Here is a 57172-nt window from a genome sequence, read left to right as displayed (position 1 = left end):
TTGGTACTGAGGAAAATTTTCAGCCCATAGATGCGGATCAGCGAATTCGTCCAGAACGGGACGATCAGCAGGAACAGCAGCAGCGGGCGTACCTTTTGCGGCAAGCGCGCCAGGAACCACGCGAACGGGTAGCCCAACGCCAGGCAGGCGAGGGTCGCCAGCAGCGCCATATTCAACGAGTGCAGCAGCACATCGTAATAGAGCGGATCCAGCAGCCGCGAGTAGTTATCCAGCGTGAAGACCATTTTGACGAAGTTCGCATCGTCGCGGGTCAGGAAGCTGGTGGCGATGATCATCAGGTTGGGCAGAAAGACGAACAGCACAAGCCAACCCACGATGGTGGCGATCACCACATTTTGGAATTTACTGGTGTTCTTCATCGGCCAGCACAACCTCCCAGCTTTCTACCCAGTTAATCGCCATTTTCTGGTCGAGTGAGTGGTCAAAGTCCGGATCGTCTTCATTGAAGAATTCGCTGACCATAACCATCTTGCCGTTTTCCAGCTCAACAACTGACTCAAGGGTCATCCCCTTGTAGTTGCGTTCGCGCACGTAACCGATAAGGCCATCCGCTTCGCTGCCGTGATGAATTTCATCAACGCGGAGATCTTCCGGGCGCAGTAGAACGTTCAACTGTTGCCCTTTTTCAACGGCGAAGTTGACATAGATATTGCACTCGCGGCCTTCGACGCAGGCGCGTACGCGCTGTTCATCCAGGCGTTCAATAACGGTCGCGTTGAAGATGTTGATTTCGCCGATAAAACTGGCGACGAACAGATTCTTCGGCTCTTCGTAGATTTCACGCGGGGTACCGTCCTGCTCGATTTTGCCATCGCGCATCACCACAATGCGGTCGGACATGGTCAGGGCTTCTTCCTGGTCATGGGTGACGAAAACAAAAGTGATGCCGAGCTTGCGCTGTAGCGCTTTGAGTTCGTTCTGCATCTGCTTACGCAGCTTGTAGTCGAGCGCCGAGAGGGATTCATCAAGCAGCAGCAGACGCGGTTTGTTGACCACCGCCCGGGCGATGGCGACGCGCTGCTGCTGGCCGCCGGAGAGCTGGTGAGGCTTACGCTGGGCAAACTCTTCGAGCTGTACCATTTTCAATGCGTCCACCACCCGCGGGGTGATTTCTGCCGCCGGGGTTTTCTGCATCCGCAGGCCGAAGGCGACGTTTTCGAACACGGTCATGTGCGGGAAAAGCGCATAGCTTTGGAATACGGTATTGACGTGGCGGTTTTCCGCCGGGACATGGGTAATATCCTGGTCTTCCAGGTGGATACGTCCGATATCGACGCTTTCCAGACCAGCGATTAGACGAAGAACGGTTGTTTTACCGCAGCCAGAGGGGCCAAGCAGGGTGAGAAATTCACCATTATTGATGGTTAAGTTGAGATCGGAGATAACGGTCTTACCATCAAAGCTTTTGCGAATTCCCGCCAGTTGTACCAGCGGAGAAAGCGAACGCGGTTGTATATTCAATTTTTGACTCTGTCCCATGTAGACGCAACGGAAAAGGGATCGCTGCGGGGTTTGTGATTAACCACCTTTGGGGTTGCACATAATTAATAAGGGCCAGCATTTTACGGCAAACGATTGTAATCGCCAATCATTGTTGTACCGCGGTGTATCACCTTTACACATAATGCACGTAAATGTATTAAATTTTGGTTTACGGGCTAAAAATGACCTGACGCAATATTTGTCTTTTCGCCCTTATTGATAATGTTGTCACAAAAAAAGAGGGTGGCCACATGGATAAATTGCTTGAGCGTTTTCTGCAGTATGTTTCTTTAGATACGCAATCGAAGCCTGGCGTGCGTCAGGTTCCCAGTACCGAAGGACAGTGGAAGCTGCTGCGCTTGCTGCAGAACCAGCTGGAAGAGATGGGGCTGGTCAACGTGACGTTAAGTGAGAAGGGCACGGTGATGGGGACCCTGCCGGCCAACGTCGCAGGCGAAATCCCGGCCATCGGTTTTATTTCCCACGTTGATACCTCGCCGGATTTCAGCGGTAAGAACGTGAATCCGCAAATTGTCGAAAACTACCGCGGCGGCGATATCGCCCTCGGCATCGGCGATGAAGTGTTGTCGCCGGTGATGTTCCCGGTTCTGCATCAACTGTTAGGCCAGACGCTTATCACCACCGACGGTAAAACGCTGCTCGGCGCCGACGATAAAGCGGGCATCGCAGAGATCATGACGGCGCTGGCGACGCTGCAGGCGAAAAAGATTCCTCACGGCGATATTCGCGTCGCCTTCACGCCGGATGAAGAAGTCGGCAAAGGCGCGAAGCACTTTGACGTCGCCGCGTTTGATGCCCGCTGGGCGTACACTGTGGATGGCGGCGGGGTCGGCGAACTGGAGTTTGAAAATTTCAATGCCGCCTCGGTGACCATTAAAATTGTTGGCAATAATGTGCATCCCGGCACCGCGAAAGGGGTGATGGTTAACGCTTTATCGTTGGCGGCGCGTATCCACGCCGAAGTGCCGGCCAGTGAGGCACCGGAAACCACCGACGGTTATGAGGGCTTTTATCACCTGACCAGTATCAAGGGCAGCGTTGATCGGGCGGAGATGCACTACATTTTGCGTGATTTCGATCGCAAGCAGTTTGAAGCGCGCAAACGCAAAATGATGGAGATCGCCAAAAAGGTCGGTAAAGGGCTACATCCGGATTGCTACATCGAACTGGTGATCGAAGATAGTTATTACAACATGCATGAGAAGGTGATTGCCCATCCGCATGTAGTGGACATCGCGCGTCAGGCGATGGTGGACTGCGATATCGAGCCGCAGATAAAGCCAATCCGCGGCGGTACGGACGGCGCCCAGCTCTCTTTCATGGGGTTACCGTGCCCGAATCTGTTTACCGGCGGCTATAACTATCACGGTAAGCACGAGTTTGTCACTCTGGAGGGTATGGAAAAAGCCGTGCGGGTGATTGTGCGGATTGCGGAGCTGACGGCAAAACGCTAAATCCAGAGCCCGGTCCTGTAGGCCCGGTAAGGCGTGAGCCGCCACCGGGCAAAAAGAGTCCATCTAAGCTGAAGAGGAGGGAACCTCTGATGTCAAATTATCGCCGCAGCTATATCCCCGGCGGCACTTGGTTTTTTACCGTCAATTTGCAAAACCGTCAAAGCGATCTTCTGACTCGTCGAATCGATCAACTCCGCACGGCGATCGCACTCGTTAAATGCAAAAAGCCCTTCCAGATTAACGCGTGGGTTATTTTACCTGAACATATGCACTGTATCTGGACGTTGCCGGAACGCGATTCCGATTATTCCGGTCGTTGGCGGGAGATTAAAAAGTCTTTTACGCGTGCGTTAGCGCAAAGCCAGATTTGGCAGCCGCGTTTTTGGGAACATACCATCCGTAATGATGAAGATTATCGGCGTCATATGGATTACGTTTATATCAATCCAGTGAAACACCGGCTTGTCGGACGCGTGAGTGATTGGCCATATTCAACGTTCCATCGTGATGTGAGGCAGGGGTTATATCCTGAGGATTGGGCTGGGGATACGGTCGAAATAGGTGCCGGAGAGCGGCGGTAATATGCCGGATGGCGGCTACGCCTTATCCGGCCTACGGTACCGATGCCATTTGTCGGCCCAGTAAGCGTAGCGCCACCGGGCGGGGTATGGGTTGATGCCGTTTGTCGGCCCGGTAAGCGCAGTGCCACCGGGCAGGATGTGGGTTGATGCCCGTTTGTAGGCCCGGTAAGCGTAGCGCCACCGGGCAGGGTGTTGTTGATGCCGTTGTAGGCCCGGTAAGCGCAGCGCACCGGGCAGGGTGTGGGTTGATGTGGTTTGTAGTAGCGCCACCGGGCAGGGTGTGGTTGATGCCGTTGTAGGCCCGGTAAGCGCAGCGCCACCGGGCAGAGTGCCGACTCAGTCCTCGAAGAACCAATAGCCGCTGTTGACCAGCGCCGCCAGCATGGCGAGGAACGACGGGTCTTCCAGCGCATCGCCGAAATGTTCGGCGCGCAGCGACAGGTGCGTTGCCAGCGCGTCAAGCGCCGGGCGGTGCGGAGAATTGATTTTCTCGCCGTTGACGAACACTTCGCCATCGATTCGCAGCACGCGCAAGCCGCCGAGGCGGGCGAGCTTATCGCCCTGCTGCAGCGCATCGTAAATTTCATCTGGCTGATATGGCGGCTCCGGCGGCGCCACGTCAAGCTCGTGGCGGGATTGGGTAATGAACTCGCCAAACCACTGCTTAAAGTGCTCAGGTTGGTTAATCAGCCCCAGCATCATCTCACGCAGGCGATCCAGTTCAACCGGCAGAATATCGGCCGGATGGTCGCGGGATGGCACGTCCGGGTCGGCATAGCGCTGGCTGCCCAGTTCACGTTGCAAAATATAGTCAGCAAAGCCGCTGAACAGCTCGCGGGCATTCGGCGCACGATAGCCGACCGAATAGTTAAGCGAATTTTCCAGCGAATAGCCTTCATGCGGGAATCCTGGCGGAATGTAGAGAATATCGCCAGGTTCCATCTCTTCATCGATGATGGCTTCAAACGGATCAACCTGCAGCAGATCGGGATGCGGGCAGTGCTGCTTCATCGGCACCTTTTCGCCCACGCGCCAGCGCCGGCGACCGGTACCCTGAATGATAAACACGTCGTATTGATCAAGGTGCGGGCCCACGCCGCCGCCGGGGACGGAGAAAGAGATCATCAGGTCGTCGATACGCCAGTCCGGCAGAGCGCGGAAGGGGTGCATCAATGCCGCCGTCGGCTCGTGCCAGTTGTTCACCGCTTGCACCAGCAGCGACCAGTTGTTTTCGCTAAGATGATCGTAGCTTTCAAATGGACCATGGCTGACCTGCCATTTTCCGTCCTGATGACTCACCAGGCGGCTGTCGACCTCGCTCTCCATGGCCAGGCCGGCCAGTTCATCCGGGCTGATTGGGTCGATGAAATTGGCGAAGCCGCGCTTTAACACTACCGGGCGTTTTTGCCAGTAGCGTTCGATAAAGTCGGGCCAGTTTAGCGTTAATTGATAGTCCATATTTATATTCCACAGCAGGTGTCTGTCTGGGATTATAACGGATGCGGCGCCGCGGCGATGCAGGCGTCGTTAAAAAACTGTTGCGTTAGCTCTCTTTATCATCAGGAAGCTGGCGGCCAAAGATAACTTCCATGCAGGCGCCGCCGAGCAGGCTGTCGCCGGTCAGGATATCGCCGTCGTACTGTTCAACGATATCGCGGGCGACAGACAGGCCGACACCCTGGCCCGGGCGCAACGTATCGGCGCGCTGGCCGCGATCGAATACCGCCGTGCGCTGGTTACGGGGAATACCGGGACCGTCGTCCTCCACCAGAATATGCAACTGGTTGTCGTTGGTCTGGCGTACCGAGACTTCGACAAACTCCAGACAGTACTTGCAGGCGTTATCGAGCACGTTGCCCATCACTTCCATAAAGTCGTTCTGCTCGCCGACAAAGCTTATCTCCGGCGAAATATCCAGCGTGATGTTAACCCCTTTACGCTGGTAGACCTTATTTAAAGCAGAGGTCAGGCTATCCAGCAGTGGGGCGATCGGGTGTAGTTCGCGGCTGAGAAGCGCATTGCCGCTGCGCATGCTGGCGCGGTGCAGATAGTAGCCGATTTGCTGCGATATGCGGCTAATCTGCTCCAGCATCACCGGCTCCGCTTCGCTGACGCTAATTTTCTCGCCGCGCAGCGAACGTAGGGTGCTTTGCAGCACCGCCAGCGGTGTTTTCAGGCTGTGGGTTAAGTCAGTGAGGGTGGTTCGGTATTTGTCGTAGCGGTCACGTTCGCTTTTCAGCAGGCGATTGAGGTTACTGACCAGGCCGGTAAGTTCACGAGTGGTGTGAGAATCGAGCCTCTCACGATGATGTTCTTCCAGCTCGCGGACCTCTTTCGCCAGTGATTCGATAGGGCGTAAACTCCACCAGGCGGCAAGCCACAGCAGCGGGATGACCAGCAACAGGTTGGCCGCCAGCACGTAGATAAACCAGCTCCACACCATGTAAGAGCGTTTTAGCTCCACCGGAATGGTGTCGACCACCACAATGCTTAATTGCGGCATCTTCGCGGTGGCCGGATAGAGATTAATCGCCACCGAGTGGGTCATCTCCGAGGAGTCATCTTCCTCGCGGATGGCGTCAAGCTGCTCGCGAATTTCATCATTATTGCGCAGCAACAGACTACTGCTGCCAACATCGGCTTCGATTTCATGGAAGCCGTTGCTCTTCAGCCATTCAGGTTGGATTCGCTTCACCAGCCAGGGGACGTCATGCTGCGCCCACAGCAGTTTGCCTTTGGCATCGTAAATCAGCGTCACCGTCGGGCTCTGCATGTTCAGGTGTTCGGGGATATCGACATCGATATGGTTATTTTCCCACTTCGCCAGCATATAGAACAGGTTGCTCTCGCCGCGCAGCAGGCGGAAGGTGGTTTTATCGAAGCTTACGCTGTAGCCTACCAGCGCAACCATGCCGTAGGCCAGAGACAGGATCAGCACTACGGCGGCGGTCGCCAGCAGAAAGCGGACGCGCAGAGAAAGCGGAAGGATATGTCGCAACACGCCTTTCATCCGCGCAGTTCGAATAAGTAGCCCTGACCGCGCACGGTGGTGATCACGTCCTGCGGATATTGCGCCTGGATTTTTTTGCGCAGCCGCCCCATCAGCACATCGATGGTGTGGCTTTCGCGGAGTTCGGCATCAGGGTAGAGCTGTAGCATCAGCGAATCTTTGCTCACCACTTTGCCGCGGTTACGGATCAGCGTTTCCATGATGGTGTACTCAAAGGCGGTGAGCTTAATCGGCTGGTCATTGACCGACAACTCGCGGCGGGATAAATCTACCTGGAACGGCGGGATCGAGATAACCTGCGAGGCCAGGCCGCTATTGCGACGCAGCAACGCCTGCATGCGGGCGGCGACCTCTTCGATATGGAAGGGTTTGGTGACGTAGTCATCGGCGCCGGCGCTCAGCACCTCGACTTTATCCTGCCAGCCTTCACGGGCAGTCAGCACCAGTACCGGTACCGATACGTCGTGACTACGCCAGCGGCGGATCAGCGACAGGCCGTCTTCATCCGGCAGGCCAAGGTCAACGATGGCGACATCCGGGATATGCTCGCCCAGGTAATAATCTGCTTCCTTTGCATCTTCCGCGGCATCCACCTGATGCCCCAGTTCCTGTAGCTGGACCTTGAGGTGATGGCGCAGCAGAGCATTATCCTCAACGACGAGTACGCGCATGCCCATTCTCCATTTCATTTACGATTTGAATAGTTTAACGCGATTATGTGGCGCTGGGGGTAAACATTATTTAAACCAGGCGGGAGAGAGCGTGTTTCTGCGTGGAAAGTCGTGATTGACAGGTAGCATGCGCGAAGAGATTGCCCATGCTACCTGAGTCAGGCTGGTTACTTCAGCTCGTCGACCATGGTGGTCGCGCGACCGATGTAATTAGCCGGGGTCATCGCCTTCAGGCGGATTTTTTCTGCTTCCGGCAGCGGCAGGCCGTCGATGAACTGCTGCATGCCTTCGGCGTCGACGCGCTTACCGCGGGTCAGCTCTTTCAGCTTCTCGTACGGTTTTTCGATACCGTAGCGGCGCATGACGGTCTGGATCGGCTCAGCCAGCACTTCCCAGTTGTGATCCAGTTCGTCCAGCAGACGATCCTGGTTCAGCTCCAGTTTGCTCACGCCTTTCAGGGTGGATTGGTAAGCGATCAGCGCATAGCCGATGCCCACGCCGAGGTTACGCAGCACGGTGGAGTCGGTCAGGTCGCGCTGCCAGCGGGAAACCGGGAGTTTGCTGGCCAGGTGCTGCATGACGGCGTTCGCCAGGCCGAGGTTGCCTTCGGAGTTTTCGAAGTCAATCGGGTTCACTTTATGCGGCATGGTTGAAGAACCGATTTCGCCCGCGATGGTTTTCTGTTTGAAGTGGTTGAGCGCAATGTAGCCCCACACATCGCGATCGAAATCGATCAGGATAGTATTGAAGCGCGCCATACAATCAAACAGCTCGGCGATGTAGTCGTGCGGCTCGATCTGGGTGGTGTACGGGTTCCACTGAATTCCCAGCGAGGTAACGAACTCTTCACTGAACTGATGCCAGTCAACTTCCGGGTAGGCGGCGATGTGGGCGTTGTAGTTACCGACCGCGCCGTTGATTTTACCGAGGATTTCCACCTGGTTCAGCTGACGGTACTGGCGCTCCATACGGTAGGCGACGTTGGCCATCTCTTTGCCCATGGTGGACGGGGTCGCCGGTTGACCGTGGGTACGAGAAAGCAGCGGCACGTCACGGTATTGGGTCGCCAGATCTTTAATCGCGTCAATCAGCTTGCGCCAATAAGGCAGCACCACTTCGTCACGGGCGGTTTTCAGCATCAGCGCGTGCGACAGGTTGTTGATGTCTTCAGAAGTACAGGCGAAGTGAATGAATTCTGACACCGCGTGCAGCTCGGCGATATCGGCGACTTTTTCCTTGAGGAAATATTCTACCGCTTTCACGTCGTGGTTGGTGGTGCGTTCGATGGTTTTGATACGCTCCGCGTCCTCTACGCTGAAGTCGGCAACGATTTTATCAAGGAAACCGTTTGCGTCGGCAGCAAAAGCAGGAACTTCCTTGATCGCTGCGTGCGCGGCCAGTTTTTGCAGCCAGCGGACTTCTACCTGTACACGGAATTTCAGCAAACCGAATTCGCTGAAGATACCGCGCAGCGCGCTGACTTTATCGCCGTAGCGGCCGTCTACGGGGGAAACGGCGGTCAGTGAGGATAATTCCATAAATCATAACTCCGGGGTTAAATGAGCAAGAATTTGTTTTGCCTGGTTAACCAGACGATTGCGAGAAAACATGAGCTGCAGACGTCCGCCGCCAACCTGATGCCAGAGCACGGCGGAACGAATGCCGGCGAGTAGGGTAGAGCGTACCTTCGCCTGAACCTGCGGGCTTTGCAGCACGGCAGGGGAACCTGTGACCTGAATGCGAGGCCCCAGCGGGCTGATGACGTCAACGTAAATGCCGGCCATCGCGCTGAGCAGCGTTTCAGATTGTAGATCAAAATGTTCTAACTGACGGCGCAGGCCGCCGATGCGGTTGCCGAGGGTATCCATCGCCCCTTTGCTGGCGGCGAGTTTACGTTCCAGCACCATCAGGCTTAATGTGTAGCGGGTGAGTTCCGCGTTGAGGCCCTGACGGCTGCTGGTATTCAGCACGCCGAGCAGAGTCTCAAGCCCGAGACGAAGATTGGCTTCACTACCACCGAATACCGCCAGCGTTGAATCCGGGTCGAGATCGATGATGCTGTTCAGCGAAACGTGCAGGGCGTCACTGTCGCAATGCCCCTGATGCGCCAGTTGCTGAACCAGCCGCGCTGCCTGGCATACGCCCGCCAACGCCAGAGTGATGTCATAATAATTCTTCGCCACGCTTACTCCTTGTAACCCGCCGGGCGTTAATCAGGCATCCGGCGGAAAATGGTCGTTCAAGACGCCAGCGGCAGGCGCTGTTCGATAATTCCGCCGCCGAGACACACTTCGCCGCTATAGAAAACAGCCGACTGTCCCGGCGTCACGGCGGCGACGGGTTCATCAAAGATAACCTCGATGCGGTCGTCATCCAGCGCCTTCACGGTGCAGGGGATGTCGGTCTGGCGGTAGCGGGTTTTCACCGTGCAGCGAAGGGTGCCCTGCAGCGGCTGACGATCGACCCAGTGTAGCTGCTGGGCAATCAGGCCGACGGACATCAGACGCGGGTGATCGTGACCCTGGGCGACGATCAGCACGTTGTTTTCCACGTCTTTATCGACCACGTACCACGGATCTTCGCTACCTTCTTTGGTGCCGCCGATGCCGAGCCCTTTACGCTGGCCGAGAGTGTGATACATCAGCCCCTGGTGTTCGCCGATCTCATCGCCGTCGACGGTGATGATTTTGCCCGGCTGCGCAGGCAGATAGCGGCCCAGGAAGTCGCGGAACTTACGCTCGCCGATAAAGCAGATGCCGGTAGAGTCTTTTTTCTTCGCGGTGATAAGATCCAGCTCTTCGGCGATTTTACGCACCTGCGGTTTTTCCAGCTCACCGACCGGGAACAGACTTTGCGCGATTTGTTCGTGGCTGAGGGTGTAGAGGAAATAGCTCTGGTCTTTATTACCGTCGAGCCCGCGCAACAGTTGGCTTTTGCCGTTGACATCGGCGCGGCGCACGTAGTGACCGGTGGCGATGTAGTCAGCGCCGAGGTCTTCTGCGGCGAACTCAAGGAAGGCTTTGAATTTGATCTCTTTGTTGCACAGGATATCCGGGTTCGGCGTACGGCCTGCTTTATACTCTTCGAGGAACAGCTCGAAGACGTTATCCCAGTATTCTGCGGCAAAGTTGACGGTATGCAGTTCAATACCGAGCTTATCGCAGACGGCTTGCGCGTCGGCGAGGTCGGCAGCGGCGGTGCAGTATTCCTCACCGTCGTCTTCCTCCCAGTTCTTCATGAACAGGCCTTCCACCTTGTACCCTTGCTGTTGCAACAGGTAGGCGGAAACAGAGGAATCGACGCCGCCGGACATGCCGACGATCACTTTTTTTGGACTTTCTGACATTGGAATACTCACCACATTGAACTTCAAGGCGGCGTATTCTAGCACGCGTCAACCGTTCAGGCACCCCCTGTGAACGGCCAGTTAAATTCCGCAATCAGCGACAGCGGATGCCGCGGATCCTGCTGATAGCTGCGAATGCTTTCCGCCACCAGCGGCGAGCGCAGGTTTTTAGCGTTAAGAATTTCCTCAGCGTTGAGCCACAGACAGCGGTCGATGTCGCTATCATGCGGTTCAGTAGCGCACGTATCGTTAAGCTCAATGGCAAACAGAAAGCGCAGGAACGGCGTATTATCCGGGGCTTGCCACTGGTGCATGCGGATGAAGTGCTGCGGCGCGGCGCGAATACCGGTCTCTTCCCACAGTTCGCGTTCGGCGGCCTGCGCCAGGGTCTCATTGGCCTCAAGATGACCAGCTGGTTGGTTCCATAGCGCTTTGCCGTTAATCGTCTCTTCAACAATCAGGAATTTGCCTTTGGCGTGTACCACGCAGGCGACGGTGACGTGCGGTTTAAACATCGAGCTTCCTTATGAATGCGGTTATTCGGTTTGACGCCACTCGCCGTTGGCTAAACCATCAAGCGTATAGCCGCCCATGGCGTAGCGAATTAGCCTTAGCGTCGGGAAACCGACGTGGGCGGTCATCCGGCGAACCTGACGGTTGCGTCCCTCATAGAGGGTGATTTTTAGCCAGCGAGTGGGAATCGATTTACGCTCGCGAATCGGCGGATTGCGCGGCCAAAGCCAGGCGGGTTCATCCACCAGCTCCACGCCGGCAGGTAGGGTGGGTCCATCGTTTAGCGTCACTCCGTCGCGCAGCGCGCTGAGCGCGTCTTCTGTAGGTTCGCCTTCCACCTGAACGTAATAAATCTTGCCGGTGCGCTTACCGGGCTGGGTCAGTTTTGCCTGTAGCGCGCCATCGTTGGTCAGCACCAGCAAACCTTCGCTGTCGCGGTCAAGACGACCGGCGGCGTAAACGCCGGCGACCGGAATAAAATCCTTCAGCGTGCTGCGCCCGGACTCGTCGGTAAATTGCGGCAACACATCGTAGGGTTTATTGAACAAGATCACAGTTTTAAGCTGGCGTTCTTTACGTTGTCTGGTCACTTGTTGTGTGCTGAATCGCTCAACGCGATGTTTTCTAAATGAAGTTTTCTGCATGGTATTTTCAGGCTCTCTCAATTGCCGCATTATAGCCTAATTACGAATGCCTTTCATGGACGCAAACATTCAGGTAGTATTGACATGCTCATTACAAATTATTAACAAAAAATTGCTCAAACCGATTCGCAATACAGGCAGGAAGGCAACACGGACGCGAATCTCCGGTTAGCGGGGCGACCCGGTACTCAGGAGTAGGCCGACTAAGCCAACACCAGGCTCGCGTGAAGAGGGAAGAGCAGAACCAGAAGCGCTCGAAGGAGAGGTTAATGGAAAGCAAAGTAGTAGTTCCGGCGGAAGGTCAGAAAATCACCCTGCAAAACGGCAAACTGAACGTCCCTCATAACCCGATTATCCCGTTCATTGAAGGCGATGGTATCGGTGTTGACGTTACCCCAGCGATGCTGAAAGTGGTTGATGCCGCCGTTGAGAAAGCCTATAAAGGCGAGCGTAAAATTTCCTGGATGGAAGTTTACACCGGTGAAAAATCTACCCACGTTTACGGCCAGGATGTCTGGCTGCCTGCTGAAACCCTCGATCTGATTCGTGATTACCGCGTTGCTATTAAAGGTCCACTGACGACGCCAGTTGGCGGCGGTATCCGTTCTCTGAACGTGGCGCTGCGTCAGGAGCTGGATCTCTACGTTTGCCTGCGCCCGGTACGTTACTATCAGGGTACCCCGAGCCCGGTTAAACACCCGGAGCTGACCGATATGGTTATCTTCCGTGAAAACTCCGAAGATATTTATGCGGGTATCGAGTGGAAAGCAGATTCTGCCGAAGCTGACAAAGTTATCAAATTCCTGCGCGATGAGATGGGCGTGAAGAAAATTCGCTTCCCGGAACATTGCGGTATCGGCATCAAGCCGTGCTCTGAAGAGGGTACCAAACGCCTGGTACGCGCCGCTATCGAATACGCGATCACCAACGATCGTGATTCCGTGACCCTGGTGCACAAAGGCAACATCATGAAGTTCACCGAAGGCGCGTTCAAAGACTGGGGTTACCAGCTGGCTCGCGAAGAGTTCGGCGGTGAGCTGATCGACGGCGGCCCGTGGGTGAAAATCAAGAACCCGAACACCGGCAAAGAGATCGTGGTTAAAGACGTGATCGCCGATGCGTTCCTGCAGCAAATCCTGCTGCGTCCGGCTGAATACGATGTTATCGCCTGTATGAACCTGAACGGCGACTACATTTCTGACGCCCTGGCGGCGCAGGTTGGCGGTATCGGTATCGCGCCGGGCGCCAACATTGGCGACGAGTGCGCGCTGTTCGAAGCCACCCATGGTACTGCGCCGAAATATGCCGGCCAGGATAAAGTGAACCCAGGTTCCATCATCCTGTCTGCAGAAATGATGCTGCGTCACATGCAGTGGTTCGAAGCCGCAGACCTGATCGTTAAAGGCATGGAAGGCGCAATCGCTGCCAAGACCGTGACCTATGACTTCGAACGTCTGATGGAAGGCGCTAAACTGCTGAAATGCTCTGAGTTTGGCGACGCGATCATTAAAAACATGTAATCCGGTTTTCTGGATTAATGCGAAACGGGAGCCTAAGGGCTCCCGTTTTTATTTTCTTTGTACCGGGTTATCCATAATTAAATAACAGTGAGCTATTCATGCCCACTGCCGCTTGCTACGGTAAATCATCCATTGGCTTTATTGATTGCCATATTTTGCCTGGTTATCCAGGTTATTATTAGAGGTGATATTATGAAAAAGATTATTTTGACCCTGGTATTAGCATCAGCGAGTATTTCTGCCTTCGCGGGCTATCATCCGGTCGCAAGGACCGCAGCCGTAGCCTCAGCCGATCATCCGGTGGCGGTAGCGGCGGCAACCGGCGATAACGGTAACCATCCGGTGGCGCGCACCGCGGCTGTCGCTTCGGCTGACCATCCGGTGGCGGTGGCGGCGGCAACCAGCGATAACGGTCGCCACCCAGTTGCGCGTACCACGGTTGTCGCTTCAGCGGATCATCCGGTCGCGGCGGCGGCAGTGACCAGCCATTAATAATCCTCTTCCCGGCGCCACGCCGGGATTTAGCTACTGCTCACGTCTGCGCATCGATTTCCTTTCCTGCTCCGTTTTACGCTATATTGGCGCTATTATCGTAAATTATCTCTTTATCACAGGTAACATCTGCCATGGCTTTGATCCCTAAAAACTATGCCCGCCTGGAAAGTGGCTATCGCGAGAAGGCGCTTAAAATTTATCCATGGGTCTGCGGACGCTGCTCGCGCGAGTTTGTCTACTCCAACCTGCGTGAATTGACGGTACATCACATCGATCACGATCATACCAATAACCCGGAAGATGGCAGCAACTGGGAACTATTGTGTCTGTATTGTCACGATCACGAGCATTCCAAGTACACTGAGGCCGACCAGTACGGTACAAGAGTGGTGGCCGGTGAAGATGCGCAAAAGGATGTCGGTGAAGCCACCTACAATCCTTTTGCCGATTTAAAAGCCATGATGAACAAGAAGAAGTAGCTACGCTTCGTCGTAATGCGCATAGCCTGGCTGCTAATTGACGCCCAGACGCAGGGCTAAATCCTGCGGGTAGGGATCAAAATAGTTCTGCGTCTGCAGATAGCGATCGGGATATTCGGCCAGGTAGTGCTTAAGCAGCGTCAGGGGCGCCAGAATAGGGAGCAGCCCCGCGCGATAATGTAGTATCACGTCACGCAGCTCACCGCGCTGACGGCTATTCAACCGTTCGCGGAAATAGCCCTGAATATGCATCAGCACATTGGTGTGGTTTTTCCTGGAGGCGGTATTTTTCAGGATCGCCATCAGTTTATCGCGGTAGGCGACGAAAAAGGCATCCAGGTCCTGCCATTGATGCATCGAGGCGACGAAAGGGCCAATTTCGCGATAGCCGGCCTGATGATGCGCCAGCAACTGCAGTTTATAGCGGCTATGAAAATCCATTAACGCCCGACGGGTCAGGCCATTGGCCCGCAGCGTATTCAGTTCATGTAGGGCGAAAAGACGCTCGACGAAATTCTCTCTTAACTGCGGGTCGTGCAGTCGTCCATCCTCTTCTACCGGCAACCACGGATAGGCTTCCATCAACGCGCGGGTAAACAGGCCGGTACCTTCTTTGCGCCCGCGGTTGCCTTTTTCATCATACAGGCGCACGCGTTCCATGCCGCAGCTCGGTGATTTGGCGCAGACGATAAAGCCTGCTAATTCGCCGAGCCCAGGCAGGTAACCGGCGGTAAAATTCTTCATTTTGCCCGTGACATCGTCGTGCGGGTCGCTGCTAAAACGCATCTGAATCTCACCTGCGCCGGTCTGCACCAGGCGCAGGGCCGGTCGAGGAGAGCCCAGGCCGATGGCCATTTCCGGACAAATGGGTTTGAAGGTTACCCACGACGCCAGTTCATCCATCGCAAATGGCGATCGTTTATGTCCGCCATCAAAGCGCACGGACGAGCCGGTTAAACAGCCGCTGATGCCAATGACAGGTTGCTTATTCATGGCGTACTCCTCGCTTTGTTCTCACTGGATGAGCCGTCCCGCAAAAGCGTTCGACCCGATATATTAAACTTACACAATCATGATTTTTTGTCCAAGTTTTTGGTGTGCTTTTTTAGCGGAGAACATGGCGCACAGGTGCAAAGCTTTTTTTACAGCGAGATAACGTCCAGAGAGGCAACGTGCTGGCGCCAGAGGTCTATCTGCCTCTGGCGTGCGGCGGTGAGCTGGCCCGAGGTCACCAGTAACCAGCGGCGTTGAGGGAATATTTCCGGAGCCAGCGCGGTGGGCGGCATCGGCAGCACATCAATGCGATGACCTTGTCCGGTGCGCATGAGCGCTTCCAGCCAGATTTCACATGGGTCGCTCAGGTGCCAGCCGGTAATCAGAGAGTTATCGCCCGGCGCGCGTTTATCGCCTTCAAGACAAAAAGAGGTGTAGGAGATAATGATGCCGTCGAGGATCTCACGCAGGGTCTGCATCGCCGGCACATTAGCCGATACCTTACTGCGTAACGGGCGCAATACGTTGGTAACCAGCTCAGGGCGGGGATATTCCCGACCGGCGTCGTAAATCAGCTGGCGCAGGGATTCGATTTTTCCCTCTTTCAGCCGCTGCAGCATGTTGTCCTGCAGGACAAGCCAGTTATTGCCTGGGCCGCTATCAGGGCGGGTCAACAGCGGTTTGACCTGGCTTACGGGAACACCTTTTTTTACCCAGTCGAGAATTTTCAGCGCCAGCTGGACATCGTTATCGTTATAGAGGCGGTGGCCTCCATCGGTGCGCTCGGGTTTAAGCAGGCCGTACCGGCGTTGCCAGGCCCGCAGCGTGGTTGCGTTGATGCCGCAAAGACGGGAAAATTCGCCGATGGAGTAAGACATTGCAATTACCTGATAACCGAGATTGCTTCTAATATACTACGGATGACGGCCGGTTGAATGCCGTATTGCTGGTAATTAAGCGCTGGTCTTATGGTTTAAAATCGACCGTGACATTATTAAATCCTTGATAAGCTTCATCATCAGGCGCAGCAGGAATTTTGGCCTGCTTAATTGCAGCTAATAGCTTGTCGCAGAGTTGCCGATCGCCTTTTTCTACGCTGGCGGAATTCACAGTGCCATCGCGCTGAAGCGACATACGAAGTGTACAGGTTTGGCCGGAATATTCCGCGGAATCAGGCATTTTGGCTTTGACGGCGGTCATTATCTGATACGCGTAGTTAGCCCGACTTGATGGTTTCGACGAAGGGAGGCTGGCGAATAGATCGTCTACTTCGGTGGCGCTCGCCGCCGCGCGCGGCGTGGGCTGAGGATGATGACAACCTGCCAGCAGTAAAGGGAACAATAACAACACCAACGACGATTTGTTCAGCATGGTAACGCGTCCTTGTTTGTTTGGTATGGGCCAATCATAACGGTAGGCGCTACGCCCTGATAGCTGCTAAACATAGGTGCTTCTACCGTTCGCTCACCGATTCCCTGAGGACGATTATCACGACGGTAAGCGCAGTGGTGGCGTTTGAGAGCCGGAGACGCTTCGTCGCCAGGCGCCGGGCGCCTGACCATACTGGCGTTTGAAGCTGCGGTTAAAAGATTGCTGGGAGTCGAAACCCAGCGCTATCGCTACGTTTAAAATGGGCTCGTCGCTGTTGGCTAAGCGCTCGACCGATCTTTGCAGCTTATGCATGCGAATATATTCAGCGAGAGGGTAACCGGTGTGCTCCTTGAAGATCCGCTGCAGGTGCCATTTCGAATAGCCCGCGCGCCTGGCAACGGTCTCGATATCCAGACGGCTCTCGAGATTATTGTCGATCCAATCGAGTAGATCATGAATTACCGCAGCAGTATTCATCTTGCGCTCCACGTAATTATAAAAGCATCTTTAATTGTTGCATTTAAAGGTGGCTCGTTTTGGCATTAATTGCAAGTTTTATTGTTGCAATTAATTCCTTGCCGTAAACAGGCCTTTCTACAGCCAGAGGAATAGCACAGAAAGTGCAACAATTATTCTTGCACTTAGTTAAGCGCCTTCCTACAATCGCCGCGATAGTGTATTCGCAACTGTTACAGTTTTGTGGCGATGAACGACACAAATGGCCTCAAGCCTGCCCGGACAAAGGAAGTGGCGCGGCGTCTCCCGCAGCGTCTTGCCCGGCGGCGACAATTACCGGAATAAAAATAATGAGCCTGCAAAAAACCTGGGGAAAACGTCATCTGACTGCAGTAGGTATGGTGCTACTCTCGGCGCTGCTCGCCGGCTGCGATGAAGGCGTCGCGCAAAACGCCGCGCCGCAAGCGCCTGCCGTCAGCGCCGCTGAGGTGGTGGTGAAATCCATTAGTCAGTGGGATAGCTTTAATGGCCGGATTGAGGCGGTGGAAAGCGTGCAGCTACGTCCCCGCGTCTCTGGCTACATTGATAAAGTGAATTACACCGACGGTCAGGAGGTGAAGAAGGGGGAGGTGTTATTCACCATTGACGATCGAACCTATCGCGCGGCGCTGGAACAGGCGCAGGCAACCCTGGCGAGAGCGAAAACGCAAGCCAACCTGGCGCGCAGTGAAGCAAACCGCACCGATAAATTAATCAATACCAATCTGGTTTCCCGGGAAGAGTGGGAGCAGCGCCGCTCCGCTGCGGTCCAGGCGCAAGCGGATATTCGCGCCGCCCAGGCGGCGGTTGATGCCGCGCAGCTTAATCTGGACTTCACCAAAGTGACCGCGCCCATCGACGGCCGCGCCAGCCGCGCGTTGATCACCAGCGGTAATCTGGTCACCGCCGGCGATACCGCCAGCGTTCTTACCACGCTGGTGTCGCAGAAAACGGTTTACGTCTACTTTGACGTGGATGAGTCTACCTATCTTCACTATCAAAATCTTGCCCGCAGGGGGCAAGGGGCCTCCAGCAACCACCAGGCATTACCGGTTGAGATCGGCCTTGTGGGCGAAGAGGGCTACCCTCATCAGGGCAAAGTGGATTTTCTGGATAATCAGTTAACGCCGAGCACCGGTACGATCCGCATGCGCGCGCTGCTGGACAATTCGCAGCGTCTGTTCACGCCGGGACTCTTTGCCCGCGTCCGCTTGCCGGGCAGCGCTGAATTCAAAGCCACGCTTATCGACGACAAAGCGGTACTGACCGATCAGGACCGTAAATATGTCTATATCGTTGATAAAGAAGGTAAAGCTCAGCGTCGCGATATCGCGCCGGGGCGGCTGGCTGCCGGTTTACGTATCGTCAAGCAGGGGCTGAACCCAGGCGACAAAGTTATCGTCGATGGCTTACAAAAGGTGTTTATGCCGGGGATGCCGGTTAACGCGAAGAACGTTGCCATGACTACCAGCGCCGCCCTCAACTGATCCCTTATCTGAGAATCCGATCTATGGACTTTTCCCGCTTTTTTATCGATAGGCCGATTTTTGCCGCCGTGCTGTCGATTTTGATTTTTATCACCGGCTTGATCGCCATTCCGCTGTTGCCGGTCAGCGAATATCCTGACGTCGTACCGCCCAGCGTGCAGGTGCGGGCGGAATATCCCGGCGCCAACCCGAAAGTGATTGCGGAGACCGTGGCGACGCCATTGGAAGAAGCCATCAACGGCGTCGAAAATATGATGTACATGAAATCCGTCGCAGGCTCTGACGGCGTGCTGGTCACTACCGTCACTTTCCGTCCGGGAACCGACCCCGATCAGGCGCAGGTTCAGGTGCAAAACCGGGTATCACAGGCCGAGGCGCGTCTTCCGGAAGATGTGCGGCGTTTAGGTATCACTACCCAGAAGCAATCGCCAACGCTGACGCTGGTTGTGCATCTGTTTTCACCCGGCGGTAAGTACGATTCACTGTATATGCGTAACTACGCCACGTTGAAAGTCAAAGATGAACTCGCGCGTCTGCCCGGCGTCGGGCAGATCCAGATTTTCGGCTCGGGTGAATATGCGATGCGCATCTGGCTGGATCCCAATAAGGTTGCGGCGCGCGGGTTAACCGCATCGGATGTGGTGACGGCGATGCAGGAGCAAAACGTTCAGGTTTCCGCCGGACAGCTGGGCGCCGAGCCGCTGCCGAAAGAGAGCGATTTTTTGATCTCTATTAACGCTCAGGGGCGTCTGCACACGGAAGAAGAGTTTGGCAATATTATTCTGAAAACGGCGCAAGACGGTTCGCTGGTGCGCCTGCGCGACGTGGCGCGTATCGAAATGGGCTCGGGTAGCTATGCGTTACGTTCCCAGCTTAACAATAAAGACGCGGTCGGGATTGGTATTTTCCAGTCGCCAGGGGCGAATGCTATCGATTTGTCTAACGCCGTTCGCGCTAAAATGAACGAACTCTCCACCCGTTTCCCGGAAGATATGAAATGGGCGGCGCCGTACGATCCGACGGTGTTTGTGCGCGATTCGATTCGCGCGGTGGTGCAAACGCTGCTGGAAGCGGTGGTGTTGGTGGTGCTGGTGGTGATTTTGTTCCTGCAGACGTGGCGAGCGTCGATTATTCCGCTGATTGCGGTGCCGGTATCGGTGGTGGGCACCTTCAGCATTCTTTATCTGTTGGGCTTTTCGCTGAATACCCTGAGTCTGTTCGGGTTGGTACTGGCGATCGGTATCGTCGTGGATGATGCCATCGTGGTGGTGGAAAACGTCGAACGAAACATTGAAGAGGGGCTGGCTCCGCTAGCGGCGGCGCATCAGGCGATGCGCGAAGTCTCCGGGCCGATTATCGCTATCGCGCTGGTGTTGTGTGCGGTGTTCGTGCCGATGGCATTCCTCTCCGGGGTAACGGGACAGTTTTACAAGCAGTTTGCGGTGACGATTGCGATATCGACGGTGATCTCCGCCATCAACTCGCTGACGCTCTCGCCGGCGCTGGCTGCGCTGCTGTTAAAACCGCACGGTGCGGCGAAAGATTTCCCGACCCGGCTTATCGATCGCTTGTTCGGCTGGATTTTCCGTCCGTTTAACCGTTTTTTCCATCGTAGCTCAAACGGCTATCAGGGGCTGGTGAGCAAAACGCTCGGGCGACGCGGCGCGGTGTTTGTGGTCTACGTCCTGCTGCTCTGCGCGGCTGGCGTGATGTTTAAAGTCGTACCCGGCGGATTTATTCCGACGCAGGACAAGCTGTATTTAATTGGCGGCGTGAAAATGCCGGAAGGCTCTTCACTGGCGCGCACCGACGCCGTGATCCGCAAAATGAGCGAAATCGGTATGAATACCGAAGGCGTGGATTATGCGGTGGCCTTTCCGGGGCTTAATGCCCTGCAGTTCACCAATACGCCGAATACCGGGACGGTCTTTTTTGGTCTGAAACCGTTCGACCAGCGAAAACATACCGCTGCGGAAATTAACGCCGAGATTAACGCCAAAATCGCGCAAATTCAGCAGGGCTTTGGTTTCTCGATTCTGCCGCCGCCGATTTTAGGACTGGGTCAGGGTTCCGGCTATTCGTTGTATATTCAGGATCGCGCCGGTCTGGGTTATGGCGCGTTGCAAAACGCGGTGAACGCGATGTCGGGTTCAATTATGCAGACGCCGGGAATGCATTTCCCTATCTCGACCTACCAGGCGAACGTGCCGCAGCTGGATGTGCAGGTCGATCGTGATAAAGCGAAAGCGCAGGGCGTGTCGTTGACCGACCTTTTCGGTACGCTGCAAACCTATCTGGGGTCATCGTATGTGAATGATTTTAACCAGTTTGGGCGTACCTGGCGCGTGATGGCGCAGGCCGATGGGCCGTTCCGCGACAGCGTGGAAGATATCGCTAATTTACGCACCCGCAATAATCAGGGCGAAATGGTGCCAATTGGCAGTATGGTGAATATTAATACCACCTACGGGCCGGATCCGGTGATTCGCTACAATGGCTATCCGGCGGCGGATTTGATTGGCGATGCCGATCCCCGCGTGCTCTCGTCCACGCAGGCGATGACGCAGCTGGCGGGCATGTCTAAGCAGATACTGCCGAACGGCATGAATATTGAGTGGACGGATCTCAGCTTCCAGCAGGCCACGCAGGGCAATACGGCGCTGATCGTCTTCCCGGTCGCGGTCCTGCTGGCGTTCCTGGTGCTGGCGGCGCTGTATGAAAGCTGGACGCTACCGCTGGCGGTTATCCTTATCGTCCCGATGACCATGCTCTCCGCGCTGTTTGGCGTCTGGCTGACCGGCGGCGACAATAACGTATTTGTGCAGGTGGGGCTGGTGGTGCTGATGGGGCTGGCGTGTAAAAACGCGATTCTGATTGTCGAGTTTGCCCGCGAACTGGAAATTCAGGGTAAAGGGATTATGGAAGCGGCGCTGGAAGCCTGTCGACTACGTTTACGCCCGATTATCATGACCTCGATTGCCTTTATTGCCGGGACGATCCCGCTGATTCTTGGCCACGGCGCGGGGGCTGAAGTGCGCGGCGTCACCGGGATCACGGTGTTCTCCGGTATGCTCGGCGTGACGCTGTTTGGCTTGTTCCTGACGCCGGTGTTTTATGTGACGCTGCGAAAACTGGTGACGCGTAGCAAACAGGCAAGGGACGTCTTGCCCGCGTAGGTCGCTGCTAATAACAAAAAACCGCCTTTTCGTTTAAGGCGGTTTTTTTTCGCAACAAGAAAAGTTAATGCGCTTCTTTATAGCGGGCAGTCAGCTCAGGCAGCGGATCGCAGCCGCTGGTATCGGCTTTTTTGACCTCTTCCAGGGCGCTTGCCACGGTGTGGCGAGCTAACACCGCGAGCGACGCCTGCTCGGCTTCATCGGCTACGGACTTAAAGTACCAGCAAGCATTGGCGCTGACCACGCAGCGAGCCGGGACGTCAGGGCGAGACGCCCACAGTTTTTTATCTTCAATAACGGAAAGATAGATATCACGCAGCGTGATTTGGTCGGCAGGGCGGCCAAGATGAATAGAGCCGTTGCGGCCAAGCGTGGAAACGATGATACCGTCGCGGGTGAGCGGAACCATGAGTTTACGGATAAAGCTCGGGTTGGCTTCCAGGCCGTAGGCCAGGATCGCGCTCGTCGAACGTTCACCCAATTGCTCCGCCATCGCTACGCTGAGAACCATCTGCAAAGCTGTCGGGAAGCGGTAATCTAACATTTTCTTATCCTGGATTGCGGTGAATCTTGTTCTTTTTGGCACCGCAGAGGTAAATAATCAGTGAGTAACACTATAACAAATACGGTAATTTTTTTGAAGCAATCTTAGCCAGGTCCCTCGCTTGCGGCCGCCAGCAGCGGCACGACGACATCGCTGATGGGGGTGGCAACGCCCAACCTTCGGCCATAGCGTTGTATGACTCCGTTACGGATGTCCCATTCCAGCGGACGATTGGCCTGACGGTCGGCGAGTATCGAGGTGCTTAAATCCGCCGGCGCCTGATGAAACCCATCAACAATTTCCTGCGGCACGCTATCGGCGAGTACCGCCCCTGCGGCGCGCGCCACCGCCAGACACTCGTGAAGATAGGCCAGCGCCAACCCGGTGATGTCCTGGCGCGAAAACATCCCGGCGCGGCGATTCGCCAGTACCATCAGGCCAGCGACGGCATTTTGCAGCAGTTTCCGCCACGCGACCGAGGTGAAATCTGCCGTCAACTCAACCGCGCAGCGGGTACCGTTGAGAACCTCGACTATCCTCTTCACCTGCGGCGTATCGGGTAGCGTCAGGCGCGGTTTGGCACGTAACCATACCGAAGCATCCGCCTCTCGTTGTGCCGGAAACCAGACAACCGAAGGCAACACCTTTGCGCCGTTAACATAGGGGTCAAGCAGGCTTTCCTGTTCAACGCCGTTCTGTAGCGCGCAGACCACCGTGTTTTCATCACACAGCGCGTTAAGCCAGCCCGCGCAATCCGCTACCTGGGTGGTTTTCACCGCCACAAACAGCAACTCAACCGGGCGTTCCAGCGTATGCGGATCGGTCAATACGGGCCCTGGAATGATCACTTCGCCGTCATCCCGGCGTAAAATCAATCGCTGATGCGCGGTGCGTCCGCAGAGCAGCGGTTTACGGCCCGCTTCATGCAGCACGGCGGCAATGGTTGTGCCAATAGCGCCAGGACCTAGCAACGCGACGGAGGAAAAGTTAGACATCATGCATTCTCCTGATTGAAGCCTACCCATTAATGATACAAATTTTCGGCAAAAGCCAGGATCAATTGCCGATATCGGGCAACACTTAGAGCAAAGGCATGGTCTATGCTGGCATTGTGCTTTAAACTGCGCGCTGCAAAATTGAGTAGATAAACGATTAATCAGGCGGTAATGGCGATGAACGGTACGATCACAACGTGGTTTAAAGATAAAGGTTTCGGATTTATCAAAGATGAAAATGGTGATAACCGCTATTTTCACGTGATTAAGGTCGCCAATCCGGATCTGATTAAGAAAGACGCGGCGGTCACGTTTGAGCCCACGACTAATAATAAAGGTCTCTCGGCTTACGCGGTTAAAGTCATCCCGGAAAGCAAACATCTGTATATTGCCGGTGAGCGTGTGAAGCTGACATCGATTAAGTCTTACCTGGTATACAGTGAGGAAGTGCCGGCCGATACGCGTATCGACAAGGAAAATGCGGTGCTCTCCGTGGGACTACTGATGAACAGCATCAAGCCGAAAGAGAGCGTGAAGCCGGGCGAAATGCGTACGCTGAAAAAGTTGGCGATCACTACCTTTCAGGGCACGACGCTCATCTTCTCTGAAGATGAAATCGACATCGACGCCACGGTGAAGCTCCTTAAAGTCTAATCCTGATTTACCGTATCCGAAGCAGAATTCAAACGATTGTAGAAACGACGATGACAAAACTTACCTTACAAGAACAGATGCTGAAAGCGGGTCTGGTCACCAGTAAAAAGATGGCTAAGGTTCAGAGAACGGCGAAAAAGTCACGCGTTCAGGCGCGTGAAGCCCGCGAGGCCGTTGAAGAAAACAAAAAAGCCCAGCTTGAGCGCGACAAGCAGCTCAGCGAGCAGCAAAAGCAAGCGGCTTTAGCAAAAGAGTACAAAGCGCAGGTTAAGCAGCTGATTGAAATGAACCGAATCACGATTGCGAAAGGTCAGATCGCTTTTAACTTTACGGATAATAATCTCATCAAAAACATTGATGTGGATAAAACCACCCAGGCGCAGCTCATTAGCGGCCGTCTGGCGATTGCCCGCCTTGCTGTTGATAATAACGGAAAATACGAATACGCGATTATTCCCGCCAGCGTGGCGGATAAAATCGCCCAGCGCGACGCCGAAAGTATTGTGTTGAACAGCGCCCTGAGCCAGGAAGCCGAGGACGAAGACGATCCGTATGCTGACTTTAAAGTACCTGATGATTTGATGTGGTAATCCGGGTCAGTACGCTGAAGCTAGTCATTGTGCGTCTTCCGTCATGGAGCGGGGGGCGCAATTTCAGATATCGATCACAATTTTCCCGTTTATAAATATCCTTTCTGTCACTGGATGTTATTATCCGGCTGGTAAATACCTTTCAACTCTACCGAGGCTTTGATGCTGGAGAATGTAATCATCTGATAATCAGTTTGCCGACCTTTCAGGCCGGGCTGGTTATCAATGCGCTGAAATCGAATGCGGGCACCGCTGCGTGTTTGCACGTTTTGCACATGATGATTAAACAGGTTTTCCAGTATGAATTTATCCCGTCAGGAACAACGTACCTTACACGTTCTCGCAAAAGGCGGACGTATTGCGCACATTCGCGATACCTCAGGCCGCGTCATCGCCGTGGAGTGCTATAGCCGCGAAGGGCTACTGCTCAGCGACTGTACGCTCGCCGTCTTCAAAAAACTCCGCACTAAAAAACTGATTAAATCCGTTAACGGCCAGCCGTACCGCATCAACACCAGCGGGCTGAATAACGTTCGCGCTCAACCGGATAACCGCTAAGGAGAGTGGCATGACCACAACAATCGATATCCCCCGTATCTTTACCATCAGCGAAAGTGAACATCGTATCCATAACCCCTTCACGGCGGAAAAATATGCCACGCTTGGCCGCGTACTTCGCCTGCAGGCAGGGGCGCGGATCCTCGACCTTGGCAGCGGTTCTGGTGAAATGCTCTGCACCTGGGCGCGGGACCATGCTATCGGCGGTCTGGGCATTGATATGAGCCCATTGTTTACTGCGCAGGCAAAACAACGCGCCGCAGCGCTTGGCGTTAGCGATCGCGTCACTTTTCTCCATAGCGATGCGGCAGGTTACGTTGCCGAACGGCAATACGATGTAGCGGCCTGTATCGGCGCGACGTGGATTGCCGGCGGCGTCGCTGGAACCGTGGCGCAGTTAGCCCGCAGCCTTAAGCCTGGCGGTATGCTACTTATCGGGGAACCCTGGTGGCGTAAGGTACCCGCCACAGAAGAACAAGCGCGCGCCTGCGGCGTTTCTGCGGTGGCCGATTTGTTGCCGCTTCCAGCGCTGGTCGCCACTTTTGGCAAACTGGGCTATGACATTGTTGAGATGGTGCTGGCTGACCGCGAAGGGTGGGACCGTTATGAAGCCGCTAAATGGCTGACGATGCGCCGTTGGCTGCAGGCGAATCCCGACGATGAATTTGCGGTTGAGGTCCGTGCGGAGCTCAATGCCGCACCGCTTCGCCATGTCACTTATACCCGGGAATATTTCGGTTGGGGCGTTTTTGCGCTGATGCAGAAATAACTCTCGTTATATTTGGTCAATTTATTTGAACTATTCTGTTAAATAAACGCCATTTATACATTTTGGCTAAGGGGTAGAGTAGGAGAACCACAAGCAGACGCGGAACGTTATCTCCGCGTCTGCTGAATATTTTGCCGAAATCAGGGGCTATCCTCATGAAAAAGATTGGATTTTTGTCATTTGGCCACTGGACGCCATCGTCGCAGTCGGCGACCCGTTCCGCTGCCGACACGCTCTTACAATCCATCGATCTGGCCGTTGCCGCCGAAGAGCTAGGCGCGGACGGCGCCTATTTTCGGGTTCACCATTTCGCCCGCCAGCTCAGTTCACCGTTCCCGCTACTGGCCGCTATCGGCGCGAAAACTAAGAAGATTGAGATCGGCACCGGCGTTATCGATATGCGCTATGAAAATCCGCTATATATGGCGGAGGATGCCGGCGCTGCAGATTTGATCGCCGGTGGGCGTTTACAGCTTGGCATCAGCCGGGGTTCGCCGGAACAGGTGATTGATGGCTGGCGTCATTTCGGTTTTCAACCGCAGGATGGCGAGTCCGACGCTGACATGGCGCGGCGCCATACTGAGGTTCTGCTGGACGTGCTGCGCGGCGAAGGTTTCGCTAAACCTAACCCGCAACCGATGTTTCCCAACCCGCCGGGATTGCTGCGTCTTGAGCCGTACTCCGCCGGACTACGTGAGCGTATCTGGTGGGGCGCGGGCTCTAATGCTACGGCGATGTGGGCGGCGAAGCTCGGCATGAACTTGCAAAGCTCGACGCTGAAAGATGATGAGACGGGCGAACCATTCCATATTCAACAGGCGAAACAGATCCGCGCCTATCTTCAGGCCTGGACTGAGGCGGGGCACACGCGTACGCCGCGGGTATCGGTCAGCCGAAGTATTTTTGCCCTGATGGACGATCGCGACCGAATGTATTTCGGCACCAGCCGGGATACTAGCGACAGTATTGGTTTTCTTGATGAGAAAACCCGCGCCATTTTCGGCCGCAGCTATGCCGCTGAACCCGATAAGCTCGTCGAGCAACTGAAACAGGATGAAGCGATCGCAGAAGCGGATACTTTATTGCTGACGGTGCCGAATCAGCTGGGCGTGGATTATAACGCTCACGTGATTGAGTCTATTCTGAAGCACGTTGCGCCGGCAATGGGATGGCGTGATTAAATAAAAAGCCTCGCGAGTTATAAAACCTGCGAGGCTTTAAAATGAAAAGTCCGCGCCGGGGCGCGGATTTTATCGGCAGGGATTAGACGTTGAACAAGAAGTTCATCACGTCGCCATCTTTAACGATGTAGTCTTTGCCTTCCGCACGCATTTTACCGGCTTCTTTCGCGCCTTGTTCACCTTTGTAAGCAATGAAGTCTTCATAGGCGATGGTCTGGGCGCGGATAAAGCCTTTTTCGAAGTCGGTGTGGATTTTACCGGCAGCCTGCGGCGCGGTCGCGCCAACCGGAATAGTCCATGCGCGAACTTCTTTCACGCCGGCGGTGAAGTAGGTTTGCAGGTTCAGCAGAGCGTAGCCTGCGCGGATCACGCGGTTCAGGCCCGGCTCTTCAAGGCCCAGCTCGGCCATAAACTCATCACGCTCTTCGTCGTCTAGCTCGGCAATGTCGGATTCAACGGCGGCGCAAACCGGAACTACCACAGAACCTTCTTGCTCAGCGATAGCGCGAACCTGGTCGAGATACGGGTTGTTTTCAAAACCGTCTTCGTTAACGTTGGCGATGTACATGGTTGGCTTCAGGGTCAGGAAGCTCAGATAGCGGATCGCTTCTTTCTCTTCTTTGCTCAGATCCAGCGCGCGCAGCATGCCAGCTTTTTCCAGCTGCGGCAGACATTTTTCCAGCGCGGCCAGTTCAACTTTAGCGTCTTTATCGCCGCCTTTGGCTTTCTTGGAAACGCGGTGAATGGCGCGTTCGCAGGTATCGAGGTCAGACAGCGCCAGCTCGGTGTTAATTACGTCAATATCTTCCGCCGGATCGACTTTACCCGCGACGTGGATAATATTGTCATTTTCAAAGCAACGCACTACGTGGCCGATGGCTTCGGTTTCACGGATATTGGTCAGGAACTGGTTGCCCAGACCTTCGCCTTTGGACGCGCCTTTAACCAGACCGGCAATATCAACGAATTCCATGGTCGTCGGCAGGATACGCTGCGGCTTGACGATCTCAGCCAGTTTGTCCAGACGCGGATCGGGCATCGGTACGACACCGGTGTTCGGCTCAATGGTACAGAACGGGAAGTTGGCCGCTTCAATACCTGCTTTGGTGAGCGCATTGAACAGGGTGGATTTGCCGACGTTGGGCAAACCGACGATACCGCATTTGAATCCCATGATTTAAATCACCTTAATCTTTGGATAATCAGTCTGTTATGAATAACAGACTGTAGAAAAGTAAATAGCTTCGCCTATTATACACGGTGTGCGGCAAAAATTCCGCACGTCGAACGCTTATTGCGCTTTAAACGCGTGTAAACGGTTGGTTGCTTTAGTTAAACCGTCTTTCAGCCACACCTCGGTACAACGCGCCGCTTCATCAACCGCTTCGTCAATTAACTTCTGTTCGCTGGCCGGTGGTTTACCCAGCACAAAGCCGACAACTTTGTTTTTGTCGCCCGGATGGCCAATTCCGACGCGTAAGCGGTGAAAGTTAGGGTTATTACCCAACTTGCTGATTATGTCCTTCAGGCCATTATGGCCGCCGTGCCCGCCGCCAAGTTTAAATTTAGCGACGCCGGGCGGTAAATCGAGCTCGTCGTGAGCGACCAGAATTTCGTCCGGATTAATGCGGTAAAAGGTGGCCATCGCTGCCACGGCCTTGCCGCTGAGATTCATAAAGGTAGTCGGCACCAGCAGGCGCACGTCTTCCCCGGCCAGGTTGAGGCGCGAGGTATAGCCAAAGAATTTGCTTTCTTCTCGCAGCGGCGCGCGGTGGCGCTCCGCCAGTAAATCTACGTACCAGGCGCCAGCGTTATGGCGCGTTGCCGCGTATTCCGCGCCGGGGTTAGCCAGGCCGACAATCAGTTTTATCGTCACTTTTTATTCCTGCATGGGTCGTTCTTTGCCGCGTAGTGTACTGCCTGCGTCGGCGCTTGACAAAATTCTGCCGGCGAAACGCTACCCTTACTGATAATTTCCCCTTTGAACCATTAGAATTTGATGTTGTTCAGTGGCTTATTTGTAAACTTTTGTTGATCAGATGTTCCCGAATGTGATCACTAACGCAATCACTCATATCTCCATTGTCTATACTTAACCTATAAATTTTGGGGATATTCCCATGCAGCCCAAGGTCCGGAGGTGACATATGAAACGCAGAAACGCTTCGTTACTCGGTAACATACTGATGGGTTTAGGGTTGGTTGTGATGGTGGTCGGCGTTGGTTACTCTATTTTAAACCAGCTTCCACAGCTTAACCTGCCGCAATTCTTTGCTCATGGCGCCGTGTTGAGTATTTTCGTCGGCGCCGTTTTGTGGCTGGCGGGCGCTCGCGTAGGCGGTCATGAAAGAGTCACCGACCGCTATTGGTGGGTTCGCCATTACGATAAACGCTGCCGCCGCGATCCGCACCGTCACAGCTAACGGAATTCAGCTCGCCGGGTAGCCTTTCCGGCGAGCCTCTCATTTATTGCCCTAATTCTATATCCGCCAGTGCCGCAGTACGGTCTGGGTAGAAGCTCAGGCGTCCCGGAATTGGCTGAACCCCTGCGCGAGCCAAAGTACGCAGCGGCTGGAATTCAAGGTTCGATACCCGCAGCTCGCAGCCTTCCGGCAGGCGTTTCACAAAGCGCAGGAACGCGTCAAGACCACCGGCATCCAGCACCGGTACCGCATCCCACTTCAGCACCACCACGCGTTTGCCTTCAATCCGGCTTTCCAAATCGGTGAACAACCCTTCCGCCGCGGCGAAAAACAGCGGGCCGATCACCCGTAGCACCAGTACATCGTCCGGCACTTCAACGTTGACTGGCGCCAGTCGCGTCATGCGCGCGATGCGGCGCATAAACAGCAGCGAAGCCAGCACGATACCGACGCTAATGGCGATGACCATATCGAACAGCACGGTCAGCGACATGCACATCAACAGTACGACGATGTCATCTTTTGGTCCGTGGCGTAGCAGGTTAATCACCTTATGCGCTTCGCTCATGTTCCACGCTACCATCAGCAGCAGGGCGGCCATGGCCGACAGCGGCAGCCATGAGAGCAGCGGGGCGAGGATTAACAATGCGAGGATCACCAGCAGGGCATGGATCACCGCGGAAATCGGCGAAGTTGCGCCAGCGCGCACGTTAGCCGCGGAGCGGGCAATCGCCGCGGTGGCGGTGATACCGCCAAAGAACGGCGCGATGATATTGCCAAGGCCCTGGCCGACAAGCTCGCTGTTCGCTTTGTGCTTGGTGCCGGTCATACCGTCGAGCACCACCGCGCAGAGCAGTGATTCAATGGCGCCCAGCATCGCCATAGAGAAGGCGGCAGGCAGCAGCGCGCGCAGCGACGACCAGCTCAGGGTAAACTCCGAGCCCGGCATATCCCACGGCAACACCAGTTGCGGCAGCAGCTGCGGGATACCATTGCCCTGGCTGCCGTCGGCGAGTACATAGTGGAACTGCGAGCCGATGGTCGCCACATGCCCGCCAAGCAAATTAACGATGCCCATCACCGCGCAGCCCGCCAGCAGCGCCGGCAGGTGCCCCGGCAAGCGGATGCCCAAACGCGGCCAGAAAATCAGAATACCCAGCGTCACGATACCGATGGCGGCATCGCCAACGTTAATTGTCGGCAGCGCCATCACCAGCGCGCCGACTTTCTGCAGATAGTGCTCTGGGACATGCGCCATCTGCAGACCAAGGAAGTCTTTAATTTGCATGGTACCGATGGTGATGCCGATACCGGAGGTAAAGCCAAGGGTGACTGAAAGCGGGATATATTCAATCAGGCGGCCAAAGCGGGCGAGGCCGAAAAGGATTAAGAAAATACCCGACATTAGCGTCGCCACCAGCAGGCCGGCAAGGCCAAACTGCTGTGACACCGGATAGAGGATCACCACGAAGGCCGCGGTAGGGCCGGAAACGCTAAAGCGCGAACCGCCGGTCAGGGCGATGACAATCCCCGCCACCGCCGAGGTATATAGCCCATATTGCGGCGCTACGCCGCTGCCAATTGCTAACGCCATCGCCAGCGGGATTGCGATGATCCCGACGGTTATCCCGGCGATGAGATCGCGGGTAAAGCGCGATGCGGTGTACTTTTCTTTCCAGCAAGCGTCGATGAGGGCGCGGAAAGGCATCACATGTGAGGAAAATAATCTATTCACAATAATGTTTCATCCATGAGCGCATCATCTGTCAACTGAATGGCAGGTGAAGGAGGCATTAGTCATACAAATATGAACCAGAGACAAAAAAACCCGCCGCAGCGGGTTTTTCGGCTGGGCTCGATTAGTGCTCGAACATAGCAGAAATGGATTCTTCGTTGCTGATACGACGAATCGCTTCGGCCAGCATACCAGACAGGGTCAGGGTACGGACTTTGTCCAGCGCTTTGATTTCCGGCGTCAGCGGAATGGTATCGCAGACGACGAATTCATCAATCACAGAGTTTTTAATGTTCTGGATAGCATTGCCGGAGAAGATCGGGTGAGTCGCGTAGGCGAAAACACGTTTCGCACCGCGTTCTTTCAGCGCTTCCGCTGCTTTACACAGGGTGCCGCCGGTATCGATCATGTCATCAACCATCACACAGTCACGGCCAGCGACGTCGCCGATGATATGCATCACCTGAGAAACGTTAGCGCGCGGGCGGCGTTTATCGATGATCGCCATGTCGGTATCGTTCAGCAGCTTTGCGATAGCGCGAGCGCGAACCACGCCGCCGATGTCCGGAGAAACCACGATCGGGTTGTCCAGATTCAGCTGCAGCATATCTTCGAGCAGAATTGGGCTACCGAATACGTTATCAACAGGAACATCAAAGAAGCCCTGAATCTGTTCAGCGTGCAGGTCAACGGTCAGAACGCGGTCAACGCCGACACTGGACAGGAAGTCAGCGACGACTTTTGCGGTGATTGGCACACGAGCGGAACGTACGCGACGGTCCTGGCGGGCATAGCCGAAGTAAGGGATAACAGCGGTGATACGGCCTGCAGAAGCGCGACGCAGGGCATCAACCATAACAACCAATTCCATCAGGTTGTCATTGGTGGGAGCACAAGTGGACTGGATGATGAAAATATCACCACCGCGTACGTTTTCGTTGATTTGTACGCTGACTTCGCCGTCGCTAAAACGACCTACAGCGGCGTCGCCAAGAGAAGTGTACAGGCGGTTGGCAATACGTTGTGCTAGTTCCGGGGTGGCGTTACCAGCAAAAAGCTTCATATCAGGCACGAGAAGAACCTCAGGCATGCGTCCAGTGGTGGATGAAACGGGCCATTAAACTGTGCGGGCCGGCGCCATCTCATCCAGGCGGTGTATTAAAGAGCACGATGCAACGTCTGGAACAGGGTGACGTTGTCACCGATACTCTGTTTGCCCGGCAAACTTGCCGTTATTCATGCAAAAAGCAGAATTACTTCAGTAGGGCTTGCTTCAGCGGCGAGACATTAATTCCTCGCGCAACAAAGCCTTGCAGCCATTCCGGGGCTTTTTCCAGCACCTGACGAGCGGCGGATTCGGTGTCAAATTCAGCAAAGACACAGGCTCCTGTGCCAGTCAGGCGCGACGGCGCGTATTCTAACAGCCAGGAAAGCGTTGCATCAACCTCACGAAAACGTTTTCTTGCGATAACCTCGCAATCGTTGCCGAATTCACAGTTTAGTAAGGTATTAATTGACCTGCTCGGGGTATTTCGTGGTAACTCCGGATCGCGAAAAATGATCGGCGTCGGGATACTCACGCCCGGGTGGGCGACCAGATACCATTTTTCCGGCGGATCGACCGGGGTGAGAATCTCGCCGACGCCTTCGGCAAACGCCGCGTGGCCGCGAACGAAAACCGGGACATCGGCGCCGAGCTGTAGCCCAAGCGTCGCCAGTTGGTCTTCGCTAAGCCCGCAGCCCCACAGATGATTGAGGGCTACCAGCACCGTCGCGGCATTGGAAGAGCCGCCACCTAAGCCGCCGCCCATCGGCAGGCGTTTGTCGATGCTGATATCCGCGCCGCTGCCAGCGGGGAGTTGACCGTGAGACTCCGCCGCCGCCATCAGTAGCCTGGCGGCGCGAATAATCAGGTTCTCTTCATCCGGCACGCCGGCGACCGGCGTTAACAGCCGCAGTTTCCCGTCGCGGCGTGGTTCAATAGTCAGCATGTCGCCATAGTCGAGAAACTGAAACAGCGTCTGCAGCGTGTGATATCCATCGGCGCGTTGACCGGTGATATACAAAAACAGATTCAATTTTGCAGGGGCGGGCCAGCGACTCATCATTTCACAATCCAGTTATCCATTTTCAGCTTGATGCGCTGGCTGCCGTTGTTGAGTTCCATATTAGACGGCAGGGTGGGTTTGGTGTCGCTGGTGTAGCCGCTGTAGGTCACGTGCCAGGTTTTACCGTTCTGCGTGTAGTTGAGTTCGCGCAGGCGGTACTGGTCATCCAGCGAATAGTCGGTGGCATCGCCCGGCAGGCCGATAATCCACTGACGCAGGCTGTTAAGCGGGATCGGCATGCCGGTCAGGCGGCCAATCATCTCTTCGGCATCGGTGGCGTTGTAAGTCTGGCCTTTGTTGTCAATCAATTGGACGCCGCCCGGCTGCGCGGTTAATGACAGTTCGGTGCTGCCAAGCGGGTTGGTCAGCAGCAGGCGGTAGCGGTCCTGGCCGGTTTGTTGCCAGAAGAAACGGGCATACACTTTCTGCTCATCGGACAGATAGGCAAACGCCCCGCGAGTCTGGAACTGGTTAAGGTTGCGGACATCCTGCTGGTGCTGGCGCCACTGCGGGGAATCCGGGCTTTTGCCGGGCCCTTGCGGCGGAGTATTGATTGCACAGGCGGTCAGAACGAGGCTTGCCAACGGCAGCAGGCGGAACAGTCGATTCATAATGATGACAAATCCTTGATGTCTACAGTGAAATGCGGCGACTGATGGTTCGCACACCGATTTGTGTAGCGGGTTGCAATAATAACCCTTAATGCTAGCGTCGCTGGCCGATAGCGTCTACGTTCAAGTTGTCTGAAATCAAAAAATTACCGTTAGTGGCTATTAAGCCCTGACTATTACTCCAAAAGGGGGGCGTCTCTTTTATTGAGTACGCGCATCCTGTATGATGCGCTCAGACTAACCTTAGCAACGCTGGTACTATTCCCTCACCATGACCCTTTTAGCTCTTGGCATCAACCACAAAACAGCTCCGGTAGCGCTGCGAGAACGCGTAACGTTTTCGCCGGATACGCTCGACAAGGCGCTGGAGAGCTTATTGGCTCAGCCAATGGTGCAGGGCGGGGTGGTGCTATCAACCTGTAATCGCACGGAGCTGTATCTCAGCGTTGAAGAGCAGGACAACCTGCAGGAAGCGCTGATCCGCTGGCTATGTGACTTCCACGGCCTGAATGAAGAAGACCTACGTAAAAGTCTTTATTGGCATCAGGATAACGACGCCGTCAGCCATCTGATGCGTGTCGCCAGCGGCCTGGATTCACTCGTGCTTGGCGAGCCGCAAATCCTCGGGCAGGTGAAAAAAGCGTTTGCGGATTCCAGCCGCGGCCATCTGAACGTCAGCGAACTGGAGCGCATGTTCCAGAAATCGTTCTCGGTGGCTAAGCGCGTACGGACCGAAACCGATATCGGCGCCAGCGCCGTTTCCGTTGCTTTCGCCGCCTGTACGCTGGCGCGACAAATTTTTGAATCGCTCTCCAGCGTCACGGTGTTACTGGTTGGCGCGGGGGAAACTATCGAACTGGTCGCCCGCCATCTGCGCGAACATAACGTTCGCAAAATGGTGATTGCCAACCGCACCCGTGAACGCGCCCAGGCGCTGGCGGATGAAGTCGGCGCGGAAGTTATCGCCCTCAGCGATATCGACGAGCGCTTAAAAGACGCCGATATCATTATCAGTTCTACCGCCAGCCCGCTGCCGATCATCGGCAAAGGGATGGTCGAGCGCGCGCTGAAGGCGCGCCGCAATCAGCCGATGCTGCTGGTAGATATCGCGGTGCCCCGCGACGTCGAGCCGGAAGTCGGCAAGCTGGCCAACGCCTATCTGTACAGCGTTGATGACCTGCAAAATATCATTCAGCACAATCTGGCGCAGCGTAAGGCCGCGGCGGTGCAGGCGGAATCGATCGTCGAGCAGGAAACCAGCGAATTTATGGCCTGGCTGCGCGCCCAGAGCGCCAGCGAGACTATCCGCGAATATCGTTCCCAATCCGAGCAGGTTCGCGAGGAGCTGACGGCGAAAGCGCTTGCCGCGCTGGAGCAGGGCGGCGATGCGCAGGAAATTATGCAAGATCTGGCCCGTAAGCTGACCAACCGCCTGATCCACGCTCCAACCAAATCTCTTCAGCAGGCTGCCCGTGACGGGGATGATGAACGCCTGCATATTCTGCGCAACAGCCTCGGGCTGGAATAGCGCACATTTCTCTATTTAAAGACAGGGTGAATTCACGCCTATGAAGCCTTCTATTGTTGCTAAACTGGAAGCTCTGTACGAACGCCATGAAGAAGTTCAGGCGCTGCTTGGCGACGCCGCCACCATTGCCGACCAGGACCGTTTCCGCGCGCTGTCGCGCGAGTATGCGCAGCTTGGCGATGTCGCCCGCTGCTATACCGACTGGCGCCAGGTGCAGGACGATATCGAAACCGCGCAGATGATGCTCGACGATCCGGAAATGCGCGAAATGGCGCAGGAAGAGCTGCGCGATGCCAAAGAAAAAAGCGAAGCGCTGGAACAGCAGCTGCAGGTGCTGCTGCTGCCGAAAGATCCAGACGATGAGCGCAACGCTTTTGTCGAAGTTCGCGCCGGCACCGGTGGCGATGAAGCGGCGCTGTTCGCCGGCGATCTCTTCCGCATGTACACCCGCTACGCTGAAGCCCGCCGCTGGCGGGTCGAAATCATGAGCGCCAACGAAGGCGAACATGGCGGATTTAAAGAAGTGATTGCCAAGATCAGCGGCGATGGCGTCTATGGGCGGCTGAAATTTGAATCCGGTGGCCATCGTGTCCAGCGCGTTCCAGCGACCGAATCGCAGGGGCGTATCCACACCTCCGCCTGTACCGTGGCGGTGATGCCGGAGCTGCCGGAAGCCGAAATGCCGGATATCAACCCGGCGGACCTGCGTATCGATACCTTCCGTTCCTCGGGGGCGGGCGGCCAGCACGTAAACACCACCGACTCCGCTATCCGTATTACCCACTTGCCGACCGGTATCGTCGTTGAATGTCAGGACGAACGTTCGCAGCATAAAAACAAAGCCAAGGCGCTGTCGGTGCTGGGCGCGCGTATTCGCGCCGCCGAAGTCGCCAAGCGTCAGCAGGCGGAAGCGTCTACCCGTCGTAATCTGCTGGGCAGCGGTGACCGCAGCGACCGCAACCGTACCTACAACTTCCCGCAGGGCCGCGTGACCGACCACCGTATCAACCTGACCCTTTACCGTCTGGATGAAACCATGGAAGGCAAACTGGATATGCTGATCGAACCGATTGTGCAGGAATTCCAGGCTGACCAGCTGGCGGCGCTTTCCGAGCAGGAATGATGACCTTCCGACAGTGGCTCACTCAGGCGATAGCCCGGCTCGGCGCGAGCGAAAGCCCGCGTCGCGACGCCGAGATCTTACTGGGGCACGTCACCAGCAAAGCGCGGACCTGGATCCTCGCTTTTGACGAAACCCTATTGACGGCGGAACAGTTGGCGGAACTGGAAGCATTGCTGGCGCGCCGCGCCAACGGCGAGCCGGTGGCGCATCTGGTGGGTCAGCGCGAGTTCTGGTCGCTGCCGCTGTTTGTCTCGCCGGCGACGCTTATCCCGCGCCCCGACACAGAATGCCTGGTCGAGCAGGCGCTGGTACGCTTGCCGCAGACGGCCTGCCGCATCCTGGATCTTGGCACCGGCACCGGCGCTATCGCTCTGGCGCTGGCCAGCGAGCGGGCGGACTGCGAGATTATTGCCGTTGATTTTATGCCTGACGCCGCGGCGCTCGCCGCGCGCAATGCCGCTCATCTCGCTCTCAATAACGTGACCGTGCTGCAAAGCGACTGGTTTAGCGCGCTCAAGGAGCAGCGGTTCGCGATGATTGTCAGTAATCCCCCCTATATCGATGAAACCGATCCGCATCTTGCAGAAGGGGATGTCCGCTTCGAGCCGAGAACGGCATTGGTCGCCGCCGACCAGGGGCTGGCCGATTTAGCGCATATCATCCGTGAAGGACGCAACTACCTGCTACCCGATGGTTTTATGCTACTGGAACATGGCTGGAAACAGGGCGAGGCGGTACGCGCATTGTTTAATGAAGCAGGATATCGCGACGTCGAGACCTGCCGCGATTATGGCGATAACGAACGTCTGACTCTCGGGCGTTGGCCGCACAAGGAGCAAGCCGGCGAATGAATTTATTTACTGCAGTACTCTATTTGCATATTGCCTGCGTGGTGACATCCGTCGGGCTTTTCGTGTTGCGTTACTGGTGGACCTACAGCGGTAGCGCGATGCTCAATCAGCGCTGGGTACGTATTGCGCCGCATTGTAGCGATACGCTGCTGTTCCTCAGCGGCGCGGGATTAATGGCGATAACGCACTATCTGCCGTTTACCGAAGATGGCGCATGGCTGACTGAAAAGCTGTTTGGCGTTATCATTTACATCGCATTAGGATTTATTGCGTTGGGCCGACGTCGCCCGCGCCGCCAGCAGACCCGGTTCATCGCCTTTCTGCTGGCGCTGGTGGTGTTGTTCTTCATCGTTCAACTCGCCATCACAAGAATACCGTTACTGGGGTAAGGCATGAGGTCATTAGCTGATTTCGAATTTAACAAAGCGCCATTATGCGAAGGCATGGTCCTCATTTCTGAATTGATCCGCGACGACTTTCCGACGCACTTTGTGCAGGATGAGCTGCAGCGGTTGTTAACACTGGCGCAGGAAGAGATTGCCACCTCCTGGGATCAGGAGCGTCAGCTCGACCGGTTGCTGGAATTGTTCTATCACGAGTGGGGCTTCGGCGCATCGCAGGGCATCTATCGTCTGTCCGATGCGCTATGGCTGGATAAAGTGCTGGTGAATCGCCAGGGAAGTGCTGTGTCGCTGGGGGCGATTCTGTTATGGATTGCCCAGCGTCTGGATCTGCCGGTGGTGCCGGTTATCTTCCCGACGCAGATGCTGCTGCGCGCCGACCCGGACACCAGCGAAGAGATGTGGCTGATTAACCCATTCAACGGCGAAACGCTTGATGAACACACGCTTGAGGTGTGGCTGAAGGGAAATATCAGCCCGGTGGCCGAGCTGTTTAATGAAGATCTCGATGAGGCCGACAACGCCGAAGTGATCCGCAAACTGCTCGATACGCTGAAATCGGCGCTGATGGAAGAGCGGCAGATGGAACTGGCGCTGCGCGCCAGCGAAGCGCTGCTGCAGTTTAATCCAGAGGACCCGTATGAAATTCGCGACCGCGGGCTTATCTACGCCCAACTGGAGTGCGATCACGTGGCGCTGCTGGATCTCAATTATTTCGTTGAGCAGTGCCCGGAGGATCCGATTAGCGAGATGATCCGCGCGCAGATCAACACGATTTCACATAAACAAATTACATTGCATTAGTCTGGAACCATTCCGGTTACACCCTGATAAGGCGATCTTATGAAACAAAAAGTGGTTAGCATTGGTGATATCAACGTAGCAAACGACCTGCCGTTCGTGCTGTTTGGTGGAATGAACGTGCTGGAGTCCCGCGATCTTGCGATGCGTATCTGCGAACATTATGTGACCGTCACGCAAAAGCTGGGCATTCCGTATGTGTTCAAAGCCTCTTTTGATAAAGCCAACCGTTCTTCCATCCACTCCTATCGTGGGCCAGGACTGGAAGAAGGGATGAAGATTTTCCAGGAGCTGAAGCAGACTTTCGGCGTGAAAATCATCACCGACGTTCACGAAGCCAGCCAGGCGCAGCCGGTGGCCGACGTGGTTGACGTGATCCAGCTGCCAGCGTTCCTCGCGCGTCAGACTGACCTGGTGGAAGCGATGGCTAAAACTGGCGCTGTCATCAACGTCAAGAAACCGCAATTCGTCAGCCCGGGCCAGATGGGCAACATCGTTGATAAATTCATCGAAGGCGGGAACGACAAAGTGATCCTGTGCGATCGCGGCGCTAACTTCGGCTACGACAACCTGGTCGTTGATATGCTCGGCTTCGGCGTAATGAAGAAAGCGTCCAACAACTCGCCGGTCATCTTTGACGTGACCCACGCCCTGCAGTGCCGCGACCCGTTTGGCGCTGCCTCAGGCGGCCGCCGCGCTCAGGTGACGGAACTGGCTCGCGCCGGGATGGCGGTGGGTATCGCCGGACTGTTCATTGAAGCGCACCCGGATCCGGACCACGCGAAATGTGATGGCCCGTCCGCGCTGCCGCTGGCTAAACTGGAACCGTTCCTGAAGCAAATGAAAGCTATCGACGATCTGGTGAAAAGCTTCGACGAGCTGGATACCAGCAACTAAGTTTCGCTGAGCAGTAAAAAAGCCTGCCGGTTTCGCCACCGACAGGCTTTTTTTTGGGCTTTATTGCTGATTACCCGGTCAGGCAAATATCGTCATCAGGTAGGCGGCGAACAGCGCCAGATGCGCCGCGCCGTTGAGGACATTGGTGCGCCCGGTTGAGAACGAGATATGGCACAGCACCAGCGACGCCACCATCACCACCATTTCCGGCGCTCCCAAACCGAAGCGGAGTTCATTGCCGGTAAGGAAGGCGATAAGCGTGACGACAGGCACCGTCAGGGAAATCGTCGCCAGCACCGAACCAAAGAAGAGATTCATTGCGCGCTGCACCTGATTATTCAGCACCGCTTTCAGTGCGCCGAGTCCTTCCGGGGAGAGGATCAGCAGCGCCACCAGGAAACCGGTAAAGGCTACCGGCGCGTTCATGCTGGTCAACAGCGTTTCCAGCGGATTAGCGTTCATTTTGGTAACGGCGATAACCGCAACCAGGTGTACCAGTAACCAGGCTGTGTGCCAGCCGCTACTGTGCGCCGATGGCTTACCGTGATGCGGGTCGTCATCATCGCTGTCATCTTCATGCTCGTACACAAACAGGCTCTGGTGCGTTTTGGTCTGAATGAGCAGGAATACGCCGTACATGGCGGCGGAAATCAGCGCCACCAGCAGCGCCTGGCCAGTGCTGAAATTGGCGCCCGGCAGCGCCATAGGGAATACCAGTACGATAATCGCCAGCGGGAAGAGGGCGATCAGGTACTGCTTGATACCAAACAAATTCATATACTGCGTGGCGAATTTACGCCCGCCCAGCAGTAAAGAGAAGCCGACCAAACCGCCGGTGACGATCATAATGATTGAATATAACGTATCGCGCATTAGCGTTGGCGCGGCGTCGCCGGTCGCCATTAATGCGGAAATCAGGCTCACTTCAAGAATGACCACTGACAGGCTCAAAATTAATGAACCATAGGGCTCACCGAGACGGTGAGCAAGAACGTCGGCATGGCGAACCACGCTAAATGCGCTACTCAGAATCCCGACTAGCGCCAGAATATTAATCGCAACGACCACTGGTAGTGATTGACTGCTTCCCCAGAGAAACAGCACCACCAGTGCTAAAACCGGAAAAACGAGGGAGGTCTCCTTGTGGCGGGTCTTAACCGCCTCATGTGCATGTGTCATGAACCATCTCCATTTATGCAGGTGTTATAATTATAGATAACGTAAGTTGATAAAATAACAGACATTGATAGGTTTAATTTGTATTTTTACTTAAATTTACCACTCTTGCATAAGAAATGCGTTGGTCTGCTAAAAAAAGCTGTTACGTATGTTTTATATATATTTTTCAGATGATTACTAAAATTCATTTCTCAATATTCCTGCCATTTGCCAACCTGGCAATTGTGTTCCAGACTTAGCTTTTACCCTGATTCTGGAGGTCATTATGCCTTACCGTAGTAAACAAGAACTTCCCGATAGCGTTCAGCACGTCTTGCCGGAACACGCGCAGGAAATTTATAAAGAAGCTTTCAATAGCGCATGGGACCAATATAAAGACAAAGCCGACCGTCGCGATGATGCCAGCCGTGAGGAGACGGCGCATAAAGTCGCCTGGGCGGCGGTGAAAAATGATTATCAAAAAGGCGATGACGACAAATGGCATAAGAAAAAGTAATCACTTTTGCGATCTAATTTTTTGTCAGCCCCCTTGTCAACGCTCCGTTAATTGCTTATTGAGTAATAAAGCTGGATAATAATTCAGCAATATTCACGGATGGCACAGATTATCGCCGGGAAGCAGGCAGTGGCGGAGGTAGTAGAAAGTGTTAACTCGTGATTTCTTAATGAATGCGGATTGTAAGACGGCGTTTGGCGCGATTGAGGAATCGCTGCTGTGGTCGGCGGAGCAGCGGGCGGCCTCGTTGGCGGCGACTCTGGCCTGTCGTCCGGACAACGGTTCGGTGTGGATTTTTGGCTACGGTTCGTTGATGTGGAACCCGGCGCTGGAATACAGCGAATCCTGCACCGGTACGCTGCCGGGTTGGCATCGCGCGTTTTGCCTGCGCCTGACCGCCGGTCGCGGCAGCGCGCATCAGCCGGGCAGGATGCTGGCGTTGAAGGAAGGCGGGCGTACCACCGGAGTGGCCTATCGTCTGCCGGATGAGACGCTGGAGCAAGAGCTGACGCTACTGTGGAAGCGAGAAATGATCACCGGCTGCTATTTGCCAACCTGGTGCCGTCTTGAGCTCGACGATGGGCGCACGGTGAATGCGCTGGTGTTTATTATGGATCCGCGCCACCCGCTGTATGAATCCGATACCAGCGCACAAACCATCGCGCCGCTAATTGCCCGCGCCAGCGGGCCGCTTGGCACCAATGCCCAGTATCTCTTTTCGTTGGATCAGGAATTACGCAAGCTTGGCATGCGCGATGCCAGTCTTGACGATCTGATTATCCAGGTGCGACATCTGGTCGGCGAGGCGAGCCAACCCGGGCTCGCATAAAAACGCCCGGTCCGCCGGGCGTGGAGATTCAGGCTGGAACGTAGCTAATGGAGTGCTCCAGCGACTGGCTATGGCTATCGATCAGCACGTTCCAGGTGCCGCTGTAGGGCACGGTGAGATAAGCGCTATCCCTGTCCTGCACGCTAAAAATATCGGCGTGGCTGTCGCCGGCGGCCTTGGCGCTCATTAAGTGAATATGACAGCGCTCCGAACAGCGCACCACCAGCGTATCACCGCCGAATAACGTTAAACTTGCTTTTACCATTGCCATTTTCATAACCCCGTTTCTGTCTCTGAATACATCAACCCGCGCGTGATATTGTTCACACTTTGCTCGTTGCATAACACCAAAGGGGGAGCGCGTGGATGATGATTTCGATCAACAAAATGGATAACGATTAAACAAAAATGACAATCTTCCTGAAAGCGTTCAGGTGGCGTACTTTTGCATCAGCAATAGCCGCCAGCCTGACATTTAATCCTGTTAATGGCGATTAATTCAGAAGGTCAGCACTTTATCCGCCGCCAGCGTCCACTGCGCCAGCTCGACCAGCGTTCCCACTTCCACGCCATCTACTAATGGCAAATGGGTGATCCCGCGTCCGTCCGTACAGGTCTTGCAGAGTTTTACCGGCACATTCTGCGCGGTGAGGATCTCAAGCATCTGCTGGATGTTATAGCCTTCCGCCGGTTTCTGTCCGCGAAGCCCGGCGGTCACCGCATCGGACATTAAAAACAGCTTCAGATCGAGGTCTGACTCCTGCTCGCGCAGGGCGATAGCCAGGCGCAGGCTATTAAACAGAGATTCGCTGCCGTAGGCGGCGCCGTTGGCGACAATCACAATACGTTGCATAAAGACTCCTTTTATCAGGCACGGTTATTGCTTAGCTTTACCTAAAGACGTAATTCGGGAGAGGGTATGAATAATACGACCGGCATGACGCCTGAAGCAATCGGCTGGTTTCATTATGCGCGCCAACTACAAAAACAGCAGCTCCGCAAGCTAACGCAGCAAGGGGCGCTGGCGAGCGAAATAAGTGGGTTGGTTCATATGCTGCAGTGCGAGCGCGGCGTCTCCAATATGTGGCTCTCTTCCGATGGCCGCTTGTATGACGCCGAACGCCGGGCTGGCGGGGCGCTGGTGGACGCGCGCTTAAGCGCTTTTTATGCTGCGCTGCAACCGGCGCGGGAATCCGCCAGTAGCGCGCTCTGTTGGCGAATAGCCAGCGCGGTGTGGTATCTGGCGCAGCTTCCGGCGCTGCGAGCGGCGGTGCAAGGCCGCGCGGTGGACGCTCAGGAGGCCACTCAGCGCTTTAGCCGTATTATTCGCCATTTATTGAATATTGTGCCGCAGTTGAATGACAGCATAGACGATCCGCAGATCGCCGGGCGCATGGTCGCCCTGTACAGCTTTATGCAGGGTAAAGAGCTGGCCGGCCAGGAGCGCGCGCTGGGAGCGTTGGGCTTCGCGCGCGGCCAATTTAACGGCGAGCTCCGTCAGCAGTTGGTTGACCGCATTGACGGTCAGCAGCCCTGTTTTGACAGCTTTCAGGCACTTTCCGGTCTGCCGCGGGCGCTTGAGCTGATGCAGGGTTGCGAAGCCGGGCGCGAGATTGAGCAACTGCGGCGCATCGCCTGTACCCGCCAGCCCTCGGCGGACGAAGGGGCCGCGGCGCAGCGCTGGTTTAGCCTGCAAACTGAACGGCTCGAGCAGATGCGCGCTCTGGAGGAGGCGTTGATTGCCGATCTGCTCAGCGCGACCCGGCAACTGCTCGAACGTGGAGAAGATGATATGCCGCCGCTGCAATGGCCTGAAGAAGAGTGCGGCGAAAGCCTGACTTTGCGCCTGGATAAGCAGCTGCTGCCGCTGGTCCGCCAGCAGGCGTGGGAACTTGAGCAACTCTCCGGCCAACTGGCCTCGCTGCAAGCCGCGTTTGAGGAGCGCAAGATTATAGATAAAGCGAAAGCGCTGCTGATGAGCCATCAGGGAATGCAGGAAGAACAGGCCTGGCAGGCGTTGCGTAAAATGGCGATGGATAAGAACCAGCGGATGGTCGAAATCGCCCGCGCGCTGCTGACGGTGAAAGCTCTGCTGCCGGACTCATCGTCAAATTGAATGCACAATCAGCGGGCAGGCATTGCCTGACGATGGTGCAATAGTTGACGCGGAGAGCGGTAAAACAACGTCTGGCGTGCAATAACACAAATTGGCATCCGCTTTGCATTACTGAACTTGAGTGAATCAACAATTTGAGACAACGGACCAACGGCGGTCTGAAGGTCTCTGGATAAAGGCGTCCTGCGGTGCGAAAGCACTGCCGGGCGCTTTTTTTTTGCGCGTTCTGGAGCGGCTATGGGCGATAAAGTTTTCATTTCACGACGGCGCTTTTTGCAGGCCGGGGCGGCGCTGAGCGGCGCTATGCTGCTGCCCGGCGTGATGCAGGCGGCGTGGGCGGCGGGTTCCGATAAGCCGGAGTTGGCCACCGTGCGGGTCGGATTCATCCCGCTAACCGACTGCGCGCCGCTGGCGATTGCGGCATTGAAAGGATTCGATAAAAAGTATGGCATCAGCCTGCAGCCAAGTAAGGAAGCTAGTTGGGCGGCGGTGCGCGATAAGCTGGTCGCCGGCGAACTCGATGCGGCGCATATCCTCTACGGCATGCTGTATGGCCTTGAGCTTGGTATTGCCGGCAAACCGCAGCAGATGGCCAACCTGATGACCCTGAACCGCAACGGTCAGGCGATCACCCTCTCTAGTGACCTACAGGCGCAAGGCGTGAGCGATAGTCATGGGCTCAAGCGGCTGATCGACCAAAAAGCGCCGGGCAGCTACACCTTCGCCCACACCTTTCCTACCGGCACCCATGCGATGTGGCTCTATTACTGGCTGGCGAACGCCGGTATCGACCCCTTCGCCGATGTGCGCATGGTGGTCGTGCCGCCGCCGCAAATGGTGATGAACATGCGCATCGGCAATATGGTTGGCTTCTGCGTTGGCGAACCCTGGAACGCGCGAGCGATCAACGATCGCATTGGTTTTACGGCGGCAACCAGCCAGCAAATCTGGGCGGATCATCCGGAAAAAATCCTCGGCGCGCGCAGCGATTGGGTGGCGCGCTATCCAAATACCGCAAGGGCGCTGGTGGCGGCGCTGCTGGAGGCCCAGCGCTGGATTGAAGCGTCTGCCGACAACACCCGCGAAACCGCGCGGATCCTCGCCAGACGGGCGTGGCTCAACACCAAAGAACAGTACCTTAGCGGGCGCATGCTTGGCGAATACGACAATGGCATCGGCAAACGCTGGCGCGACGCTCATCCCATGCGCTTCTTCCAGCAGGGGGAAGCCAGTTATCCGTGGCTCTCCGACGGCATGTGGTTCTTAACCCAATTCCGCCGCTGGGGCCTGCTGAAAAACGCGCCGGATTACCAGGCGGTAGCGCAGCGTATCAACCGCATCGACCTGTGGAAAGAGGCGGCGCAGGCCGTGGGCGGTATTACTGCGCCAACGCAAACGCTACGCAGCAGCACGCTGCTGGACGGCAAAGTGTGGAACGGCGTCGACCCGGAAGGGTACGCCGCCAGTTTCGCTATTCAACATAAGGGGACATGAGATGAAACCAGCCATTAACACGCAGCCGCGCACGCAGACCTCACCCGCGCCGGGCGAAATCATTGTCCTGCCGCCGCTGCAGGTGCGCAAAGCTACGCCGTCCGCCAGTCGCTGGCTGAACGCCGCGCTGCAACGTCTGCTGCCGCCGCTACTGGGCCTGGGTCTGCTGCTGCTCGGCTGGCAGCTGGCGGCGCTTGGTACGAAAGGCTTCCCGACGCCGCTGAGCACCCTGGATTCGGCGCTGACGCTGTTTTCCGACCCGTTCTACCGCGACGGACCGAACGACATGGGCATCGGCTGGAACGTGCTGGCTTCGCTGCAACGGGTCGCGGTGGGCTTTGGTTTGGCGGCGCTGGCCGGTATTCCGCTGGGCTTTCTTATCGGCCGCTCGCTGTTCTTTGCGCGAATGTTTAACCCGCTCATCGCGCTGCTGCGCCCGGTGAGTCCGCTGGCGTGGTTACCGATTGGCCTGCTGCTGTTTCAGAAGGCGGAACCGGCTTCCAGCTGGACCATTTTTATCTGCTCTATCTGGCCGATGGTCATTAACACCGCGGAAGGCGTCAGGCGTATCCCGCAGGACTATCTCAATGTGGCTCGCGTGCTGCAGCTGTCGGAATGGACGGTGATGCGCAAAATCCTCTTTCCGGCAGTGCTGCCCGCGGTATTAACCGGCGTGCGGCTGTCGATAGGCATTGCCTGGCTGGTGATCGTCGCCGCCGAGATGCTGACCGGTGGGTTGGGTATTGGGTTTTGGATCTGGAATGAATGGAACAACCTCAATGTGGAAAACATCATCATCGCCATCGTCATTATCGGCGTCGTCGGCCTGCTGCTCGAACAGGGGCTCATATTGCTCGCCCGCCGCTTCAGCTGGCAGGAAAAATAAGGAGTCGCTATGAAACCATTAATTCAGGTGCAGGCCGTCAGTCAACGCTTTAACACCGCCAGCAGCGAGTTCCTGGCGCTGCAAAACGTCTCTTTTGATATTCACGAAGGGGAAACCATCAGCCTGATTGGCCACTCCGGATGCGGCAAATCCACGCTGTTGAATCTGATTGCCGGGATTACCCAGCCCACTGAGGGCGGGCTGCTATGCGATAACCGTGAAATTTCCGGGCCGGGGCCTGAACGGGCGGTGGTGTTCCAGAACCATTCGCTGCTGCCATGGCTGAGCTGCTTTGACAACGTGGCGCTGGCGGTGGATCAGGTGTTTCGCCGTACCATGAGCAAGGCAGAGCGCCGGGAGTGGATCGAACACAATTTACAGCGAGTACAGATGGGGCACGCGCTGCACAAACGGCCGGGGGAGATCTCCGGCGGTATGAAACAGCGGGTTGGCATCGCGCGCGCGCTGGCGATGAAGCCAAAAGTGTTACTGCTTGATGAGCCTTTTGGCGCGCTGGACGCGCTCACCAGAGCCCATCTGCAGGACGCAGTAATGCACATCCAGCAGGAACTGAACACCACCATTGTCGTGATCACCCATGACGTCGATGAAGCGGTGCTGCTTTCCGACCGGGTGTTAATGATGACCAATGGACCGGCCGCGACGATCGGCGAGATCCTTGACGTTAATCTGCCGCGTCCGCGTAACCGGGTCCAGCTGGCGGAAGATAACCACTACCACCACCTGCGTCAGCAGATCCTCCATTTCCTCTACGAAAAGCAGCCGAAAGCGGCCTAAGGCGGAATGATGCGGCGACTGGTAATTATCGGCAACGGTATGGCGGCAACCCGGCTGGCAGAGAAGCTGGCGGCGCGCGCGCAGGGGCGTTTCATCATCACGCTTATCGGCGATGAACCGCAGCCGGCCTACAACCGCATTCAGCTCTCGCCGGTACTCGGCGGGGAAAAAACGGCGTCGCAAATCCAACTGCTGCCGACGGAGTGGTACGCCCAGCATGGTGTCCGCGTGCGGCTTGGCGAGGCGGTCAGCGAAGTGGATGTCGCGGGGCGGAGGCTGCGCGTCGGCGGCGACTGGCTGGAATGGGATGAACTGGTGTTCGCCACCGGGTCGCAGCCGTTTATCCCGTCGCTGCCGGGTATTGAGCGCCCGCAGGTATTCGCCTTTCGCACCCTGGCGGATGTTAAAGACATTCTGGCAATCCCCGGCCCGGCGGTGGTAATCGGCGGTGGCGTATTGGGCGTGGAGGTCGCGGCGGCGCTGCGCCGTCACGGTGGGGAAGTGACGCTACTCCATCGCGGTAGCGGTTTGATGGAGCCGCTTACCGATGCTTTTGCCGCGGAACAGTTAAAACAACAGCTTGAGGCACGCGGCATCCACTGCGAGCTGGAGAGCCGAATTGCCGCTATTGTCGAGCAGCATGTGCGGCTGGAGGACGGGCGCGCTTTTGCCGCCAGCCGGGTGGTGTTGGCCACCGGCGTGCGGCCGGATATCCGTCTGGCGGCGCGCAGCGGCATAGCCTGCCAGCGGGGGATTATCGTCGACCGCCGGATGGCGACCTCACTGCCGGGGATCAGCGCTATCGGCGAGTGTTGTGAGATTGACGGCCAAACCTGGGGGCTGGTGGCTCCCTGCTTGCGCCAGGCCGATGTGTTAGTTGAACGCCTGTGCGGGGCTCCCGGCGAAGAATTCAGCTGGCAGGACGGCGGCACCCGGCTGAAGGTCACCGGTATCGAGTTTTTTAGCGCCGGCGAACAGCGGGCCGGCGAGCAGGACCAGATCTACAGCAGTTGGGACCCCATCGATCGCCACTACCGTCGCCTGCTGATCCGCGATGGCCGGCTGCACGGCGTGCTGCTGCTGGGCGACTGCCAGCAGGCGGCGCCGCTTACCGCGCTGCTCGGCAGCGATAGGTCCCCTTCAGCGGAGTGGCTTTTTGACCCTTCTATAACGCAGCCGCGGGCTGCAGGAAAAATGACGATGACTAAACCTGTATTAGTGCTGGTCGGACACGGCATGGTCGGCCACCATTTTCTTGAGCAATGCGTGAGCCGGAACCTGCACCAGCAGTACCGTATCGTGGTTTTTGGCGAAGAGCGCTATGCCGCCTATGACCGGGTTCATCTCTCGGAATATTTCGCCGGGCGCAGCGCAGAGTCGCTATCGCTGGTAGAGGGAGACTTTTTTAGCCAGTACGGGATTGAGCTGCGGCTAGGGGAGACGATCGCGGAAATCGATCGTCCGGCGCGAATCGTGCGCGATGCCCACGGCCATGAAACCCATTGGGATAAGCTGGTGCTGGCGACCGGCTCCTATCCCTTCGTGCCGCCAATCCCCGGTAACGATGAAGAAGGCTGCTTCGTCTATCGTACGCTTGACGATCTTGACCGCATTGCCGCCCGCGCCGCCACTGCGCAGAGCGGGGTGGTCATCGGAGGCGGGCTGTTGGGGCTGGAAGCCGCTAACGCGTTAAAACAGTTGGGGCTTAAGACCCATGTGGTGGAGTTCGCCGCCAACCTGATGGCGGTGCAGTTGGATAACGGCGGCGCGGCGATGCTGCGGGAGAAAATTCTCGATCTGGAGGTTGGCGTGCACACCAGCAAAGCGACGACCGCGATAGTGCGCACCGCCGAGGGGCTGCAGCTTAACTTTGCCGATGGCGATACGCTGCAGACCGATATGGTGGTCTTTTCCGCCGGGATCCGCCCGCAGGATGCGCTGGCGCGCGGCGCAGGCCTGGCAATCGGCGAACGCGGCGGTATCGGTATCGATGACCACTGCCGGACCTCGGACGCAGATATATTGGCGATTGGCGAATGCGCGCTGTGGGACAACAAAATTTATGGCCTGGTGGCGCCGGGCTATCACATGGCGCGCACCGCAGCGGCGCAGTTGGCTGGCGAAGCGGCCCGCTTTAGCGGCGCCGATATGAGCACCAAACTCAAACTGCTCGGCGTGGATGTGGCGTCGTTTGGCGATGCTCACGGACGTACAGCTGGTTGCCAGAGCTATCAATGGACCGATGGTCCGCGGCAGATCTACAAAAAGATCGTTGTTAGCGCTGATGGCAAAACGCTGCTGGGCGGCGTACTGGTGGGCGATGCCGGTGACTACGCGACGCTGTTGCAGATGATGCTGAACGGCATGGCGCTACCGTCTCGTCCGGAAAGTCTGATCCTCCCCGCGATGGATGGGGCCACGACGAAAGCGCTGGGCGTGGCGGCGCTGCCGGATAGCGCGCAGATTTGCTCTTGCCATAACGTCAGTAAGGGGGACATTTGCCAGGCGGTCAGCGCCGGAGCGGGCGATATGGCGGCGATAAAAAGCTGTACTAAAGCGGCGACCGGCTGCGGGGGCTGTAGCGCGCTGGTCAAACAGGTGATGGAACACCAGCTTGCCGGGCAGGGCGTCGAGGTTAAAAAAGATATCTGCGAGCATTTTCCGTGGTCGCGGCAGGAGATCTATCATCTGGTACGAGTCAACCACATCCATACCTTCGATCAGCTCATTAGCCGTTACGGGCAGGGCCACGGCTGTGAAGTGTGTAAACCGCTGGTGGCGTCGGTACTGGCCTCCTGCTGGAATGAGTATCTGCTGAAACCGGCGCATCTGCCGCTGCAGGACACCAACGATCGCTACTTCGCCAATATTCAGAAAGACGGCACTTACTCGGTGGTGCCGCGGATGGCCGCAGGCGAAGTGACACCGGATGGGCTTATCGCTATTGGCCAGATCGCCAAACGTTACCAGCTGTACAGTAAAGTGACAGGAGGACAGCGTATCGACCTGTTTGGCGCGCGGCTGGAGCAACTGCCGGACATCTGGCGCGAACTGGCGGCGGCGGGATTTGAAACCGGACACGCCTATGGCAAATCATTACGCACGGTAAAATCCTGCGTCGGCTCGACCTGGTGCCGCTATGGGGTTCAGGATTCAACGGGGCTGGCGGTAAGGCTTGAACATCGTTACAAGGGGCTGCGCGCGCCGCACAAAATCAAAATGGCGGTCTCGGGCTGTACCCGCGAATGTGCCGAAGCGCAAGGTAAAGACATCGGGGTTATTGCGACTGAAAAGGGCTGGAATCTATACGTCTGCGGCAACGGCGGGATGAAACCGCGCCATGCGGACCTCTTTGCGAGCGACCTTGACGACGCCAGCCTAATCCGTACCGTCGATCGGTTGTTGATGTTTTATATTCGCACCGCTGACCGCCTGCAGCGCACCAGTAGCTGGATGGATAACCTTGAAGGCGGCGTGGCGTATCTACGTGAGGTGATCTTGCACGATAGTCTCGGTATCGGCGATGAGCTGGAGCAGGAGATGGCGCGGGTGGTGGATAGCTACCAGTGCGAATGGCAGACCACCCTGAACGATCCACAGCGGCTGGCGCTATTCCGTTCCTACGTTAACAGCGATGAGGCTGATGAGGCGGTGCAGCGGCAAATCCTGCGCGGTCAGCCGCAGTTGGTGGCGCCGCAAGGGCTTGGGCAACCGGCCCTGCCGTCGCGGCCGTGGCAGGCGATCTGCGATCTGGACGCGATCCCGCCGCAGGCGGGGATCGGCGCGCGCCTCGGCGAGCGGCAAATTGCGCTGTTCCGCTTCGGCGAGCAAGTTTATGCGCTGGATAACCAGGAACCCGGCAGCGAGGCCAACGTGTTATCGCGCGGCATTTTAGGCGACGCGGGCGGCGAGCCGATCGTTATTTCGCCGCTGTATAAACAGCGGATTCGCTTGCGAGATGGTCGCTTGTACGACAGCGGCGAGCCGTCGGTGCGCGCGTGGCCGGTGAAGATTGAACAGGGCAAAGTGTGGGTCGGCAACCAGGCATTGCTGCTGCGCGCGGAGGCGAGCTGATGAGCGAAACCCGAACCACCTGTCCATACTGCGGCGTCGGCTGCGGGGTTATCGCCCGCGTTGAACCCAGCGGAACCGTCACGATTCGCGGCGATGAAAACCATCCTGCCAACTTTGGCCGCTTGTGCGTAAAAGGGGCGGCGCTTGGGGAAACGACCTCGCTTACCGGGCGATTATTACATCCTGAAGTCGATGGCCGGGCGGTCGGCTGGCCGCAGGCGCTGGCGGAGGCGGGTTCACGTCTGCGCGACATTATTGAGCGCTACGGCCCGCAGGCGGTCGCGTTTTACGCCTCAGGCCAGCTGTTAACTGAGGATTATTACGCCGCCAACAAGCTGATGAAGGGCTTTATCGGCGCCGCCAATATCGATACGAATTCGCGGTTATGTATGTCATCGGCGGTCACCGGCTATAAGCGGGCGTTCGGCGCGGACGTCGTGCCGTGCAGCTATGAAGATGTCGAGCAAAGCGATCTGGTGGTGCTGGTGGGCTCCAACGCCGCCTGGGCGCATCCGATTCTCTATCAGAGGTTGGCGCAGGCGAAACGCGATAATCCGCGGTTGCGGATCGTGGTGGTGGATCCGCGACGCACCGCGACCTGCGATATTGCCGACGATCATCTGGCCTTGGCGCCCGGTAGCGATGGCGGGCTATTTGTCGGCCTGCTTAATGCCATTGCCGCCAGCGGTGAAATGGCGGCGGGTTTTCGCGACCAGCGGCAGGCGCTGACCATCGCCGCGCAATGGAGCGTGGAAAAAGCGGCCGCTTTCTGCGGCCTGCCGCCGGAGCAGGTGGCTCGCTTTTATCGTGATTTTATCGCTGCGCCTCGCGCCATCACGCTGTACACCATGGGAATTAATCAGTCCGCCAGCGGCAGCGATAAGTGCAACGCGATTATCAATGTCCATCTTGCCAGCGGGAAGTTTGCCCGCCGCGGCTGCGGGCCGTTTTCGCTGACCGGTCAACCCAACGCCATGGGTGGGCGTGAAGTGGGGGGATTGGCGACGATGCTGGCGGCGCATATGAATTTTGAGCCGCAGGATCTGCAGCGATTAGCGCGCTTTTGGGGCAGCGAGCGACTGGCGCAGACGCCGGGGCTAACCGCCGTCGAACTCTTCGCCGCGATTGGACGCGGCGAGGTCAAAGCGGTGTGGATTATGGGGACCAATCCGGTGGTCTCACTGCCCGATAGCCACGCGGTGAGTCAGGCGCTGTCCAGGTGTCCGCTGGTGATGGTCTCCGATGTCGCCGCCAATACTGATACCGGTCGCTTTGCCCATATCCGCTTTCCGGCGCTGGCATGGGGCGAAAAAAACGGTACCGTGACTAACTCGGAGCGGCGAATTTCGCGTCAGCGGGCTTTTTTGCCGCCGCCGGGGGAGGCGAAAGCCGACTGGTGGATCATTTCCCGTCTCGCCGCCGAATTAGGTTATGCCCGGGCTTTTTCATGGCAACATCCGCATGAGGTGTTTTGTGAACACGCGGCGCTCTCAGGGTTTGAAAATGACGGTCAGCGGGCGTTTGATATTGGCGGGCTGGCGGACCTCAGCCGGGAGGCGTGGGATGCCCTGGCGCCGGTGCGCTGGCCGGTGAGCCGCAGCGCCGCGCCCTGGCGGTTAACGGAGGGCTGGCACGGCGACGGCAGGTTGCGGATGGTGCCGGTGTCGCCGCAGCCGACCCGGGCGCGGACCGAGGCATTTTATCCATTGATCCTCAATAGCGGACGTATTCGCGATCAGTGGCATACCATGACCCGCACCGGCGACATACCGCGGTTGATGCAGCATATTGCCGAACCGGTCGTCGAGGTGGCGCCTGCCGATGCTCGTCGCTTTGAATTACGTGAGGGAGAACTGGCTCGCGTCTGGTCGCGCCACGGCGTGATAATTGCAAAGGTGATAGTTAGCGAAGGGCAGCGCGCCGGTTCGCTCTTTGTGCCGATGCACTGGAATAATCAGTTTGCCCGCCAGGGACGGGTCAATAATTTACTGGCGGCGGTCACCGATCCGCATTCCGGGCAGCCGGAGAGCAAGCAGTCGGCGGTGGCGATAGCGCCGTGGCGGCCGGCGTGGCAAGGGGAGCTATTATCTCGCGAGCCCTTGCAGTTGCCATCCTCGCTGCACTGGCGGCGGCGGGCGGCGGTAGGGATCAGCCATTTGTCGCTGGCCGCGGATACCGGCCCGCAAAGCTGGCTGACCGAGTGGTGTCGCAAACAGGGATGGCAGTTGCAAATTGCCGAGGGCGGTGGGCTGTGGAACCTACTGGCCTGGCACGACGGACAATTGATGCTCGGCTGCTGGAGCGATATTAAGCCGCCGCAAATCGATGCTGAATGGCTGTATACGGCGTTCCGGACGCCGCCGCAGACCGCCGGGCTACGCCATGCGTTGCTCAGCGGCCGTAAGGGCGGCGACAGCGCGCCGCGTGGGCAGACTATCTGCAGTTGCTTTAGTATCGGTGAGCGGCAGATAGGCGAGGCGGTTGCCGGCGGTTGCGTCAGCGTAGAGGCGCTTGGCGCGAAGCTCAAGTGCGGCACCAACTGTGGTTCCTGTATTCCGGAACTCAAAGCGCTGCTGGCGGCAAATCAAACTCGAACGCCGGTTGGATGATAGGGGAAAGCAAACGCCAACCGGTTTCAGTTTATTCCTGGAATGGCCCACAGGGCTGCGGGGAAGGGCAAAAAACGATAAACTAACGTGATGTTGTTATTCCCCGTGAGCTTACGTTAATCCGTTTGATGCCTTTGCCGTACCGCTTAACCCCATCACTGACGTTTCTCCTGCTGCTGACAGGCGCTCCCGCCTGGGCGCTGATTGCCAACGATAGCAGTATGCCGCCGCAAACTACGCTGCCTGATTTAGGGATAGCGCCGCAGGTCGACGACGATGCCAAACATTTCGCCGAGATGGCCAAGAAATTCGGCGAAGCCAGCATGAGCGATAACGGACTCACCACCGGCGAGCAGGCGCGAATGTTCGCCATAGGCAAAATCGGCAATGAGTTCAGCCATCATCTGGAAAACTGGCTGTCGCCGTGGGGGAATGCCAATATCGACCTGTTGGTGGATAAAGAGGGTAACTTCACCGGCAGCAAGGGGAGCTGGTTTGTGCCGCTGCAGGACAATGAACGTTACCTCACCTGGAATCAATATTCGGTTACCCGGCGCGAGAACGATCTGGTGGGCAATGTTGGGCTCGGCCAGCGCTGGCGTGTCGGTGGCTGGCTGCTGGGCTATAACTCCTTTTACGACAAAGTGCTCAGCGAGAGTCTGGCGCGCGGCAGTATCGGCGCGGAAGCCTGGGGCGAGTACTTGCGCTTATCGGCCAACTATTACCACCCACTTGGCGACTGGCAGTTGCGGGAAAACCAGACTCAGGAACAGCGGATGGCCGTCGGCTATGACGTCACTGCCCAGGCGCGATTGCCGTTTTATCAGCACATCAATACCAGCGTCAGCGTTGAACAGTATTTCGGCGATAGTGTCGATCTGTTTCATTCCGGTACCGGATATCACAATCCGGTGGCGGTTTCGGTGGGACTGAATTACACCCCGGTACCGCTGGTGACGGTCACCGCTAAACACAAACAGGGTGAAAATGGCGTCAGCCAGAATAATGTCGGCCTGAAGCTGAATTATCGTTTTGGGGTACCGCTGAAACAGCAACTGGCGGCGGATGAAGTGGCTATCAGCAACTCGCTACGCGGCAGCCGCTACGATAGCCCGGAACGCGATAATCTGCCGGTAGTGGAGTATCGACAGCGTAAGAATCTGACGGTCTATCTGGCGACGCCGCCGTGGGATTTGCACTCAGGCGAAACGGTACAGCTGAAGCTGCAAATTAATAGCCTGCACGGCATTAAATCACTGCATTGGCAGGGGGACACTCAGGCGCTAAGCCTGACGCCGCCGGTTAATGCCAACAGTGCGGATGGCTGGAGCATCATTATGCCGGTTTGGAACAGCGAGCCGGGCGCGGTGAATCGCTGGCGTCTGTCGGTGGTGGTTGAAGATAAATCGGGTCAGCGCGTCTCTTCCAATGAGATCGCACTGGCGCTGACCGAGCCGCTGGTGACGTTTACGGCTCCCGACGTTTCCTGGACGGAATCGCCTTAGAAGATCCGTTCCTGGTGAACCCAGACGGCGGCTTCAACCCGTGATTTCAGCTTCATTTTCTTCAGCATGTGTTTCACGTGCACTTTAACGGTGCTTTCGGTGATATCCAGGCGGCGGGCAATCATTTTGTTCGGCAGGCCCTGGGCAATCAGCTTCAGGATATCGCGCTCGCGCGGGGTCAGCTGGCTGATGTCGCGGTCGGACGTGGCGCGATTAGCGCGCAGGCTGGCGGCCAGTACCGGGGTTAACGCTTCGCTTAATACCATTTCGCCTGCAGCGGCCTGCTGCAGCGCTTTCAGCAGATCTTCTGGTTCCATATCTTTCAACAGGTAGCCGTCGGCGCCGCGTTTCAGGGCGGTCACTACGTCCTCTTCATGATTGGAGACGCTGAATACCACTACGCGGCCGGAGAGCGATTTTTCCCGCAGCTTGTCGAGCGTTTCGAGGCCGTTCATGCCCGGCATATTAAGGTCCAGTAGAATCAGGTCCGGATCCAGCGATTCCGCCAGTTCGATACCTTGTTCGCCATTACTGGCTTCGCCGATAACCTGAATGTCCGGCGCCATGCTAACCAGTTGCTTTACGCCAGTGCGCAGCATGGGATGATCATCAATGAGAAGGATGGTTGCCCGTTCCTGTTGACTCATAGGGGTCTCCTTATTGGATTGAAAACGATTTTTCCGGGATAAACGTCACCACGACTTCGGTACCGCCGGTCTCCCGGCGGCGCACCTGACAGTCGCCGCGCAAGCTTTGCGCGCGATCCCGCATAATAATTAAACCGTAATGGTTACTTCGCTCCGCGTTTTCCGGTACCCCGCGGCCGTTATCGGCAACGACTAAACGTACCTGATTATCGCGTTGTGACACGGTCACGGTGACTTCCGTCGCGTTGGCATGCTTCAACGCATTGCTTAACGCCTCGCGGGCGATCTGCAGCAGGTGAATCGCCTGATGCGACGGGACAAAACGCGGCGGCAACTGATAATCCAGTTGTACCGTGAAACCAAAGTGCGCGCTGTACTCCTGACAGCTGTCCTCCAGCGCCGGGCGCAGACCCGCCTCGGTAAGCTGCAGACGGAAGGTGGTTAACAGCTCCCTTAACTGCGCCCATGAGGTGTTGAGTTCGTTGCGGATCTGCCCCAACAGCAGCCGGCTTTCATCCGGCAGGCTATCGCCCTGCATCTGCAGACAGCTCACCTGCATCTTCATGCACGAGAGTGACTGGGCGATAGAGTCGTGAAGCTCGCGGGCGATGGTCGCACGCTCTTCCATCACGATGAGCTGCTGCTGTTTTTCCTGATGGCGATCCAGCGCCAGGGTGCTGGTCAACTGCTCCACCAGCGTATCCACCAGTTGCTGTTGGTCATGGCTGAGATGGCGGCCAACCGGCAGCGTTGCCAGCAGAATTCCATATTGATTATGCGCGTCTGAAAGTCGCCATTTCAACGTCGTGCCGCCATCCGGCAGCGGGGGAAGATCGCGCGGACACAGATAGCAGCCTTTATCATCGCACTCGATATCGGAGTGGCAGGCAAACTCCTGATGATTGTCTTCATCCTCAAGGTCATAAACCCGCACTTCAATATCACGTAGCAACGTCAGCCCTTGCAGACCGTTCAGCACCGGTGAGATGCGCTCACACAGCGGAGCGCTGG

54 protein-coding genes and 1 pseudogene (2 of these 55 cut by a window edge) are annotated in these 57172 nt (G+C 56.5%); 28 read left to right on the top strand and 27 right to left on the bottom strand.

Annotated features, from left to right (window positions below):
- Together potB and potA are read right to left on the bottom strand one after the other, a co-directional pair.
- Positions 1–380, bottom strand: the 5' portion of a protein-coding gene (gene potB / locus PGR79_RS18825) for a spermidine/putrescine ABC transporter permease PotB (protein WP_113374186.1). 478 nt of this gene lie to the left of the window's left edge; the window shows 380 of its 858 coding nt (coding positions 1–380); it begins with the start codon at positions 378–380; its stop codon lies off the left edge, out of view.
- Positions 364–1500 carry a spermidine/putrescine ABC transporter ATP-binding protein PotA gene (potA, locus tag PGR79_RS18820; protein WP_087857978.1) on the bottom strand — a complete coding sequence of 379 codons (1137 nt, stop codon included), beginning with the start codon at positions 1498–1500 and terminating at the stop codon, positions 364–366. The genes potB and potA overlap by 17 nt, the downstream gene beginning before the upstream one ends.
- Positions 1501–1754: 254 nt before the next feature.
- Here potA and pepT point away from each other — a divergent pair, with 254 nt between their 5' ends.
- Both pepT and PGR79_RS18810 read left to right on the top strand, forming a co-directional pair.
- Positions 1755–2978, top strand: a complete 1224-nt coding sequence (gene pepT, locus PGR79_RS18815; RefSeq protein ID WP_087857977.1) for a peptidase T — start codon at positions 1755–1757, stop codon at positions 2976–2978.
- Positions 2979–3067: 89 nt separating this feature from the next.
- Positions 3068–3559, top strand: coding sequence for an REP-associated tyrosine transposase (locus tag PGR79_RS18810; protein ID WP_113374185.1), 492 nt, complete (start codon positions 3068–3070; stop codon positions 3557–3559).
- Between the two features lie 336 nt (positions 3560–3895).
- On the opposite strand, the gene PGR79_RS18805 is transcribed toward PGR79_RS18810, so the two are convergent.
- From PGR79_RS18805 to rluE, 8 genes are all read right to left on the bottom strand, one after another.
- A complete protein-coding gene (locus PGR79_RS18805; protein ID WP_045375085.1) occupies positions 3896–5017 on the bottom strand; it encodes a cupin domain-containing protein in 1122 nt (373 codons plus the stop codon).
- Between the two features lie 85 nt (positions 5018–5102).
- Positions 5103–6569: a two-component system sensor histidine kinase PhoQ gene (gene phoQ, locus PGR79_RS18800; RefSeq protein WP_087857975.1), complete on the bottom strand. Its 1467-nt coding sequence runs from the start codon at positions 6567–6569 to the stop codon at positions 5103–5105.
- Positions 6566–7240, bottom strand: a complete 675-nt coding sequence (phoP, locus tag PGR79_RS18795) for a two-component system response regulator PhoP (protein WP_087857974.1) — start codon at positions 7238–7240, stop codon at positions 6566–6568. Before phoP ends, phoQ begins: the two co-directional genes overlap by 4 nt.
- Before the next feature lie 167 nt (positions 7241–7407).
- Positions 7408–8778 carry an adenylosuccinate lyase gene (gene purB / locus PGR79_RS18790; protein WP_015367145.1) on the bottom strand — a complete coding sequence of 457 codons (1371 nt, stop codon included), beginning with the start codon at positions 8776–8778 and terminating at the stop codon, positions 7408–7410.
- 3 nt (positions 8779–8781) lie between these two features.
- Complete coding sequence (gene hflD / locus PGR79_RS18785) at positions 8782–9423, bottom strand: high frequency lysogenization protein HflD (RefSeq protein ID WP_015367144.1); 642 nt, start codon at positions 9421–9423, stop codon at positions 8782–8784.
- Positions 9424–9479: 56 nt separating this feature from the next.
- The gene (gene mnmA, locus PGR79_RS18780; RefSeq protein ID WP_015367143.1) at positions 9480–10586 is read right to left on the bottom strand and encodes a tRNA 2-thiouridine(34) synthase MnmA; all 1107 of its coding nucleotides are present in this window, start codon (positions 10584–10586) and stop codon (positions 9480–9482) included.
- Between the two features lie 56 nt (positions 10587–10642).
- On the bottom strand, positions 10643–11101 hold the full coding sequence (locus PGR79_RS18775) for an NUDIX hydrolase (RefSeq protein ID WP_020079131.1): 459 nt from the start codon (positions 11099–11101) through the stop codon (positions 10643–10645).
- Positions 11102–11122: 21 nt separating this feature from the next.
- A complete protein-coding gene (gene rluE / locus PGR79_RS18770) occupies positions 11123–11773 on the bottom strand; it encodes a 23S rRNA pseudouridine(2457) synthase RluE (RefSeq protein WP_087857973.1) in 651 nt (216 codons plus the stop codon).
- Positions 11774–12012: 239 nt separating this feature from the next.
- Here rluE and icd point away from each other — a divergent pair, with 239 nt between their 5' ends.
- From icd to yajD, 3 genes are all read left to right on the top strand, one after another.
- Complete coding sequence (gene icd, locus PGR79_RS18765) at positions 12013–13263, top strand: NADP-dependent isocitrate dehydrogenase (protein ID WP_015705065.1); 1251 nt, start codon at positions 12013–12015, stop codon at positions 13261–13263.
- A 192-nt stretch (positions 13264–13455) separates the two neighbouring features.
- The gene (locus PGR79_RS18760) at positions 13456–13755 is read left to right on the top strand and encodes a hypothetical protein (RefSeq protein ID WP_113374181.1); all 300 of its coding nucleotides are present in this window, start codon (positions 13456–13458) and stop codon (positions 13753–13755) included.
- 134 nt (positions 13756–13889) lie between these two features.
- Positions 13890–14237 (top strand): HNH nuclease YajD, encoded by a 348-nt coding sequence (gene yajD, locus PGR79_RS18755; protein ID WP_015367133.1) that lies wholly within the window; start codon positions 13890–13892, stop codon positions 14235–14237.
- A 33-nt stretch (positions 14238–14270) separates the two neighbouring features.
- Here yajD and PGR79_RS18750 read toward each other — a convergent pair whose 3' ends face one another.
- From PGR79_RS18750 to PGR79_RS18735, 4 genes are all read right to left on the bottom strand, one after another.
- Positions 14271–15230, bottom strand: coding sequence for a YbgA family protein (locus PGR79_RS18750; protein ID WP_213316708.1), 960 nt, complete (start codon positions 15228–15230; stop codon positions 14271–14273).
- Between the two features lie 149 nt (positions 15231–15379).
- Positions 15380–16108: a MerR family transcriptional regulator gene (locus tag PGR79_RS18745; protein WP_430922263.1), complete on the bottom strand. Its 729-nt coding sequence runs from the start codon at positions 16106–16108 to the stop codon at positions 15380–15382.
- 88 nt (positions 16109–16196) lie between these two features.
- Positions 16197–16601 carry a cell envelope integrity protein TolA gene (tolA, locus tag PGR79_RS18740; protein ID WP_430922261.1) on the bottom strand — a complete coding sequence of 135 codons (405 nt, stop codon included), beginning with the start codon at positions 16599–16601 and terminating at the stop codon, positions 16197–16199.
- Positions 16602–16718: 117 nt separating this feature from the next.
- A complete protein-coding gene (locus PGR79_RS18735; protein ID WP_045393772.1) occupies positions 16719–17078 on the bottom strand; it encodes a helix-turn-helix domain-containing protein in 360 nt (119 codons plus the stop codon).
- Between the two features lie 329 nt (positions 17079–17407).
- Between PGR79_RS18735 and PGR79_RS18730 the strand changes: the two genes are divergently transcribed.
- Both PGR79_RS18730 and oqxB read left to right on the top strand, forming a co-directional pair.
- Positions 17408–18583: an efflux RND transporter periplasmic adaptor subunit gene (locus tag PGR79_RS18730; RefSeq protein ID WP_430922259.1), complete on the top strand. Its 1176-nt coding sequence runs from the start codon at positions 17408–17410 to the stop codon at positions 18581–18583.
- Between the two features lie 23 nt (positions 18584–18606).
- On the top strand, positions 18607–21759 hold the full coding sequence (gene oqxB, locus PGR79_RS18725; RefSeq protein ID WP_430922257.1) for a multidrug efflux RND transporter permease subunit OqxB: 3153 nt from the start codon (positions 18607–18609) through the stop codon (positions 21757–21759).
- A 64-nt stretch (positions 21760–21823) separates the two neighbouring features.
- Here the strand turns inward: oqxB and PGR79_RS18720 are convergent, their stop codons facing one another.
- Both PGR79_RS18720 and PGR79_RS18715 read right to left on the bottom strand, forming a co-directional pair.
- Positions 21824–22303, bottom strand: coding sequence for an RrF2 family transcriptional regulator (locus PGR79_RS18720; RefSeq protein WP_015705070.1), 480 nt, complete (start codon positions 22301–22303; stop codon positions 21824–21826).
- Between the two features lie 104 nt (positions 22304–22407).
- A complete protein-coding gene (locus PGR79_RS18715; protein WP_430922291.1) occupies positions 22408–23298 on the bottom strand; it encodes an oxidoreductase in 891 nt (296 codons plus the stop codon).
- Between the two features lie 171 nt (positions 23299–23469).
- Here PGR79_RS18715 and PGR79_RS18710 point away from each other — a divergent pair, with 171 nt between their 5' ends.
- The 5 genes and pseudogenes from PGR79_RS18710 (at position 23470) to PGR79_RS18690 (ending at position 27050) form a co-directional block, all read left to right on the top strand.
- Positions 23470–23952 (top strand): cold-shock protein, encoded by a 483-nt coding sequence (locus tag PGR79_RS18710; protein WP_113374177.1) that lies wholly within the window; start codon positions 23470–23472, stop codon positions 23950–23952.
- Positions 23953–24002: 50 nt separating this feature from the next.
- Positions 24003–24542, top strand: a complete 540-nt coding sequence (locus PGR79_RS18705) for a DUF2058 domain-containing protein (RefSeq protein WP_045375126.1) — start codon at positions 24003–24005, stop codon at positions 24540–24542.
- Between the two features lie 300 nt (positions 24543–24842).
- A complete protein-coding gene (locus tag PGR79_RS18700) occupies positions 24843–25100 on the top strand; it encodes a YjhX family toxin (protein WP_015705074.1) in 258 nt (85 codons plus the stop codon).
- A gap of 22 nt (positions 25101–25122) precedes the next feature.
- A pseudogene (locus PGR79_RS18695) lies at positions 25123–25869 on the top strand (SAM-dependent methyltransferase); the annotation flags it as partial.
- A gap of 155 nt (positions 25870–26024) precedes the next feature.
- A complete protein-coding gene (locus PGR79_RS18690) occupies positions 26025–27050 on the top strand; it encodes an LLM class flavin-dependent oxidoreductase (RefSeq protein WP_430922255.1) in 1026 nt (341 codons plus the stop codon).
- Between the two features lie 82 nt (positions 27051–27132).
- Here PGR79_RS18690 and ychF read toward each other — a convergent pair whose 3' ends face one another.
- Both ychF and pth read right to left on the bottom strand, forming a co-directional pair.
- Entirely contained in the window at positions 27133–28224 is a 1092-nt protein-coding gene (gene ychF, locus PGR79_RS18685; protein ID WP_015705079.1) for a redox-regulated ATPase YchF, read from the bottom strand.
- 117 nt (positions 28225–28341) lie between these two features.
- Positions 28342–28926, bottom strand: coding sequence for an aminoacyl-tRNA hydrolase (gene pth / locus PGR79_RS18680; protein ID WP_015705080.1), 585 nt, complete (start codon positions 28924–28926; stop codon positions 28342–28344).
- A 271-nt stretch (positions 28927–29197) separates the two neighbouring features.
- On the opposite strand from pth, the gene ychH reads away from it, so the two are divergent.
- Positions 29198–29473, top strand: coding sequence for a stress-induced protein YchH (gene ychH, locus PGR79_RS18675; RefSeq protein WP_045393789.1), 276 nt, complete (start codon positions 29198–29200; stop codon positions 29471–29473).
- A 43-nt stretch (positions 29474–29516) separates the two neighbouring features.
- Here ychH and dauA read toward each other — a convergent pair whose 3' ends face one another.
- The 4 genes from dauA to lolB all read right to left on the bottom strand — a co-directional run bounded on the left by dauA (position 29517) and on the right by lolB (position 33927).
- Positions 29517–31208: a C4-dicarboxylic acid transporter DauA gene (dauA, locus tag PGR79_RS18670; RefSeq protein ID WP_087857962.1), complete on the bottom strand. Its 1692-nt coding sequence runs from the start codon at positions 31206–31208 to the stop codon at positions 29517–29519.
- 124 nt (positions 31209–31332) lie between these two features.
- Positions 31333–32280 (bottom strand): ribose-phosphate diphosphokinase, encoded by a 948-nt coding sequence (prs, locus tag PGR79_RS18665; protein ID WP_015367113.1) that lies wholly within the window; start codon positions 32278–32280, stop codon positions 31333–31335.
- A gap of 181 nt (positions 32281–32461) precedes the next feature.
- On the bottom strand, positions 32462–33313 hold the full coding sequence (gene ispE, locus PGR79_RS18660) for a 4-(cytidine 5'-diphospho)-2-C-methyl-D-erythritol kinase (RefSeq protein ID WP_183269034.1): 852 nt from the start codon (positions 33311–33313) through the stop codon (positions 32462–32464).
- Positions 33313–33927, bottom strand: coding sequence for a lipoprotein insertase outer membrane protein LolB (gene lolB, locus PGR79_RS18655; RefSeq protein ID WP_015705083.1), 615 nt, complete (start codon positions 33925–33927; stop codon positions 33313–33315). Before lolB ends, ispE begins: the two co-directional genes overlap by 1 nt.
- A gap of 271 nt (positions 33928–34198) precedes the next feature.
- Here lolB and hemA point away from each other — a divergent pair, with 271 nt between their 5' ends.
- Genes hemA through kdsA form a run of 6 tightly spaced genes read left to right on the top strand, consistent with a single transcriptional unit; the run spans position 34199 to position 39528 of the window.
- Positions 34199–35455 carry a glutamyl-tRNA reductase gene (gene hemA / locus PGR79_RS18650; RefSeq protein WP_015367110.1) on the top strand — a complete coding sequence of 419 codons (1257 nt, stop codon included), beginning with the start codon at positions 34199–34201 and terminating at the stop codon, positions 35453–35455.
- 40 nt (positions 35456–35495) lie between these two features.
- Positions 35496–36578 carry a peptide chain release factor 1 gene (prfA, locus tag PGR79_RS18645; RefSeq protein ID WP_015367109.1) on the top strand — a complete coding sequence of 361 codons (1083 nt, stop codon included), beginning with the start codon at positions 35496–35498 and terminating at the stop codon, positions 36576–36578.
- Positions 36578–37429: a peptide chain release factor N(5)-glutamine methyltransferase gene (prmC, locus tag PGR79_RS18640; RefSeq protein WP_087857960.1), complete on the top strand. Its 852-nt coding sequence runs from the start codon at positions 36578–36580 to the stop codon at positions 37427–37429. Before prfA ends, prmC begins: the two co-directional genes overlap by 1 nt.
- On the top strand, positions 37426–37818 hold the full coding sequence (gene sirB2, locus PGR79_RS18635) for an invasion regulator SirB2 (RefSeq protein ID WP_015367107.1): 393 nt from the start codon (positions 37426–37428) through the stop codon (positions 37816–37818). Before prmC ends, sirB2 begins: the two co-directional genes overlap by 4 nt.
- A 3-nt stretch (positions 37819–37821) precedes the next feature.
- A complete protein-coding gene (gene sirB1 / locus PGR79_RS18630) occupies positions 37822–38634 on the top strand; it encodes an invasion regulator SirB1 (RefSeq protein ID WP_045393803.1) in 813 nt (270 codons plus the stop codon).
- Positions 38635–38673: 39 nt separating this feature from the next.
- The gene (kdsA, locus tag PGR79_RS18625; protein ID WP_015367105.1) at positions 38674–39528 is read left to right on the top strand and encodes a 3-deoxy-8-phosphooctulonate synthase; all 855 of its coding nucleotides are present in this window, start codon (positions 38674–38676) and stop codon (positions 39526–39528) included.
- Positions 39529–39606: 78 nt separating this feature from the next.
- Here the strand turns inward: kdsA and chaA are convergent, their stop codons facing one another.
- Positions 39607–40707, bottom strand: a complete 1101-nt coding sequence (gene chaA / locus PGR79_RS18620) for a sodium-potassium/proton antiporter ChaA (protein ID WP_015367104.1) — start codon at positions 40705–40707, stop codon at positions 39607–39609.
- Positions 40708–40972: 265 nt separating this feature from the next.
- Between chaA and chaB the strand changes: the two genes are divergently transcribed.
- Positions 40973–41203, top strand: a complete 231-nt coding sequence (gene chaB / locus PGR79_RS18615) for a putative cation transport regulator ChaB (RefSeq protein ID WP_015367102.1) — start codon at positions 40973–40975, stop codon at positions 41201–41203.
- A 148-nt stretch (positions 41204–41351) separates the two neighbouring features.
- A complete protein-coding gene (locus PGR79_RS18610; RefSeq protein WP_015705085.1) occupies positions 41352–42032 on the top strand; it encodes a gamma-glutamylcyclotransferase in 681 nt (226 codons plus the stop codon).
- A 28-nt stretch (positions 42033–42060) separates the two neighbouring features.
- On the opposite strand, the gene PGR79_RS18605 is transcribed toward PGR79_RS18610, so the two are convergent.
- Together PGR79_RS18605 and PGR79_RS18600 are read right to left on the bottom strand one after the other, a co-directional pair.
- Positions 42061–42303 carry a DUF1883 domain-containing protein gene (locus tag PGR79_RS18605; protein ID WP_015705086.1) on the bottom strand — a complete coding sequence of 81 codons (243 nt, stop codon included), beginning with the start codon at positions 42301–42303 and terminating at the stop codon, positions 42061–42063.
- A 228-nt stretch (positions 42304–42531) separates the two neighbouring features.
- The gene (locus PGR79_RS18600) at positions 42532–42885 is read right to left on the bottom strand and encodes a DsrE/DsrF/TusD sulfur relay family protein (protein WP_015367099.1); all 354 of its coding nucleotides are present in this window, start codon (positions 42883–42885) and stop codon (positions 42532–42534) included.
- Between the two features lie 66 nt (positions 42886–42951).
- Between PGR79_RS18600 and nasR the strand changes: the two genes are divergently transcribed.
- From nasR to PGR79_RS18565, 7 genes are all read left to right on the top strand, one after another.
- Complete coding sequence (nasR, locus tag PGR79_RS18595) at positions 42952–44148, top strand: nitrate regulatory protein NasR (protein WP_430922250.1); 1197 nt, start codon at positions 42952–42954, stop codon at positions 44146–44148.
- A 237-nt stretch (positions 44149–44385) separates the two neighbouring features.
- Positions 44386–45642, top strand: coding sequence for a CmpA/NrtA family ABC transporter substrate-binding protein (locus PGR79_RS18590; RefSeq protein ID WP_430922248.1), 1257 nt, complete (start codon positions 44386–44388; stop codon positions 45640–45642).
- A 1-nt stretch (position 45643) separates the two neighbouring features.
- Positions 45644–46528 (top strand): nitrate ABC transporter permease, encoded by an 885-nt coding sequence (ntrB, locus tag PGR79_RS18585; RefSeq protein ID WP_087857956.1) that lies wholly within the window; start codon positions 45644–45646, stop codon positions 46526–46528.
- Between the two features lie 9 nt (positions 46529–46537).
- Entirely contained in the window at positions 46538–47326 is a 789-nt protein-coding gene (locus PGR79_RS18580; protein WP_113374170.1) for an ABC transporter ATP-binding protein, read from the top strand.
- Between the two features lie 6 nt (positions 47327–47332).
- The gene (gene nirB / locus PGR79_RS18575; protein ID WP_162750198.1) at positions 47333–51400 is read left to right on the top strand and encodes a nitrite reductase large subunit NirB; all 4068 of its coding nucleotides are present in this window, start codon (positions 47333–47335) and stop codon (positions 51398–51400) included.
- Positions 51400–54009 (top strand): nitrate reductase, encoded by a 2610-nt coding sequence (locus PGR79_RS18570; RefSeq protein WP_113374168.1) that lies wholly within the window; start codon positions 51400–51402, stop codon positions 54007–54009. Before nirB ends, PGR79_RS18570 begins: the two co-directional genes overlap by 1 nt.
- A gap of 128 nt (positions 54010–54137) precedes the next feature.
- Entirely contained in the window at positions 54138–55514 is a 1377-nt protein-coding gene (locus PGR79_RS18565; RefSeq protein ID WP_213316721.1) for a YchO/YchP family invasin, read from the top strand.
- Here PGR79_RS18565 and narL read toward each other — a convergent pair.
- The gene (narL, locus tag PGR79_RS18560) at positions 55511–56161 is read right to left on the bottom strand and encodes a two-component system response regulator NarL (RefSeq protein ID WP_015705094.1); all 651 of its coding nucleotides are present in this window, start codon (positions 56159–56161) and stop codon (positions 55511–55513) included. The two genes, PGR79_RS18565 and narL, sit on opposite strands and share 4 nt — an antisense overlap.
- A gap of 10 nt (positions 56162–56171) precedes the next feature.
- Positions 56172–57172: the 3' portion of a nitrate/nitrite two-component system sensor histidine kinase NarX gene (narX, locus tag PGR79_RS18555; RefSeq protein WP_430922245.1), read on the bottom strand. Its footprint extends 778 nt past the window's final position; the window shows 1001 of its 1779 coding nt (coding positions 779–1779); the start codon falls outside the window, past its right edge; it ends in the stop codon at positions 56172–56174.

It is taken from the genome of Klebsiella sp. 141161 (assembly GCF_050600815.1).
Taxonomy (GTDB): domain Bacteria; phylum Pseudomonadota; class Gammaproteobacteria; order Enterobacterales; family Enterobacteriaceae; genus Klebsiella; species Klebsiella aerogenes.
This window is presented reverse-complemented; position numbering and strand designations above follow the sequence as displayed.

Coding starts and splice junctions, on each gene's coding strand:
- PGR79_RS18760 (WP_113374181.1), top strand. CDS start 13,456: ATGAAAAAGATTATTTTGACCCTGGTATTAGCATCAGCGAGTATTTCT.
- ychF (WP_015705079.1), bottom strand. CDS start 28,224: ATGGGATTCAAATGCGGTATCGTCGGTTTGCCCAACGTCGGCAAATCC.
- PGR79_RS18775 (WP_020079131.1), bottom strand. CDS start 11,101: ATGTTTAAACCGCACGTCACCGTCGCCTGCGTGGTACACGCCAAAGGC.
- PGR79_RS18565 (WP_213316721.1), top strand. CDS start 54,138: ATGCCTTTGCCGTACCGCTTAACCCCATCACTGACGTTTCTCCTGCTG.
- nasR (WP_430922250.1), top strand. CDS start 42,952: ATGAATAATACGACCGGCATGACGCCTGAAGCAATCGGCTGGTTTCAT.
- PGR79_RS18735 (WP_045393772.1), bottom strand. CDS start 17,078: ATGAATACTGCTGCGGTAATTCATGATCTACTCGATTGGATCGACAAT.
- PGR79_RS18700 (WP_015705074.1), top strand. CDS start 24,843: ATGAATTTATCCCGTCAGGAACAACGTACCTTACACGTTCTCGCAAAA.
- PGR79_RS18605 (WP_015705086.1), bottom strand. CDS start 42,303: ATGGCAATGGTAAAAGCAAGTTTAACGTTATTCGGCGGTGATACGCTG.
- ispE (WP_183269034.1), bottom strand. CDS start 33,313: ATGAGTCGCTGGCCCGCCCCTGCAAAATTGAATCTGTTTTTGTATATC.
- sirB1 (WP_045393803.1), top strand. CDS start 37,822: ATGAGGTCATTAGCTGATTTCGAATTTAACAAAGCGCCATTATGCGAA.
- PGR79_RS18805 (WP_045375085.1), bottom strand. CDS start 5,017: ATGGACTATCAATTAACGCTAAACTGGCCCGACTTTATCGAACGCTAC.
- PGR79_RS18590 (WP_430922248.1), top strand. CDS start 44,386: ATGGGCGATAAAGTTTTCATTTCACGACGGCGCTTTTTGCAGGCCGGG.
- tolA (WP_430922261.1), bottom strand. CDS start 16,601: ATGCTGAACAAATCGTCGTTGGTGTTGTTATTGTTCCCTTTACTGCTG.
- potA (WP_087857978.1), bottom strand. CDS start 1,500: ATGGGACAGAGTCAAAAATTGAATATACAACCGCGTTCGCTTTCTCCG.
- prfA (WP_015367109.1), top strand. CDS start 35,496: ATGAAGCCTTCTATTGTTGCTAAACTGGAAGCTCTGTACGAACGCCAT.
- PGR79_RS18600 (WP_015367099.1), bottom strand. CDS start 42,885: ATGCAACGTATTGTGATTGTCGCCAACGGCGCCGCCTACGGCAGCGAA.
- PGR79_RS18750 (WP_213316708.1), bottom strand. CDS start 15,230: ATGAATAAGCAACCTGTCATTGGCATCAGCGGCTGTTTAACCGGCTCG.
- mnmA (WP_015367143.1), bottom strand. CDS start 10,586: ATGTCAGAAAGTCCAAAAAAAGTGATCGTCGGCATGTCCGGCGGCGTC.
- PGR79_RS18745 (WP_430922263.1), bottom strand. CDS start 16,108: ATGTCTTACTCCATCGGCGAATTTTCCCGTCTTTGCGGCATCAACGCA.
- PGR79_RS18710 (WP_113374177.1), top strand. CDS start 23,470: ATGGCGATGAACGGTACGATCACAACGTGGTTTAAAGATAAAGGTTTC.
- hemA (WP_015367110.1), top strand. CDS start 34,199: ATGACCCTTTTAGCTCTTGGCATCAACCACAAAACAGCTCCGGTAGCG.
- nirB (WP_162750198.1), top strand. CDS start 47,333: ATGATGCGGCGACTGGTAATTATCGGCAACGGTATGGCGGCAACCCGG.
- yajD (WP_015367133.1), top strand. CDS start 13,890: ATGGCTTTGATCCCTAAAAACTATGCCCGCCTGGAAAGTGGCTATCGC.
- lolB (WP_015705083.1), bottom strand. CDS start 33,927: ATGAATCGACTGTTCCGCCTGCTGCCGTTGGCAAGCCTCGTTCTGACC.
- ntrB (WP_087857956.1), top strand. CDS start 45,644: ATGAAACCAGCCATTAACACGCAGCCGCGCACGCAGACCTCACCCGCG.
- pepT (WP_087857977.1), top strand. CDS start 1,755: ATGGATAAATTGCTTGAGCGTTTTCTGCAGTATGTTTCTTTAGATACG.
- icd (WP_015705065.1), top strand. CDS start 12,013: ATGGAAAGCAAAGTAGTAGTTCCGGCGGAAGGTCAGAAAATCACCCTG.
- prmC (WP_087857960.1), top strand. CDS start 36,578: ATGACCTTCCGACAGTGGCTCACTCAGGCGATAGCCCGGCTCGGCGCG.
- PGR79_RS18570 (WP_113374168.1), top strand. CDS start 51,400: ATGAGCGAAACCCGAACCACCTGTCCATACTGCGGCGTCGGCTGCGGG.
- PGR79_RS18720 (WP_015705070.1), bottom strand. CDS start 22,303: ATGTTAGATTACCGCTTCCCGACAGCTTTGCAGATGGTTCTCAGCGTA.
- ychH (WP_045393789.1), top strand. CDS start 29,198: ATGAAACGCAGAAACGCTTCGTTACTCGGTAACATACTGATGGGTTTA.
- sirB2 (WP_015367107.1), top strand. CDS start 37,426: ATGAATTTATTTACTGCAGTACTCTATTTGCATATTGCCTGCGTGGTG.
- chaB (WP_015367102.1), top strand. CDS start 40,973: ATGCCTTACCGTAGTAAACAAGAACTTCCCGATAGCGTTCAGCACGTC.
- PGR79_RS18715 (WP_430922291.1), bottom strand. CDS start 23,298: ATGTCTAACTTTTCCTCCGTCGCGTTGCTAGGTCCTGGCGCTATTGGC.
- PGR79_RS18705 (WP_045375126.1), top strand. CDS start 24,003: ATGACAAAACTTACCTTACAAGAACAGATGCTGAAAGCGGGTCTGGTC.
- rluE (WP_087857973.1), bottom strand. CDS start 11,773: ATGCGGCAATTGAGAGAGCCTGAAAATACCATGCAGAAAACTTCATTT.
- PGR79_RS18580 (WP_113374170.1), top strand. CDS start 46,538: ATGAAACCATTAATTCAGGTGCAGGCCGTCAGTCAACGCTTTAACACC.
- purB (WP_015367145.1), bottom strand. CDS start 8,778: ATGGAATTATCCTCACTGACCGCCGTTTCCCCCGTAGACGGCCGCTAC.
- chaA (WP_015367104.1), bottom strand. CDS start 40,707: ATGACACATGCACATGAGGCGGTTAAGACCCGCCACAAGGAGACCTCC.
- phoP (WP_087857974.1), bottom strand. CDS start 7,240: ATGCGCGTACTCGTCGTTGAGGATAATGCTCTGCTGCGCCATCACCTC.
- narL (WP_015705094.1), bottom strand. CDS start 56,161: ATGAGTCAACAGGAACGGGCAACCATCCTTCTCATTGATGATCATCCC.
- phoQ (WP_087857975.1), bottom strand. CDS start 6,569: ATGAAAGGCGTGTTGCGACATATCCTTCCGCTTTCTCTGCGCGTCCGC.
- PGR79_RS18730 (WP_430922259.1), top strand. CDS start 17,408: ATGAGCCTGCAAAAAACCTGGGGAAAACGTCATCTGACTGCAGTAGGT.
- PGR79_RS18690 (WP_430922255.1), top strand. CDS start 26,025: ATGAAAAAGATTGGATTTTTGTCATTTGGCCACTGGACGCCATCGTCG.
- kdsA (WP_015367105.1), top strand. CDS start 38,674: ATGAAACAAAAAGTGGTTAGCATTGGTGATATCAACGTAGCAAACGAC.
- oqxB (WP_430922257.1), top strand. CDS start 18,607: ATGGACTTTTCCCGCTTTTTTATCGATAGGCCGATTTTTGCCGCCGTG.
- PGR79_RS18810 (WP_113374185.1), top strand. CDS start 3,068: ATGTCAAATTATCGCCGCAGCTATATCCCCGGCGGCACTTGGTTTTTT.